The 57671-nt window shown below is 42.1% G+C and carries 56 protein-coding genes, 5 tRNA genes and 1 rRNA gene (1 of these 62 running past the window's edge); 40 read left to right on the top strand and 22 right to left on the bottom strand.

Translation table 11 applies throughout. The features are described 5' to 3' along the window. The 6 genes from rrf to DFP80_RS11080 form a co-directional block, all read left to right on the top strand. Positions 1-91: ribosomal RNA gene (rrf, locus tag DFP80_RS11055) — 5S ribosomal RNA — on the top strand; the annotation flags it as partial. Between the two features lie 1259 nt (positions 92-1350). Next, the gene (locus DFP80_RS11060; RefSeq protein ID WP_012071288.1) at positions 1351-1560 is read left to right on the top strand and encodes a cold-shock protein; all 210 of its coding nucleotides are present in this window, start codon (positions 1351-1353) and stop codon (positions 1558-1560) included. A gap of 143 nt (positions 1561-1703) precedes the next feature. After that, positions 1704-2249 carry a DUF2058 domain-containing protein gene (locus tag DFP80_RS11065; protein WP_113916867.1) on the top strand — a complete coding sequence of 182 codons (546 nt, stop codon included), beginning with the start codon at positions 1704-1706 and terminating at the stop codon, positions 2247-2249. A gap of 400 nt (positions 2250-2649) precedes the next feature. After that, positions 2650-3555 (top strand): porin, encoded by a 906-nt coding sequence (locus DFP80_RS11070; protein WP_241560228.1) that lies wholly within the window; start codon positions 2650-2652, stop codon positions 3553-3555. 250 nt (positions 3556-3805) lie between these two features. Then, on the top strand, positions 3806-4444 hold the full coding sequence (locus DFP80_RS11075; RefSeq protein WP_113916869.1) for a cupin domain-containing protein: 639 nt from the start codon (positions 3806-3808) through the stop codon (positions 4442-4444). A gap of 27 nt (positions 4445-4471) precedes the next feature. Next, entirely contained in the window at positions 4472-5179 is a 708-nt protein-coding gene (locus DFP80_RS11080; RefSeq protein WP_113916870.1) for a fumarylacetoacetate hydrolase family protein, read from the top strand. On the opposite strand, the gene DFP80_RS11085 is transcribed toward DFP80_RS11080, so the two are convergent. Beyond that, positions 5169-5639: a DTW domain-containing protein gene (locus DFP80_RS11085; RefSeq protein ID WP_258546982.1), complete on the bottom strand. Its 471-nt coding sequence runs from the start codon at positions 5637-5639 to the stop codon at positions 5169-5171. The genes DFP80_RS11080 and DFP80_RS11085 overlap by 11 nt on opposite strands. A 108-nt stretch (positions 5640-5747) precedes the next feature. Continuing rightward, positions 5748-6959, bottom strand: coding sequence for an ammonium transporter (locus DFP80_RS11090; protein ID WP_113916872.1), 1212 nt, complete (start codon positions 6957-6959; stop codon positions 5748-5750). A gap of 458 nt (positions 6960-7417) precedes the next feature. Here DFP80_RS11090 and DFP80_RS11095 point away from each other — a divergent pair, with 458 nt between their 5' ends. Continuing rightward, positions 7418-7630, top strand: a complete 213-nt coding sequence (locus DFP80_RS11095) for a cold-shock protein (protein ID WP_113916873.1) — start codon at positions 7418-7420, stop codon at positions 7628-7630. A gap of 116 nt (positions 7631-7746) precedes the next feature. Then, complete coding sequence (locus tag DFP80_RS11100; protein ID WP_113917097.1) at positions 7747-8406, top strand: glutathione S-transferase; 660 nt, start codon at positions 7747-7749, stop codon at positions 8404-8406. Positions 8407-8416: 10 nt separating this feature from the next. On the opposite strand, the gene DFP80_RS11105 is transcribed toward DFP80_RS11100, so the two are convergent. Next, positions 8417-9259, bottom strand: coding sequence for an outer membrane protein assembly factor BamD (locus tag DFP80_RS11105; protein ID WP_113916874.1), 843 nt, complete (start codon positions 9257-9259; stop codon positions 8417-8419). Positions 9260-9419: 160 nt separating this feature from the next. Between DFP80_RS11105 and rluD the strand changes: the two genes are divergently transcribed. From rluD to clpB, 3 genes are all read left to right on the top strand, one after another. Then, the gene (rluD, locus tag DFP80_RS11110; RefSeq protein ID WP_113916875.1) at positions 9420-10403 is read left to right on the top strand and encodes a 23S rRNA pseudouridine(1911/1915/1917) synthase RluD; all 984 of its coding nucleotides are present in this window, start codon (positions 9420-9422) and stop codon (positions 10401-10403) included. Between the two features lie 129 nt (positions 10404-10532). Further along, positions 10533-11279 (top strand): peptidoglycan editing factor PgeF, encoded by a 747-nt coding sequence (gene pgeF / locus DFP80_RS11115; RefSeq protein WP_113916876.1) that lies wholly within the window; start codon positions 10533-10535, stop codon positions 11277-11279. Positions 11280-11403: 124 nt separating this feature from the next. Beyond that, the gene (gene clpB / locus DFP80_RS11120; RefSeq protein WP_113916877.1) at positions 11404-13986 is read left to right on the top strand and encodes an ATP-dependent chaperone ClpB; all 2583 of its coding nucleotides are present in this window, start codon (positions 11404-11406) and stop codon (positions 13984-13986) included. Between the two features lie 90 nt (positions 13987-14076). On the opposite strand, the gene DFP80_RS11125 is transcribed toward clpB, so the two are convergent. The 13 genes from DFP80_RS11125 to DFP80_RS11185 all read right to left on the bottom strand — a co-directional run bounded on the left by DFP80_RS11125 (position 14077) and on the right by DFP80_RS11185 (position 21956). Beyond that, complete coding sequence (locus tag DFP80_RS11125; RefSeq protein ID WP_113916878.1) at positions 14077-14661, bottom strand: TIGR04219 family outer membrane beta-barrel protein; 585 nt, start codon at positions 14659-14661, stop codon at positions 14077-14079. Positions 14662-14776: 115 nt separating this feature from the next. Beyond that, positions 14777-14851, bottom strand: a tRNA-Gln gene (locus tag DFP80_RS11130). Positions 14852-14861: 10 nt separating this feature from the next. Beyond that, positions 14862-14938, bottom strand: a tRNA-Met gene (locus DFP80_RS11135). A 26-nt stretch (positions 14939-14964) separates the two neighbouring features. Beyond that, a tRNA-Gln gene (locus tag DFP80_RS11140) sits at positions 14965-15039 on the bottom strand. A 10-nt stretch (positions 15040-15049) separates the two neighbouring features. Further along, positions 15050-15126, bottom strand: a tRNA-Met gene (locus DFP80_RS11145). 10 nt (positions 15127-15136) lie between these two features. Further along, positions 15137-15211, bottom strand: a tRNA-Gln gene (locus tag DFP80_RS11150). Between the two features lie 114 nt (positions 15212-15325). Further along, the gene (ychF, locus tag DFP80_RS11155) at positions 15326-16417 is read right to left on the bottom strand and encodes a redox-regulated ATPase YchF (RefSeq protein ID WP_113916879.1); all 1092 of its coding nucleotides are present in this window, start codon (positions 16415-16417) and stop codon (positions 15326-15328) included. Between the two features lie 25 nt (positions 16418-16442). Continuing rightward, a complete protein-coding gene (pth, locus tag DFP80_RS11160; RefSeq protein ID WP_113916880.1) occupies positions 16443-17027 on the bottom strand; it encodes an aminoacyl-tRNA hydrolase in 585 nt (194 codons plus the stop codon). A gap of 21 nt (positions 17028-17048) precedes the next feature. Beyond that, positions 17049-17627: a 50S ribosomal protein L25/general stress protein Ctc gene (locus tag DFP80_RS11165; protein ID WP_113916881.1), complete on the bottom strand. Its 579-nt coding sequence runs from the start codon at positions 17625-17627 to the stop codon at positions 17049-17051. A 69-nt stretch (positions 17628-17696) separates the two neighbouring features. Then, the gene (locus DFP80_RS11170; RefSeq protein WP_113916882.1) at positions 17697-18644 is read right to left on the bottom strand and encodes a ribose-phosphate diphosphokinase; all 948 of its coding nucleotides are present in this window, start codon (positions 18642-18644) and stop codon (positions 17697-17699) included. An 89-nt stretch (positions 18645-18733) separates the two neighbouring features. After that, a complete protein-coding gene (ispE, locus tag DFP80_RS11175; protein WP_113916883.1) occupies positions 18734-19609 on the bottom strand; it encodes a 4-(cytidine 5'-diphospho)-2-C-methyl-D-erythritol kinase in 876 nt (291 codons plus the stop codon). Then, positions 19594-20172: a lipoprotein insertase outer membrane protein LolB gene (gene lolB / locus DFP80_RS11180; RefSeq protein ID WP_113916884.1), complete on the bottom strand. Its 579-nt coding sequence runs from the start codon at positions 20170-20172 to the stop codon at positions 19594-19596. Before lolB ends, ispE begins: the two co-directional genes overlap by 16 nt. Further along, positions 20169-21956 (bottom strand): tetratricopeptide repeat protein, encoded by a 1788-nt coding sequence (locus DFP80_RS11185; RefSeq protein WP_241560227.1) that lies wholly within the window; start codon positions 21954-21956, stop codon positions 20169-20171. The genes lolB and DFP80_RS11185 overlap by 4 nt, the downstream gene beginning before the upstream one ends. 222 nt (positions 21957-22178) lie before the next feature. Here DFP80_RS11185 and hemA point away from each other — a divergent pair, with 222 nt between their 5' ends. The 3 genes from hemA to prmC are packed head-to-tail and all read left to right on the top strand — an operon-like array spanning position 22179 to position 25406. Next, positions 22179-23447 (top strand): glutamyl-tRNA reductase, encoded by a 1269-nt coding sequence (gene hemA / locus DFP80_RS11190; protein WP_113916886.1) that lies wholly within the window; start codon positions 22179-22181, stop codon positions 23445-23447. Between the two features lie 3 nt (positions 23448-23450). After that, positions 23451-24539, top strand: coding sequence for a peptide chain release factor 1 (gene prfA / locus DFP80_RS11195; RefSeq protein WP_113916887.1), 1089 nt, complete (start codon positions 23451-23453; stop codon positions 24537-24539). An 18-nt stretch (positions 24540-24557) separates the two neighbouring features. Beyond that, positions 24558-25406, top strand: a complete 849-nt coding sequence (gene prmC, locus DFP80_RS11200) for a peptide chain release factor N(5)-glutamine methyltransferase (RefSeq protein ID WP_113916888.1) — start codon at positions 24558-24560, stop codon at positions 25404-25406. Between the two features lie 37 nt (positions 25407-25443). On the opposite strand, the gene yaaA is transcribed toward prmC, so the two are convergent. Beyond that, on the bottom strand, positions 25444-26226 hold the full coding sequence (gene yaaA / locus DFP80_RS11205) for a peroxide stress protein YaaA (RefSeq protein WP_113916889.1): 783 nt from the start codon (positions 26224-26226) through the stop codon (positions 25444-25446). A gap of 91 nt (positions 26227-26317) precedes the next feature. Between yaaA and DFP80_RS11210 the strand changes: the two genes are divergently transcribed. The 3 genes from DFP80_RS11210 to DFP80_RS11220 all read left to right on the top strand — a co-directional run bounded on the left by DFP80_RS11210 (position 26318) and on the right by DFP80_RS11220 (position 29118). After that, complete coding sequence (locus DFP80_RS11210) at positions 26318-26503, top strand: hypothetical protein (protein ID WP_113916890.1); 186 nt, start codon at positions 26318-26320, stop codon at positions 26501-26503. A gap of 54 nt (positions 26504-26557) precedes the next feature. Next, complete coding sequence (locus DFP80_RS11215) at positions 26558-27469, top strand: hypothetical protein (RefSeq protein WP_113916891.1); 912 nt, start codon at positions 26558-26560, stop codon at positions 27467-27469. 101 nt (positions 27470-27570) lie between these two features. Then, a complete protein-coding gene (locus tag DFP80_RS11220; RefSeq protein ID WP_113916892.1) occupies positions 27571-29118 on the top strand; it encodes a methyl-accepting chemotaxis protein in 1548 nt (515 codons plus the stop codon). A gap of 90 nt (positions 29119-29208) precedes the next feature. Here DFP80_RS11220 and DFP80_RS11225 read toward each other — a convergent pair whose 3' ends face one another. From DFP80_RS11225 to hemC, 4 genes are read right to left on the bottom strand one after another with little or no spacing between them, the layout of a single operon-like run. Next, positions 29209-30438: a heme biosynthesis HemY N-terminal domain-containing protein gene (locus tag DFP80_RS11225; protein WP_113916893.1), complete on the bottom strand. Its 1230-nt coding sequence runs from the start codon at positions 30436-30438 to the stop codon at positions 29209-29211. After that, positions 30435-31712 carry a uroporphyrinogen-III C-methyltransferase gene (locus tag DFP80_RS11230; RefSeq protein WP_113916894.1) on the bottom strand — a complete coding sequence of 426 codons (1278 nt, stop codon included), beginning with the start codon at positions 31710-31712 and terminating at the stop codon, positions 30435-30437. The genes DFP80_RS11225 and DFP80_RS11230 overlap by 4 nt, the downstream gene beginning before the upstream one ends. Further along, a complete protein-coding gene (locus DFP80_RS11235) occupies positions 31705-32466 on the bottom strand; it encodes a uroporphyrinogen-III synthase (protein ID WP_113916895.1) in 762 nt (253 codons plus the stop codon). Before DFP80_RS11235 ends, DFP80_RS11230 begins: the two co-directional genes overlap by 8 nt. Before the next feature lie 18 nt (positions 32467-32484). Further along, a complete protein-coding gene (hemC, locus tag DFP80_RS11240) occupies positions 32485-33408 on the bottom strand; it encodes a hydroxymethylbilane synthase (RefSeq protein ID WP_113916896.1) in 924 nt (307 codons plus the stop codon). A 155-nt stretch (positions 33409-33563) separates the two neighbouring features. Here hemC and argH point away from each other — a divergent pair, with 155 nt between their 5' ends. Further along, positions 33564-34964, top strand: a complete 1401-nt coding sequence (gene argH / locus DFP80_RS11245; protein WP_113916897.1) for an argininosuccinate lyase — start codon at positions 33564-33566, stop codon at positions 34962-34964. Between the two features lie 71 nt (positions 34965-35035). On the opposite strand, the gene DFP80_RS11250 is transcribed toward argH, so the two are convergent. Beyond that, complete coding sequence (locus tag DFP80_RS11250; RefSeq protein WP_113916898.1) at positions 35036-35878, bottom strand: hypothetical protein; 843 nt, start codon at positions 35876-35878, stop codon at positions 35036-35038. Positions 35879-36114: 236 nt separating this feature from the next. Here DFP80_RS11250 and lptM point away from each other — a divergent pair, with 236 nt between their 5' ends. The 22 genes from lptM to DFP80_RS11350 form a co-directional block, all read left to right on the top strand. After that, positions 36115-36231 carry an LPS translocon maturation chaperone LptM gene (gene lptM, locus DFP80_RS11255; RefSeq protein ID WP_113917098.1) on the top strand — a complete coding sequence of 39 codons (117 nt, stop codon included), beginning with the start codon at positions 36115-36117 and terminating at the stop codon, positions 36229-36231. A 14-nt stretch (positions 36232-36245) separates the two neighbouring features. After that, on the top strand, positions 36246-37499 hold the full coding sequence (gene lysA, locus DFP80_RS11260) for a diaminopimelate decarboxylase (RefSeq protein WP_113916899.1): 1254 nt from the start codon (positions 36246-36248) through the stop codon (positions 37497-37499). Positions 37500-37509: 10 nt separating this feature from the next. Further along, complete coding sequence (gene dapF, locus DFP80_RS11265; RefSeq protein WP_113916900.1) at positions 37510-38340, top strand: diaminopimelate epimerase; 831 nt, start codon at positions 37510-37512, stop codon at positions 38338-38340. 7 nt (positions 38341-38347) lie between these two features. Next, a complete protein-coding gene (locus tag DFP80_RS11270) occupies positions 38348-39013 on the top strand; it encodes a DUF484 family protein (protein ID WP_113916901.1) in 666 nt (221 codons plus the stop codon). Then, on the top strand, positions 39010-39723 hold the full coding sequence (locus DFP80_RS11275) for an HAD family hydrolase (RefSeq protein WP_113916902.1): 714 nt from the start codon (positions 39010-39012) through the stop codon (positions 39721-39723). The genes DFP80_RS11270 and DFP80_RS11275 overlap by 4 nt, the downstream gene beginning before the upstream one ends. A gap of 104 nt (positions 39724-39827) precedes the next feature. Then, a complete protein-coding gene (gene trxA / locus DFP80_RS11280) occupies positions 39828-40154 on the top strand; it encodes a thioredoxin TrxA (protein ID WP_012071251.1) in 327 nt (108 codons plus the stop codon). Positions 40155-40427: 273 nt separating this feature from the next. After that, positions 40428-40820 (top strand): flagellar basal body rod protein FlgB, encoded by a 393-nt coding sequence (gene flgB / locus DFP80_RS11285; protein WP_113917099.1) that lies wholly within the window; start codon positions 40428-40430, stop codon positions 40818-40820. Between the two features lie 5 nt (positions 40821-40825). Then, positions 40826-41275: a flagellar basal body rod protein FlgC gene (flgC, locus tag DFP80_RS11290; protein ID WP_113916903.1), complete on the top strand. Its 450-nt coding sequence runs from the start codon at positions 40826-40828 to the stop codon at positions 41273-41275. Between the two features lie 10 nt (positions 41276-41285). Then, a complete protein-coding gene (locus tag DFP80_RS11295) occupies positions 41286-41990 on the top strand; it encodes a flagellar hook assembly protein FlgD (protein WP_113916904.1) in 705 nt (234 codons plus the stop codon). 12 nt (positions 41991-42002) lie between these two features. Further along, entirely contained in the window at positions 42003-43700 is a 1698-nt protein-coding gene (locus DFP80_RS11300; RefSeq protein ID WP_113916905.1) for a flagellar hook-basal body complex protein, read from the top strand. A gap of 140 nt (positions 43701-43840) precedes the next feature. After that, positions 43841-44584, top strand: a complete 744-nt coding sequence (flgF, locus tag DFP80_RS11305) for a flagellar basal-body rod protein FlgF (protein WP_113916906.1) — start codon at positions 43841-43843, stop codon at positions 44582-44584. A 62-nt stretch (positions 44585-44646) separates the two neighbouring features. Continuing rightward, positions 44647-45432 (top strand): flagellar basal-body rod protein FlgG, encoded by a 786-nt coding sequence (flgG, locus tag DFP80_RS11310; RefSeq protein ID WP_113916907.1) that lies wholly within the window; start codon positions 44647-44649, stop codon positions 45430-45432. Positions 45433-45445: 13 nt separating this feature from the next. Continuing rightward, positions 45446-46303, top strand: coding sequence for a flagellar basal body L-ring protein FlgH (locus DFP80_RS11315; RefSeq protein WP_113916908.1), 858 nt, complete (start codon positions 45446-45448; stop codon positions 46301-46303). Between the two features lie 49 nt (positions 46304-46352). Continuing rightward, the gene (locus DFP80_RS11320; protein WP_113916909.1) at positions 46353-47441 is read left to right on the top strand and encodes a flagellar basal body P-ring protein FlgI; all 1089 of its coding nucleotides are present in this window, start codon (positions 46353-46355) and stop codon (positions 47439-47441) included. 8 nt (positions 47442-47449) lie between these two features. Further along, positions 47450-48436 (top strand): flagellar assembly peptidoglycan hydrolase FlgJ, encoded by a 987-nt coding sequence (gene flgJ, locus DFP80_RS11325; protein WP_113916910.1) that lies wholly within the window; start codon positions 47450-47452, stop codon positions 48434-48436. A gap of 99 nt (positions 48437-48535) precedes the next feature. Next, positions 48536-50512, top strand: a complete 1977-nt coding sequence (gene flgK, locus DFP80_RS11330; protein ID WP_113916911.1) for a flagellar hook-associated protein FlgK — start codon at positions 48536-48538, stop codon at positions 50510-50512. A 4-nt stretch (positions 50513-50516) separates the two neighbouring features. Beyond that, entirely contained in the window at positions 50517-51827 is a 1311-nt protein-coding gene (flgL, locus tag DFP80_RS11335; RefSeq protein WP_113916912.1) for a flagellar hook-associated protein FlgL, read from the top strand. A gap of 22 nt (positions 51828-51849) precedes the next feature. Continuing rightward, positions 51850-53406 carry an HD-GYP domain-containing protein gene (locus DFP80_RS11340; protein ID WP_113916913.1) on the top strand — a complete coding sequence of 519 codons (1557 nt, stop codon included), beginning with the start codon at positions 51850-51852 and terminating at the stop codon, positions 53404-53406. Between the two features lie 347 nt (positions 53407-53753). Further along, positions 53754-54638, top strand: coding sequence for a flagellin N-terminal helical domain-containing protein (locus DFP80_RS11345; RefSeq protein ID WP_113916914.1), 885 nt, complete (start codon positions 53754-53756; stop codon positions 54636-54638). Between the two features lie 1318 nt (positions 54639-55956). After that, positions 55957-56166 (top strand): hypothetical protein, encoded by a 210-nt coding sequence (locus tag DFP80_RS20575; RefSeq protein ID WP_147243849.1) that lies wholly within the window; start codon positions 55957-55959, stop codon positions 56164-56166. Between the two features lie 68 nt (positions 56167-56234). After that, positions 56235-56390, top strand: a complete 156-nt coding sequence (locus DFP80_RS20675; RefSeq protein ID WP_158601354.1) for a hypothetical protein — start codon at positions 56235-56237, stop codon at positions 56388-56390. A gap of 461 nt (positions 56391-56851) precedes the next feature. After that, positions 56852-57671, top strand: partial view of a flagellin N-terminal helical domain-containing protein gene (locus DFP80_RS11350; RefSeq protein ID WP_113916915.1) — the 5' portion only. The gene runs 65 nt beyond the window's last position; only the first 820 of its 885 coding nucleotides appear in the window; it begins with the start codon at positions 56852-56854; its stop codon lies off the right edge, out of view.

Raw genomic sequence — 57671 nt, forward strand, 5'->3', positions numbered from 1 at the left:
CCACCTGATCCCATCCCGAACTCAGAAGTGAAAAGCGCCATCGCCGATGGTAGTGTGGGAGATCCCATGTGAGAGTAGGTCGTCGTCAAGCTTTACATTAAGAGAAACCCCACATGACAATGTCATGTGGGGTTTTTTCGTTTAAGAGGGCTAACAACCCTTCCCACGTGTGGGGCTTTTATGAAGGAACGCATGTGAGAGTCCCGCAAGGGGATAAGCATAAGTCGTCGTCAAGCCTTATATTAAGAAGGCCCTGATAGGTCATCTTGTCAGGGCTTTTTTACGTCTGTTTTACGTCTGAAGGAAAGCAAAAAAGAACATAGGGAGTAAACTTCCATGAAACCTCATCAAGAACCATACTGTCCTAGGAAGTATCTCCCGACATAACCATCCGACTAATAGGTGTGATTAAGTAAATGAAAATTTTAAAAAAGCTAGATTATGTCCTATGTTTTTTAATTAAGTACATTTTATGATTTTCTCTTGCATAAACTGATTATCTTCGATAGATTCTTATTTAGACAGAGGGTGAATGGATTTACCTATGCCTCCAGGATGGAGGCTCTGTCTCTACTAGGACGAATTAAGCTGCATGGATGCAGCGGAAAACTTTTCACATCGCTAAACTCTTACTTCTTTTCATTATTTTTTATTCGACTGTTGAGCATTTTGTTCCTTTGTATTTCAATAGGCTGGTCACAAGTTACAATATTCTAGATGTTACTATGAGAGGCTAAATGTTCTTGAATGGACAGCCTTCATTTATGTAGGAACACTTTCTTTGGTGTTATGTGACACTTAAGAGCTTGAGTATGTTTATTTAGAGACTTCACGGCTTCCTCAAAGAAAAATTCGCATCGATAGCGTTGTTGTCCCAGATGTTATCTGATGTTTAAGTGTAGATTTTTTATAAAAGGGCTCTTTTCTAGAGGTTGTGGGAGAGGCTATTATTGATGCGTTTTAGGTAATTAATACAAATTTAATGGAATTTACCTAATACAAATACAGAATCTAAATGTTTTTATATATTTTATTTGGCATCTTTTATAGGGTTGATATCTTGAAAAAATCTTATAATACAAATAGATAGAAGGGGTAATATGTATATAGCTGATTTTAATTTGGCTGATGTTGAAAAATTTATGTAGAACATGATTGACCCGGCGACTCAAAGCGGACTACAATCAAGTTCGTTTAAAAGAGTTGGCAATATTTATGTCCAGAGTTGCGAATATTACGTCATGTATGTTCGGTCCTGTTAAGTCATAAGTAATACCGAGTTTTTTTAGCACTATAACGTAGATGATATACATCTTCGTATAAATTAACTTAACCTACAGGATAACAGACATGTCTGACGTAGTAACTGGTACAGTAAAATTTTTCAACGAAACTAAAGGTTTCGGTTTCATCACTCAGGATCAAGGTCCTGATGTTTTTGTTCATTTCTCTGCAATCAACACTTCTGGCTTCAAAACTTTGGCTGAAGGCCAAAAAGTTGAATTCCAAGTAGCTCAAGGCAAAAAAGGCCCTGAAGCTCAAAACGTTACACCTCTATAATGTAACGTTGCTGAGAATATTCTCAGCAGTGCGAATGCTAAAAAGCGACTTTAAAAGTCGCTTTTTTTGTTTTTGTAGGTTGTGATTTTTATAATACCTAAGTTTGACCAAATTTATTTTTGTTAGTAAATAAGGAGGTTCTAATGGCTACGAAGTCTTTACAAGAGCAGCTATTAGGTGCTGGGCTTGTTGATAAGAAGAAAGTTAAGAAATTAAAAGCTGAATCTTTACAGCTCAAGCAGAAAATTAAAAAAGGTAAGGTTACAGCGTCAGGTGATGATGATCGCCGGGAAGAGCTGAAACGTCAAAGGGAAGAGAAGGCTGAGAGAGATAGAGTATTAAACATGGAGCGGCAGAAGCTTGCTGAGCAAAAAGCTGTCCATGGTCAAATTCGTCAGATGATTGAGCAAAACCGTGTTCGAAAACAAGATGGAGACATCGCTTATCATTTTACTGACAATAAAAAAGTAAAGCAGTTGTATATAAGCCAATCGATGCACGATGATCTGAGTCGTGGGCGTTTGGCTATAGTAAGGCTTGATGAGCTATATGAGATTCTCCCTGAGCCTGTAGCGGTCAAGATTAGTGAACGTGATTCTTCCTATATACTTGTTTGTAATAATCGAGTAGAGAGTATTGAGGATGATCCGTATGCAGACTTTCAAATTCCTGATGATTTGATGTGGTAACTGCTGTTTTGATAAGAGGGTTCTCTAACCCTCTTATAGTTTGAATATTGGTCGCTTTTTATTTTTCCTACAGTCTAAACTGTCTGTTTTATCCTTGATAAAGCATTTGGTTGACGCTTTATTTTCATATAATAGGCTTTTTTTTACATTTATGTGCACATTGATCTCATTTTAAAAACACTAACTATTTGTTTTTTAATGATTTTTTTATTTTTTTATTCTTTACTTTCTCCTTTTTGTTTGTATATTTCAAAAAAAAAGCACACATAGTGAATACTTGATGCAACTAACTTGCGGGTGGTTGTCTATTCCTGTGAAATGTTTAGATTGTTTGACTGTTGCTTGCACATATCAAGCGCCTACAAGAAAAAGCGTACAAACATTTAAAAGGGAAACGAGAATGAAAAAATCGATTATTGCTATTGCTGTATCAAGTGCGGCACTTGCTTCTGTATCTTCTTATGCTGCTGAAGGTTCTACTGTAGATGTTTACGGTAATATTCAGTACGCGTACACAGATAATGATGCTGGATCAGATTTTGAAGATAATGGTTCAACATTTGGGTTTAAAGGCGAAACCAAGATTGATCAAGATCTAACAGCTTTCTTCAAATATGAGCTTGAAGCTGATGCTGATGAAAAAAATGGCGATGTTAGCGTTGGCATTGACCAGGCGTTTGTTGGTCTAAAAGGTAACTTCGGTAAAGTTCAAGTAGGTACGTTCGATAGTATCTATAACAATGCTATTCAAGATTCTGTAGATCAGTTTGAGAACTTGGAATTCTCTTCTAACGATACTACAACTGAAGGCGATACTATTGCTTACTTCTCACCTTCTTTTAATGGTCTAGAGATTCAAGCATCTGCTCAAGTTAAAGGATCTGACAACACTAATGATGGAACAGCTGTAACACTTGTAGGTAAATACAGTGTTGATGCTTTGACTGTTGCTCTAGGTTACGATTCTCTTGAGAATGATCAAGCTGATGATGAAAACACTATCGGTTTGAATGTTGGTTACCAAGTGATGCCTGCATTGAATCTGAGTGCAAAATTTGAAACTACTAAAGATGCTGAAGATCGAGTTGGTCTAGCTGCTCGTTACGGTTACGGCGCTGGTGATGTTTACGCTTCTGCACAAGTTATCTCTCCAGATGCTGGTGATGAATACAACGAGTTTGGTGCTGGCGTAACATACAGCTTAGCGTCAAATGTTTATGTATACGGCGAAGTAGCTAGCATTGAAGCTAGCTCTACTGCTGATGCAGACACTCAAACAGCTGTTGGTGTTTACTACGGTTTCTAAGATCTCCTTATAGTTGATTTTATTTACTCTAAGGCTCCTGCTATTTAATAAAGTAGGAGCCTTATGTTAAGCAAGATCATTCAAGGTTCCATATTTCTTCTCTTGTAGGCAGACTGTTGGAACATTTTGGCACTTGGTGGAAACATCAGGTGCTTTTTTTATTACAAGCTTTTCTACTTGATCTTACAAATACTTGATTGTTATTTGATCAAACCGTTACACTGAAGTTTTCCTTTGATTGGCGGTTGTTATGCTTAATATGGACTTTGCCCAAGCTGTGTTTATCAATACAAATAAACTTGATTGGGTAGCAAGTCCCATGTCTGGAGTTTTTCGAAAGCCTTTGGCTCGAGAAGATGCGGAACGAGGCCATGCAACGAGTTTGGTTAAATATGAATCTGGCTCGGTATTTCGTCCCCACCCACATCCTTTAGGAGAAGAAATATTTGTTTTAAGTGGTGTTTTTTCTGATGAGAAAGGCGACTTTAAAGCTGGGAGCTATTTTAGAAACCCTCCTGGAAGTAGTCATGCACCTCATAGTCATGATGGTTGCTTTCTATTTGTTAAGTTGCATCAGTTTCAATCCTCCGATTTAAATCAAGTTTATATCGATACTCCTACAATTTGGTCATCCACACTATCTGAAATTCTTCCGCTTTATGAATTTGGTATGGAGCGAGTCTGGTTTGTTCGTATTCAGAATGGTGAAGATATACTGCGTGAATTGGACTTACCTGCTTCTGTTGAGTTATTTGTTATATCGGGGCAGGCTGAGTACGGGAGTCTTAAAATATCTTCTGGTGCGTGGCTACGTGAGCCTAGGTTCGAGTTAGACCATTGGACAGTGCCATCAAGTTGCTTTATTTGGTTAAAGTCAGGCCACTTTTAAATATTCCTATTCTTTATTGAGGCTTAAATGAAAAATATTGTATCCGAGCAATCTAGGGTTTATTTACCCATTGCTGAAAGTGATCAAGTCTACCCGGTTGGTCGAGTTTTTTGTGTTGGCCGTAATTACGCAGAACATTCAAAAGAAATGGGCGATGACCCAGAAAGAGATCCTCCATTCTTTTTTGTAAAAGATGCTTCTAGTGTTGTACCTTCTGCATTTTCTGAAGTCACTCATATTACTTACCCTATGGCTACCTCACAATTCGAATATGAAGTGGAGCTTGTTGTAGCGTTAGGGAGAGGCGGTCGTAGTCTGTCCTTGCAACAGGCTGGGGAAGCGGTTCTTGGTTATGCTGTAGGTTTGGATATGACGCGTCGAGATCTTCAAGCGCAGGCGAAAAAAAAGGGACGCCCATGGGAGGTTGGTAAATCATTTGATGAGTCTGCGCCAATCAGTCCTATTTTGTTAAAAACAGATGTTCTTGTTGATAGTATTTCCAAAGGGGAAATTGGCTTAAAAGTAAATAACGAGCTTAAACAGATTAGTAAGATAGCTAATTTAACTTGGTCAATTGAAGAAGTCATTTGTAAGCTTTCCGAAGTGTTTGAGTTACGACCTGGTGACTTAATAATGACAGGTACGCCTGAAAATGTAGGGGCTGTTGTGGTTGGAGATGAAATGCAAGCGTGGGTTGAGCATTTAGGGGAAATTAAGGTAAGTGTTACTGGTTAAACTCAATGAATTTATTGGATAGTAGGGGGGCTGCTGAATGTTTATATTTCGCTAATAAGTGAATAGTAACTTCAGCAGTACAAAGACCAATATTTTTTTGATTACGACGTTTGCTGTATGCTGATTCTACGCCTTGAATTTCATAATGCTTAAATTTTTGTAGATAGGGCGATTTGTTGTATATTTTTCGGGCTTGTTGCCAAGTGCCATCAATAATAATGATGTTGTGAATTGACTGTGTCATATCATCACAGAATCTCTGCTGTTCATTTTCACATAGATAAATAAGTAATGTGTTGCTAGGTGGTAATTTCAATATATCTGCGTTTGGTGAAACTCTAGACCACACGATGATTTCGCACTCATCACTCAGAATGTCTTTTACTAGTTTTCCTGTTCCAGAAGCTTTTTTGAGTTCTTCGCTGTGTGTTATTAGCCAGATTTTCACTGATATCTTCACTATCGATAAATAGGCAATTATACCGATTTCTAAATGAACTAGAATACAAAAAAACTTGATGACAGCACTGTTAAAAGTGAACTGTCATCAGGTGTCTATAACAGTGTATTATTCTTTGCCGATAGAGCCTATTTTATGGATTGATAAATCAGCACCGTTAAACTCATCCTCTTCACTCAGGCGTAACCCGCTGACCGACTTAACTATGCCATAAACAATAAACCCACTTAGTGTTGCAATCACAATACCGCCTAAGCTTCCTAAGAGTTGAGAGTAGAAGCTAACACCACCTAATCCACCCAGTGATTCAGATCCGAAAATACCAGCGGCAATGCCTCCCCAAGCGCCACAAACACCATGAAGTGGCCAAACACCAAGAACATCATCTGTGTGTTTTAACTTTTGCTGGATAACAGTGAAGAGTGTGGTAAATATTGCACCAGCAAATGCACCTGTTGCTAAAGCGCCAATAGGGTGCATGATGTCGGAGCCTGCGCAGATAGCCACTAAGCCAGCTAATGGACCATTATGGATAAAACCAGGGTCGTTCTTCCCAAACAGCATAGCAGTGATTATACCGCCTACCATAGCCATTAATGAGTTTACAGCGACTAAACCACTTACGCCATCTAGCGTTTGTGCTGACATAACATTAAAGCCAAACCAGCCTATGCAAAGTATCCAAGCCCCTAAAGCCAAAAATGGAATGTTTGACGGGGCAAACGCGACTAACTTTCCATGTTTAAAACGGCCACGGCGCGTGCCAAGCAAAACGATGGCGGCAAGAGCAACCCAACCGCCGAAAGCGTGGACAACAACAGAGCCTGCAAAATCATGGAAAGGGGCTCCATAACGTTTTGTTAGCCAATCTTGAAGGCCGTAATTGCCATTCCACACAATGCCTTCAAAAAGTGGATAGGCAATGCCAACAATCACTGCGGCTGAGATGAGCATAGGGTAAAACTTAGCGCGCTCAGCGACACCTCCAGAAATGATGGCTGGGATTGCGGCAGCAAAGGTCATGAGGAAGAAAAACTTCACTAAGCTATAACCATGTTCCTGTGATAGTACGGCGGCACTATCAAAAAAATTGATCCCATAAGCAATCTGGTAGCCAATAAAAAAATAAACGAGCGCTGAAATCGCAAAGTCGGTCATTATTTTGACTAACGCATTCACTTGATTTTTATGTCTTACTGTTCCTACTTCTAGAAAGGCGAATCCTGCATGCATGGCAAACACCATGATGGCGCCAAGTAAAATGAAAAGTGTGTTTGAACTTGAAACTAACATTTCTACTGCACTGTTTGTGGGTGTCACTGGTGGCTCCTAACGTTTTTTTGCACCGAAAAGGTTTGCCATTATCCATAATCGCTCTTTTTTGGGGCTTTATTGGTTTTTTTGATTGTTTAATTTAAGATTCGTCTAAGGCTAAGCAATAACCGTTCCATTTATGCCTTTATTTGGTGCTGTTGAGTGAAATTGAGAAGGTCGTGCACTGTTTTGGTAATGGGGCTTGGTGTGACGTTATTGTATTTAGCTCACTTGCTAATATTGATTATATTTAATTTGATTATTCTTACCTTTTTTAACAATACTTATTTTTGAGCTACTTTCTATTTTTTTATTAAAAACTTATTATCAATTAGTTAACGTGTTTTTAAACGGTTATTATTAGCTTAATGCGTTTAACATTCAGGTATTTATTGAAGTTTGATTACTTTTAGTATGGTTAAAAGATTACTCAATTAAGAGCAACATAAAAAAATGAGGTTGTTATGTCGGATCAGTTAGTGTCAGGTATTGTTAAGTGGTTTAATGATGAGAAAGGGTTTGGTTTTATTGAGCGTGAAGGTGGGGCAGATGTTTTTGTTCATTTTCGTTCTATCAATGGAACGGGCCGTCGAACCCTACAAGAAGGTCAAAAAGTAACGTTCGAAGTGACTCAAGGGCAAAAAGGTCTTCAGGCTGAGAATGTTACCCCAGTCTAGTTAAGCTTTTGATAGATCAAAAAAACCATGCGCGTGAATTTCTTATTTTGGATGAGATGTTTATGAGGGGCATGGTTTTTTTATGTGTGTTTTGTTTTAAATAGGAGGTTGCTTTGTTGCCTGTTCTGTATTCGTTCAGACGCTGTCCTTATGCAATTAGATCTAGATATATTATTGCCTTGTTGGGGACCTCTGTGCATTTACGTGAAGTGATCTTGAAGTCTAAGCCCTCTGAACTATTATCCTTAGGTGGACGATCAAGTGTACCTCAGCTTGTTGATGTTGATGGGGTGAGATATCCAGAAAGTCTAGACATCATTTTCTGGGCACTGGCTTGCTCTGATGATAAAAAAGTCGTTAATGAGTTATGGCCGGCGGACAGTGTTCAAAGAAATCGAATCAAGGCTTGGATAGACTATAACGATCACTTTTTTAAACACTGGTTAGATCGTTATAAGTACGCGAATCGATATCCTGAATATAGTGAAGACTACTACCGTAAAAAAGGGGAACTCTTTTTATCCCGTTTGGATAAGCGTTTAAGCGCAAAAAAATTTCTACTCGGAGAGCAAGTTAGTTTAGCTGATATTGCTGTCTTTCCGTTCATTCGTCAGTTTGTCGCGGTAAATCAAAAATGGTTTGATTCGACTCAATATCATAACGTTAGACGCTGGCTAGCTAGTTTTGTTAACTCGGAAATGTTTAATTCTGTCGTCATGGTGAAATATCCAGCTTGGCAGGCAGGGCAAAAAAATACTCTTTACCCTGCCTACTAATTAGAATCACTTATTCAAGTAAGCCAAATGTAACCCAATATAAAAAGCCTGGGTCAGCATCGCTTGGTAGTTTAAGTTCGATGAATTTTCCTTGGTCATCTATATATGATGTATTTGGGAAATTTTGTTTTAACACGGTAAGATTAGTTAGTGCTAAATCAGGTTGGTTTAAATCCTTATAAGATTGAATGCTAATTGCTAACGCTTTTTCTACAGAGCGTGTGCTCGGATAGTGTTGAATGACTTCTTGGCTACGGCGTAGTGCAGAAAGTGGCGCTTTCCTTTTTAGGTAATAGTGGGCGACTTGCAGCTCATGACGCGCCACCATTTCGCGTAAATAGTACATGCGTGCTTTTGCGTCGGGAGCATAAGTACTTTTGGGGAAGCGGGAAGTGAAATCTGCTAACTCATTAAATGCTTTGGCCAGTTCTTTTGAATCCCTTTCGCTTGGGTCTAGATTCAAGTAGCGAGACACTAAGCTTTCAGCGCCTTTGTAGGTTGATAAAGCACGCATATAATAGGCGTAGTCAATCGAATCGTGGTCTGGGTGGTTTTTAATGAATCGTTCCGCTGATGCATGCGCGGCAATGAAATCGCTTGCTTCCATTTGTGCGTAAATTAGGTCTAATTCTGCACGAATGCTGAATTCGCCAAACGGATAGCGAGAGTCTAAATCTTTTAGGTGCTTAATTGCAGTAGTGGGAAGGTTTTCTTCCAGCGCTTGCTGAGCTTTGTCGTAATAGACACGTTCAGGTAGGTCTGGTTCTTGTACTTGTTTGCTTGAACAGGCAACAATGAATAAAGAAAAACTTACTATTCCAGAGAATCGGAGCAACGTGTGATGAAATCCCATGTATAATCAAAACCTTGATATGGTAGTAGGTAAGCCTCAATCGGCATTTTGTAGCGTTATATTGCGAAAGATGATGAAGTGCAAGGCGCTACACGTTTTTTTACATTCAAGCCCAATGATAAAATTATTGAGCTGAAAACAACAGACTAAAGTACATTGTATGGCAGAGCGCATAGTAAAAGAAGCCCAAGTTCCATTCGATTTGGGTGGCAACCGTTTCGATCAAATCGCAACAGAATTGTTTAGCGACTATTCTCGTTCGCGCATCCAAAGCTGGATCAAAGAAGGGGTGTTGAAAGTCGATGGGAAAATCACTAAGCCAAAAGAAAAATTATTTGGTGGTGAAGTGGTGACCTTAGATATCGTAATCGAAGCCCAAGAAGATCATGAAGCACAAGAAATGGATATTGATGTTGTTTATGAAGACGATGACATCATTATTATTAATAAACCTGCAGGCTTAGTGGTTCACCCTGCTGTGGGTAACCGCGATGGCACCTTGATGAATGCAATTCTTCATCATGCACCAGAGACGGCTCATATTCCACGTGCTGGTATTGTGCATCGTTTAGATAAAGAAACCACTGGCTTAATGGTGGTTGCCAAGACCTTGGCTGCGCAAACAGATCTTGTGACACAATTACAAGAGCGCAGCATGGGACGTGAGTATGAAGCAATTTCTATAGGCGTAATGACGGGCGGTGGCGTAGTTGATGAACCAATTGGTCGTCACCCTCATAACCGCCAAAAGCAAGCAGTAGAGCCTGTTAATGGCAAAGATGCGGTAACGCATTATCGCTTGGTTGAGCGCTTTAAAAATCATACCCACATACGATTGAAGTTAGAGACAGGACGCACCCATCAGATTCGTGTTCATATGGCCTTCATTCAATATCCGTTGGTGGGTGATCCTCAATACGGAGGACGTCTTAAAATGCCAAAGGCTTGCTCCCCTGAATTGCAAGATGAGTTGCGTCATTTTCGTCGTCAGGCATTGCATGCTAAGAAGCTAGAGCTTTCTCATCCGGTTACGGGAGAGTGGATGCAATGGGAAATTGATTTGCCAGATGATATGAAGAAATTATTGGATGCGCTTAAAAAGGATACGGTTGAGTCTGGCAGTAATGACTCAGAGTATTTCTAATTTAATAGTGTTATAGGGGCAGCTTCGGCTGCCTTTTTATTTTATAGAGACCTTTGCATGGCTATTTTTCCTTGCCTTGGTTTCACTTATAGCTTCGTTTAAGCGTCTCTTCAACTCTCGGAGATTAAGATGTCTTCTAATGCCCTTTCTTATATTTGCCCTACTTGGCCTGCGCCAATTTCTGTTCGTGCTTATGTTTCCACACGTATTGGTGGGGTTAGTAGTGCACCGTTTGATAGCTTGAACCTAGGTCTTCATGTACAGGATGACCCTGCCGCGGTTCAGCAGAATCGCCAAGTGTTTGCGTCTCATATTGGTATGCCTGACTCCACAATTTGGCTAACCCAGGTGCATGGTACTGATGTGGTTAGCTTGCCTTGTGAGTCTTTACCAAATAGTGCTGATGCGGCGGTTTCTAACTTTGCGAATCAAGTTTGTGCTGTACTGACGGCAGACTGTTTGCCAGTCTTTTTCTGCAATCAAGCTGGGACGCAGGTTGCCGTGGCTCATGCTGGTTGGCGTGGGCTTTGTGACGGTGTTTTAGAATCAACATTAGCGAAGTTTGATGAGCCAAGTCATGTCATGGTTTGGTTGGGGCCAGCTATTGGGCCAGATGCCTTTGAAGTTGGAGGGGAGGTGCGAGAAGCGTTTATGTCTGTTGCGATGGATGCTGAAGCAGCTTTTAGGCCAGCTCAGCAACAAGGCAAATGGTTAGGAGATCTTTATTTATTAGCAAAACAACGTTTGTTTACTGCTGGAGTGACGCAGGTTTATGGTGGTGACTATTGTACGCATACCGATGAAGCACGTTTTTATTCGTATCGACGCGATGGTAAAACAGGTCGAATGGCATCTGTTATTTGGATTGATGGGTAAATAATGTGCAGCTTTATTGATGGGTGTCAAAAAAATGACACCCATCACCTTGAAAACTCATTTTTAAGGGCTATTAAGCTTTTAATAGAAATATTCCATCTTATTTTACAGAGGATGTCAGATCATGCGTATAGATCGTTTAACCAGTAAATTGCAACTAGCTCTTTCCGATGCTCAATCCGTTGCGCTTGGGCAAGATCATTCCTATATCGAACCACTTCATTTGATGATGGCGTTGCTGGATCAACAAGGCGGTAGTACTCGTCCTATTCTTCAACAGGCCGGTATCCCCGTTGCCAAATTTCGTGACAGTTTAAATGAGTTGTTAACTCGTCTTCCCAAAGTGAATGATCATGATGGCAATGTGCAGATGTCTCCAGAATTGGGGCGATTACTCAATTTAGCGGACAAAGAGGCGCAGAAGCGAAAAGATCAGTATATCTCTTCTGAACTTGTTTTAATGGCCATGTTTGATGGCAAAGATGATCTTGCCAAAAGCCTCAAGGCGAGTGGTGTGACAAAAGCGGATATCGCTGTTGTTATTGACAGTATTCGTGGTGGTGATTCGGTGAATGACCCTGATGCAGAAGAAAGTCGTCAAGCATTGGATAAGTATACGGTTGATCTAACGGCGAGAGCGGCAGAGGGTAAGCTGGATCCAGTGATTGGTCGAGATGATGAAATACGTCGGACAATTCAGGTTTTGCAACGCCGTCGTAAGAATAATCCTGTTTTGATTGGTGAACCTGGAGTGGGTAAAACCGCTATTGTTGAAGGTTTGGCTCAGCGAATAATTAATGGTGAAGTGCCTGAAGGCTTAAAGAGCAAGCGTGTTTTATCTCTTGATATGGCGGCTTTAATTGCGGGCGCTAAATATCGTGGTGAGTTTGAGGAGCGTCTAAAAGCTCTTCTGAACGAGCTGGCAAAACAAGAAGGCCAAGTAATTTTATTTATCGATGAAATCCATACCATGGTTGGTGCAGGTAAGTCAGAAGGTTCAATGGACGCTGGCAATATGCTTAAACCTGCCCTTGCTCGCGGAGAGTTGCATTGTGTTGGTGCGACAACGTTAAATGAATATCGACAATTTATTGAGAAAGACGCAGCACTGGAAAGACGATTCCAAAAAGTGCTGGTAGAGGAACCCAGTGTTTTAGATTCCATCGCGATCTTGCGCGGCTTAAAAGAGCGCTACGAGGTTCATCATGGAATAGATATCACCGACGCCGCTATTATTGCTGCCGCCAAGCTTTCTCAGCGCTATATAACAGATCGCCAATTACCGGATAAGGCGATTGATTTGATCGATGAGGCGGGTAGTCGTATTCGTATGGAGATGGATTCTAAGCCGGAAGATATGGATCGTTTAGAGCGCCGTTTAATTCAATTGAAGATTGAACAAGAGGCGCTTAAAAAAGAAAAAGATAAAGCATCTAAGCTACGATTAGCAGAGCTAGGTGTTGAGATCGATGGTTTGCAGAAGCAATTTTCTGATTTAGAAGAAATATGGAATGCTGAGAAAGCCGCGGTTCAAGGGGCTCAAAAGCTCAAAGAAGAGCTTGAATCTGTCCGTCATGAGATGGAGGAGGCCCGTCGTAGTGGAAACTTGGCCAAAATGTCAGAGCTCCAATACGGCGTGATTCCAATGCTAGAGGCTGAGATCGAAAAAGCCAGTAAAGCCGAAGAAACGACAGAAACACGATTGCTTAAAAGGCGAGTGACGGAAGAGGAAATCGCGACCGTGGTGTCTCGATGGACGGGTATTCCAGTGGATAAAATGCTTGAAGGTGAACGCGATAAACTGTTGCGCATGGAAGATGCGCTGCATGAATCCGTGATGGGACAAGACGAGGCTGTTTTGGCTGTCTCTGATGCGGTTCGTCGCTCTCGCTCTGGTTTGGCTGATCCCAATAGACCCAATGGCTCTTTTCTTTTCTTAGGCCCTACAGGCGTTGGTAAGACTGAGTTGTGTAAATCTCTCGCTCGGTTCCTTTTTGATACTGAGCAGGCTATGGTTCGGATTGATATGTCTGAGTTCATGGAGAAGCATTCAGTTGCTCGCTTGATTGGTGCGCCTCCGGGGTATGTGGGCTATGAAGAAGGGGGCTATTTGACAGAGGCGGTAAGACGTCGACCTTATTCTGTACTTCTACTGGATGAGGTTGAAAAAGCGCATCCAGATGTCTTCAATATTCTTCTGCAGGTTTTGGATGATGGTCGATTAACTGATGGGCAAGGGCGAACTGTGGATTTTAAAAATACAGTCATTGTCATGACCTCGAACTTGGGCTCGGATCTGATACAAGAATATCAATCTGCTGATCAATATGAAGAGATTAAATCTAAAGTCATGGAAGTGGTGGGAACGCATTTTCGTCCTGAATTTATTAATCGTATTGATGAGACCGTGGTGTTCCATCCTCTAATGAGGTCTCAAATCAAAGGCATTGCAACCATCCAGCTAGCGCACTTGAATGATAGATTAAAAGAGATGGGGATGACGTTAGCATTGACTGAAGCTGCTGCTGATCAGCTGGCAGAGGTTGGCTATGACCCTGTTTATGGGGCTCGACCATTGAAACGTGCAATACAGAAATGGATCGAAAACCCATTAGCAAATGAATTGCTGTCTGGAAACTTTGTTGCTGGCGATGATATTGTTGCGGATGCTTTGAATGGGGTTATTTGCTTCGAAAAAGCAAGTTAGTGCTGGTTCTGGTTGATGACAACAGATATAAAAAATCCCGTTGAACTATAAAAAGCTCAACGGGATTTTTATTGGATATTTTAAAGCAACTTAGAAGTCTACAAAGACGCCAATGAACGCACCTTTAGGTTCGTACTTGCCCGCTGAATCAAAGTCCTCTGTAACGGTACGATAGCCAGCTTCAAGACCTGCAAATACTAGAGGTTGGTATTTGATTTTAAAGGTAGTGTCGTTGATATCTGCGTCGCTGCCGCCTCCTGTTTTTACTTCACCACCAACGGAAAGCGCTGTTCCAGGGAAACTAATATAAGCTGATACGTAGGCTAATGGGTAAGTGCCATCAATATTAGAGTTTCCAGCATCATCGATTTTACGGAAAGAGACACCTGCATCTAGGTCTAGCCATAGTAGGCCATCTAGAAATTCATAATAAAGTGTGTAGTCGTTATGTGATAGGTCAATGGTTGAAGAGCCAACTTTTTCTTCTAGAGTTTGGTGTTGTAGGCGGAAATTTGGAATTAAAGGTATTGGGTGTTCTACAGCAATACCGAAGTAGGAATTGAAATCTTCGGCGTCGTTAGTCATAAAAGACCCAGCTTCAGCGGTTAGGCCAAGGACATCCGCATGAGCTGCGCTAGCTAGTAAGGCAGTAGAAAGTAAGAGAGCTGATTTCATAATTAGTATCCAAATATCAAGTAAGATAAATTTTTTCTAATTATAGGTTGAAGGGAACTAAAATCCAATGAAATAAGGAGAGGATATGACGAATTACGAAGAATATTTACATAGATGGCTGGGGTAGAAGGATTCGAACCTACGCATGACGGGATCAAAACCCGTTGCCTTACCGCTTGGCTATACCCCAATTATCAAGTTGGTGGCTATGACTAGATTCGAACTAGTGACCCCATCATTATGAGTGATGTGCTCTAACCAACTGAGCTACATAGCCTTAACTGTATTACTAAAATATATCGATGGCTGGGGTAGAAGGATTCGAACCTACGCATGACGGGATCAAAACCCGTTGCCTTACCGCTTGGCTATACCCCAATTATCGAGTTGGTGGCTATGACTAGATTCGAACTAGTGACCCCATCATTATGAGTGATGTGCTCTAACCAACTGAGCTACATAGCCTTTCGTCTGTTGGCTGGGGTAGAAGGATTCGAACCTACGCATGACGGGATCAAAACCCGTTGCCTTACCGCTTGGCTATACCCCAACAGACTAACTCAGAAACAGTTTATACAAATCGATCTACTGCCTCTGTGGCGCGATATTATTCATATAACCTGTTAATGGGTCAAGTGTTTTTCGAAAAATGTTTTATTATCTGTTAAACATTAAAGCGGAAATGCATTACATCGCCGTCTTTTACTATGTAGTCTTTTCCTTCAAGACGCCATTTACCGGCTTCTTTGGCACCACTTTCACCCTTGTATTGGATGAAATCGTTGTAGCTGATGACTTCTGCACGAATAAAGCCCTTCTCAAAGTCTGTGTGGATCACACCAGCGGCTTGTGGGCCTGTTGCGCCCTGTTTTACTGTCCAGGCACGTACTTCTTTTACGCCCGCTGTAAAGTATGTCTGAAGGCCTAGTAATTCATAGCCTGCGCGGATAACTCGGTCTAGACCGGGTTCTTCCATGCCCATTTCGCCTAGAAACTCTTGCATCTCTTCTGCGTCTAGCTCAGAAATTTCTGCTTCAAGCTGATTGCAAATAGGTACGACCATAGCGCCTTCTGATTCTGCTATTTCACGTACTTGATCAAGGTACGGGTTATTTTCAAAACCGTCTTCGGCAACGTTGGCTATGTACATAGTTGGTTTTGTTGTCAAAAGGTGTAGCGAGCGGACTTCTTTTTTCTGGTCGTCGGACAGTTCCATAGAGCGAACTGGTAGGCCATTTTCTAAATGTACCTTAATACTTTCTAAGAAAGCTTTATGAGAAATTGCTTCTTTGTTACCGCTTTTGGCATTTTTTGCAGTGCGGAACAGCTGTTTATCGATGGATTCGATATCGGCAAAGATCAATTCAAGGTTAATGACTTCGATATCTAGCTTTGGGTTGACATGATTGGAGACGTGGATGACGTTTTCGTCTTCAAAGCAGCGAACAACATGAGCAATGGCATCTGTTTCACGAATGTTCGCTAGAAATTTGTTTCCAAGCCCTTCGCCTTTTGAAGCGCCTTCTACCAAGCCTGCAATATCAACAAACTCCATTGTGGTCGCTAGGACTCGTTCGGGCTTAACTATCTCTGCTAGGGCATCTAAGCGAGGATCAGGCATGGCTACAACGCCTGCGTTTGGTTCTATGGTGCAGAATGGGAAGTTTTCTGCGCCAATGCCGGCTTTGGTTAGTGCATTAAATAGAGTTGATTTACCAACGTTAGGTAGCCCAACGATGCCGCAATTAAAACCCATAGTGAGATTCCTAATAATTAAGTGATTATGCTTTGAAGCTGTGTAGCTGATTCATTACGGCATTCAGGTTGCCGCGAACGATGTCATCAACATAGCGTAATGATTCGTCGATTGTTTGTTCTATTTTCATATAATCGTCTGGAGCGGCTTTTTTCAGAACATAATTAGCCACTTGGCTTGCGTGCCCTGGATGACCTATGCCGATTCTTAGGCGACCAAATTCTCGACTGTTCGCCAGCTTGGAAATAATGTCTTTTAATCCGTTGTGACCACCATGCCCACCGCCTTGCTTTAATTTGACGGTACCTGGAGGGATGTCTAGTTCATCGTGAATAACAAGGATTTCTTCAGGAGGGATTTTATAGAATTGGCATACAGCCTGAACCGCTTTGCCGCTTAAATTCATATAGGTGGTGGGAATAAGCAGATAGCATTCTTCACCAGCTATAGAAACTTTACCAAATTGGCCGAAAAACTTTTTTTCAGCACGAAGAGAGCATTGGCTCTGACGAGCCAATGCTTCAATCCACTGAGCGCCTGCATTGTGGCGAGTGTTCTCGTATTCGCTACCTGGGTTTCCCAAGCCTACTAATAATCTGAAACCTGCCACAATACTGCCTTCAATGGGATCTTAACGTTTAGCTTTACCGATACGAGCGATAGGTTGGTCATGATCTTCGCCTTTTAGCAAAGAAACCAACTCTACACCTTCAGGAAGGATAACGTCAGACAAGTGGAAGATTTGATTAAGTTGACCTTCGATCACATCTACTGTTAATACTTCTGGAAGGTTAGCTGGTAAGCAGCGAACTTCAGCCAATTTAGATTCAACCGTTAAGCGACCACCTTGCTTATTAACACCTTCACTTTTCGCCGCGTTAATGAAGCTTAAAGGAATGCGAGTAGTGATTGCTTTATCTGCTTGAGCGCGCTGAAGGTCCATGTGCATTACCGCACCTGTTGCTGGGTGGCGTTGCAATGCTTTAACTAGAACTTGTTCAGTTTTGCCTTCAACAGTAACTTCAATTAGAGCTGTTAAGAAGCCAGGAGTGCCAACAGCTTTAAGTAGCTCGTTGTCTTTGAAAGAGATAGAAACTGGAGCAGCTTCTCCGCCATAAATAACAGCTGGCACTAGGCCTTCATTACGAAGGCGGCGGCTCGCACCTTTACCTTCTTGAGTACGTGCTACGGCATTAATAGATAATGACATGGTATTTTCCTAATAAGTAATAAAGTTTGTGCCCAGAAATGCGACCCGTTCCGAGCGTTAGTGTTTGGTTTAAGCCCCAAACATGGCACTGATAGACTCTTCATTGCATACGCGACGAACAGCCTCCGCCATAATGTCAGACATCGACAATTGGCGTATTTGAGGGCAATTAAGCGCCTCTTGTGTCAATGGGATGGTATCAGTCACGACCAACTCATCAAGCACGGAATTTTTTATGTTTTCAATGGCTTTACCAGATAATACTGGGTGAGTGCAGTAAGCAAGCACTTTTGCCGCGCCATGTTCTTTTAGCGCTTTTGCTGCCGCGCATAGGGTGCCACCTGTATCACACATGTCGTCCACAAGCACACATGTTTTGCCTGCAACGTCACCAATCAAATGCATGATTTGTGCTTCGTTAGCGCGAGGGCGGCGCTTATCTATGATGGCTAAATCAGCATCATCGAGCAGCTTAGCAAAAGCTCGTGCTCGAACAACGCCACCAACATCAGGAGAAACGACCGTGATGTTTTTATGGCCTTGACGTTGTAAATCATCAAGCAACAAAGGCGTCGCGTAGACGTTATCAACAGGGATATCGAAAAAACCCTGGATTTGGTCAGCATGAAGGTCAACCGTTAATACGCGGTTGATACCTACTGCAGAAATCATATCGGCAACCACTTTTGCTGTAATTGGTACTCGAGCAGAACGTACGCGACGATCCTGACGGGCGTAGCCAAAGTAAGGGATCACAGCAGTGACGCGCGTCGCAGAGGCACGGCGTAAAGCATCAGCCATGACAATCAGTTCCATTAAATTATCATTACTAGGTGCGCAGGTAGATTGGATAATGAAAACGTCTTTACCACGAACATTCTCATTGATCTCGACCGTAATTTCTCCGTCGCTAAATTTACCTACGGTTGCATTTCCGATAGGTAGCCCCAGGCGGCGAACCACCCTGCGAGCGAGTTCAGGGTTTGCATTACCGGTAAAAACCATCAACTTGGACACTGTGTATACCCTTTGTATTTTATGGCGATGACTATTTATTAGCCAAGAAAAGACTGGCTGAGGTAGTGTTATTATCTAGGTAGTACACACTAGCCTCTATTTTGCTCAATCCACTGGTTTAACGCTGCGTGTGTTGGAGAAGTGTTACTACCACGACAAACCCAACTCTGCCATTTCTTTGGTGTAGACGATCTTACTCGTTCCGCGTCGCGCAAATTATCGAATGCTAAAAATAGACAGGCGCCTGTTCCTGTGAGCTTTGCATCACCATGATCTTTCAACCATAAGTATGCTTCATTAACCTCAGGATAGTGCTTTTTTACCACGTCTAAGCAATCATTATGCCCACCCAGCTTCAAGGCGTGCGATATTCTGATGGGAGGGGTGTCTCTTGTCAAATATTTATCGGTAAAAATTTGACCAGTTGAGACATGGCAATTGGGTTTGAGGAGCAAAAAATATGGGGTGTTTAACTCAACTTTTTGCAACTTTTCTCCGACGCCTTCTGCAAAGGCTGCAAAGCCCATGATGAAAACTGGAATGTCTGCTCCTAGTTGCACCCCTAATTCTGCTAGTCTTTCCAGCGAAAGGTGGCACTCCCATAGTACGTTTAGAGCCAGTAAAGCAGTGGCTGCATTTGAGCTACCGCCACCAATGCCACCGCCCATAGGTAATTGTTTTGTCAGAATAATATCAATACCGAAAGCGGGGTCTTTTTTGAAGGGGGTAAGCAGTTTGGCGGCTTTATATATAAGGTTATCTTTAGTGGGAAGCTGTTCTATGGGCGGTGAAATAGATATGTGATTATTATGAGTTAGTGAAAAGTCCAAGGTGTCGCACAAGTCGATAAACTGAAACAGTGTTTGTAATTCATGGTAGCCGTCTTCTCGTTGGCCCGTGATGTGTAAAAATAAATTTAATTTTGCAGGAGAAGGTAATTGCATCTTGGTTACTGAACTGCCCATTGGTTAATAATTAAATTGACTCTAAACGGAGGGTTAGATACCTGCATTTTTTGTGGTAACGACAAACCGTCTACTTTGGTGAAATTACTGTAGTTAACAACCCAGCCATCTTGTTCTATTTTCTCAGGTAAGTTGTTGTCAGGGTTTCTAGTTACTTGAGCCGCAGAAGTGGGTGCCACTAGCCCTCTAATCCAATAGGTTACTTGGCTAACAGGAAACTCCCAGCCTAATTCATGTTGTAGTAGTGTTGCAGGGTCATTGCCTGTGATGACTTTGTCTTCATAGGATAGGATGACTTTGCCATCTGTGGTTTGGGTTAGATTGGTTGCGCCTTGACCAAAAGGACCGACAATACTTAGATCAAACGTTTTTGGGCCTTTTTGCCAGTTGAAATTCCCTGACACTGCATCATTTTTAGTTCGTATTCCTACTCTGCCAGACGTTTCCCATTTCGAAATGGCGTTAACGCTTTCTGGTGGCGGCGTTGTTGGCTCTATTGGTCTTGAGCTACAGGCGCTAATCAGTGCGGTAAAAGTAAGAATGCAGAGAGAGCGATAAGTCATGATGATTTGTCCTGTTTTTGTTCTTCCAGTAACGACGGAGACAATCGTTTTATGGTGTCGAGTAATAGTGGTGTATTTGGCGAGGAATCAAGGGCTGTTTCCCAGATGAGTATCGCCTCTTTATAATGGCGCTGTTTCCATAATGATTCGCCGTAGTGGGCTGCAATTTCAGCGTCGGGTAAAATTGACCAAGCTTTTTTAAGGTAGTAAGAGGATTGTTCGAGCTTTCCTTTAAGGAAGAATCCCCACCCTAAACTGTCAATAATTGCTGGGTCATTGTCTGTTTTTTCGTAAGCCGATTCGATATATTCCATGGCTTCATCAATACGTTTGGTACGAGTGAGTAGTGTATAGCCAAGCGCATTTAGGTACTGAGGGTTCTGGGGATCTTTTTGTAACAGTTTTTTTAGCTCTGATTCTGTTGTTTTCCAGTTCCCTAAGGTATCTGCAAGCAGGGCTTTGTGATAACGCAAAACATCAGATTCAGGAAGTGCCAGCAGTGCATCACTGACTAGTTGAAACGACATGTCGATATGGCCTTTTTCTTCGTGAAGATGGCTAATAGCAGTCACTTGCTCTGGCATGTTTTCTCTAGGTGTTCGATTGATGACCATGCGGTTGATGTCATCCTCTCTGCCTTCATCATATAGCCATAATGCAATTTGGTTGGTCGCATTTGTTCGTAAAGGGCCCTCTACTTTTTTCATTAGCTCTATGGCTTGTGTTCTTTCACCAAGTTGGGCCATGGCAATAGCCGTTAAATATTGAATCTGATCCGATAAGCCGAGTTGTTCTTCAGGCAAGCTGTTGGCCGTTGCTAAGGCTAACTTAGGCTGATCGTTTTCCAGTAACGTTCGCATTAAATTAATGCCAACTTGCAGCTTTTCTGGCGAGCTAAGGTCTGCTTTCTGGTATGTTTCGCTAGCAAGCTTTGCTTGTTCATTTACCACTAACAAATCAATTAAAGGTGTGATCACCCTAGTATTGTCTGGGAGGTTCTTTAATGCTAGCTGCAGTGTTTTGATTGCGTCATCTGTAAAACCAAGATTTTTTTGGCTAAAAGCGAGAATAAGATAAAGAGTTTCATTTTTATCTGTATTGCCTTCGGCTAACAATTTTTCTGACGAGTTAATCGCCATCTGGTATTTACCAGAAAGTAATAGTAGGTGTGCATAGCTTAATTGTATGTATTGATTGTTTTTTGATGCCGTTGGAAGTGCGGAAATAGCATCATCAATAGTGTTAAGTTGGTCGCTATCACGAACATTATCCTCAAGATAAAGAGGCAAGAAGCGTAAAGAAACCTTATGCCTGATTGCATTGGTGAGTAGTGTGGTAACTTCTTCAGTGCGATTGTCTTTGACGAGAATTTGTAGTTTTAACGAATAAGCTGCTTCTGCCGTTGGGTCGGCAGATAGCCATAAGTTTGCGCTTCTTTCTATATATAAATGGTTTTGAGAAGCCACAGCAATGTGCATTAGCCTTTCAATTAGAATGATATCGCCTGACTTACTGGCTAATTCATAAAAAGGTTCAAAGGCTTTGTTTGGTCCTTCTCTTTGCAAGGTAAATTCGGCATTGAGCAATTCTTCAAGTTTATTTTGATTCGCTGCGCTCTTTTCTTGAAGCGACTCTGTGATCGGTGGCAAGGTATTTTGCTGGGGCGAATTTTGGCCACATGCATTCAAGATGGATAAGCTTAGCAATGCTAAAAGCAACAAAAAGCCTTTTTTAATGGGCTCTTGAGGGGCTTTTTTGTGTGCAGGGCCTATAACAGCAGGCATATTTTTTCTCGATGCTAAATTCATACAACCCTTATGGTATCGTTAGCGACTCGTTATGTCAGTCATAACTATAAACTAATCCTATTACTTTTATTGGTCATATGGGGTGCGAAAAAAAGCGAATTTCTCGTATAATGTGTCTTCTTTATGTAAAGAGTCATGTTGGAGCAATGCTTGCTTCTGTCATTACCTTAAGATCTCGATCTTTGAGAAGAGTCCTGAATGCCGCTAATTACTGTAGGTGTAAATCACAAAACTGCGCCGGTCTCGATACGTGAGCGCGTGGCCTTTGCGCCTGAAAAGATGATCGATGCCTTGTCTTCTCTGATATCTAAGAACAAAGCTAAGGAAGCAGTAATAGTATCGACTTGTAATCGCACCGAGCTTTATTGTTCGATCGAAGACCTTAGCAAGGCGGGCGACGTCATTGCTTGGTTAGGAGAATACCACGGTATAGCCTTACCAGAGTTACAGCAATATTGTTATACACACTCTGCTGATGATAGTGTGCGCCATGTTATGCGTGTGGCGGCGGGGCTAGATTCATTGATTTTAGGTGAGCCTCAGATTCTTGGGCAGGTAAAATCGGCTTATGCCGTTTCACAAGAAGGCTCGTGCATTGGTCCAGAGCTGGAATCTTTATTTCAGCGTACCTTCTCTGTTGCTAAACGTGTGCGTACAGACACGGCGATTGGTGAGAACCCTGTTTCTATTGCCTTTGCTGCAGTGAGTCTTGCGCAGCGTATTTTTGCCGATATTAGAAGCAGTACCGCGTTGTTGATTGGTGCTGGACAAACAATTGAGCTAGTGGCGAGGCATCTAAAAGAAAATGGAATTAAACGTATTATAGTGGCCAACCGAACCTTAGCTCGAGCTCAGGTTTTAGCGGATGAGCTTAATGCTGAAGCCATTATGTTGGGTGAGATTGGTGATTACTTATCACAAGCTGACATTGTTATTTCTTCAACAGCAAGCCAATTACCGATTATTGGTAAAGGGATGGTCGAGCGCGCGACGGCACAGCGCCGTCATTCGCCAATCTTGTTAATTGATATTGCTGTGCCTCGAGATATCGAGCCGGAAGTTGAGGAAGTGAACGACGCGTATCTTTATACCGTCGATGACCTTCATTCAGTGATTGAAGAAAATGTTAGAGCAAGGCAAGATGCGGCGAAAGCAGCCGAGCAAATGATAGAAGAAGGGGTTGATTCTTACCGACGCGTTGTTGAGTCGAGAAAGGTATCAGACCTGATAGTGACCTTTAGGCAATCTGCCGAGGCTATCAAAAATACAGAATTAGAAAAAGCTCTTAAAGGTCTTGAAATGGGGCAGTCACCTGAGCAGGTCGTTAACAAACTTGCTCATGGTTTGATGAACAAGCTCATCCATGCGCCAACGCGCTATTTGCGTGATGCAGGCGCCGACGCCGATCAAGACGCACTAATCATTGCCTCAAATGTATTGGGCATTTACGAAGAAAAAGACAATTAAAAAATGAAAGAATCTATAAAGTTAAAATTAGAAAGTTTATCTGATCGTTATGATGAGTTAGCCGCATTATTAGGTGTTGCTGAAGTGATTATGGATCAAGATCTGTTTCGTGCTTATTCCAAAGAATACGCAGAGCTTGAGCCTGTGGTTAAGTGTTTTAATGAGTTTCAACAAATAGATGAAAACATTGCAGAAGCTGAATTAATGATGACCGATGCTGACCCAGACATTAAAGAGATGGGGGTAGAGGAATACAAGGCAGGTCAAACTCAAAAGGAAGAACTTCAGCTGGTATTGCAAAAACTACTTTTGCCTAAAGACCCGAATGATTCGCGTAACGTATTTCTAGAAGTGCGTGCAGGTACTGGCGGTGATGAAGCGTCCATTTTCTCTGGCGATTTATTCCGTATGTATTCTCGTTATGCTGAAACGCAGCGTTGGAAAGTTGAGATTGTCAGTGCCAGTGAAGGTGATCATGGCGGCTACAAAGAAGTGATCGCCCGTATTGTTGGCGATGGTGCTTATTCTAAACTGAAGTTCGAATCTGGTGCGCATCGAGTTCAGCGTGTGCCAGCAACGGAATCACAAGGTCGTATTCATACATCAGCTTGTACTGTAGCTGTGATGCCTGAAATGGATGAAGTTGATGACATTACTATCAATAAAGCTGACTTACGAATTGATACTTTCCGTGCTTCTGGTGCTGGTGGTCAACACGTAAACAAAACAGACTCCGCGATTCGTCTGACGCACATTCCTACCGGTGTCGTTGTAGAATGCCAGGAAGAGCGCTCACAGCATAAGAACCGTGCTAAGGCTATGTCATTACTTGCGTCTCGCTTGCAAGCAGCTGAGCAAGAAAAAGCGGCGAGTGAACAATCTGAAACACGTAAATCTTTGGTTGGTAGTGGTGATCGTTCTGAGCGTATCCGCACTTATAATTATCCACAAGGGCGTGTTACGGATCATCGAATTAACTTGACCCTATACAAGCTTGACGAAATTGTAACTGGTGATTTGGATGTTTTGATTAATCCGTTAGTCAGTGAATTCCAGGCGGAGCAGTTGGCTGCGCTAAGTGGTGACAACTAATAAAGGTAATCATCGCATATGCGAATGGATGAATTATTGAAAGGCGCTTTCCAGCGCCTTTCTTCTGTTTCGGACACGGCCCAGCTTGATGCTCAGCTGTTGCTTGCTCACGTCCTTGGTGTTTCAACTTCTTATTTTTATACTTGGCCTGAGAAAGAGGTTAGTGCGATAGACGTTGAACGATTTTATACTTTGCTAGTGCGTCGGGAGCTTGGTGAACCTGTCGCCTATTTGTTGGGGCAGCAGTCATTTTGGAGTTTAGATTTAGAGGTGGCACCTTGTACCTTGATTCCTCGTGCTGACACAGAGCGTTTGGTGGAAGTAGCTTTAACCGTGCTTCCTAAAAACAAGGTGGCCCGCATTCTAGATCTAGGTACAGGAACGGGAGCGATTGCTTTATCTCTCGCCGTTGAGTTGCCTCAATCAACGGTTGTTGGTGTGGACTTAATTGAAGAAGCCGTGGCCTTAGCCAAACGTAACGCTATACGAAACCGGCTCGATAATGCGACGTTTCTGCAAAGTAGTTGGTTTGATGCCTTAGACGCTTGTGAGCCATTTAATTTGATTGTGTCCAATCCACCTTATATTGATCCTGATGATGAGCATTTGTCACAGGGAGATGTGCGTTTCGAACCTAAAAGTGCTTTGGTGGCTGACAATCATGGTATGGCAGACATTGAGCACATTATTAATATCGCCTCTAATTTTATGGCGCCAGATGCGTATTTAATGTTCGAGCATGGCTACGACCAAGCTTCTTATGTTCAAGCATGTTTGATAGAGGCGGGCTTTGTTGCTGTCGAGAGCTTTCAAGATCTTGGTGGCAATGATCGAGTGACCATTGGGCAATATAGTGTAAAGAAGTAAGCGCCATATAGTTAGCGCTTACTTCTATTTTAGTACTTTATTTACTAGGTTGTGCGCTTTCTGGACGAATAAAAACAGGGCTGTCTTTTGTTGATTGCTGAGGGTCATAACGATACCCAGCAAGGTCAAATGCTTTAAGTTCATCTAGTGTGTTACATCGGTTTTCGATAAGGTAACGGGCCATTAATCCGCGTGCTTTTTTTGCATAAAAACTGATAACTTTAAACTTGCCATTTTTTTCGTCGAGGAAGTTTGGAGTGATTAATGGCGAGCATAACTTTTTCTTGTTCACTGCTTTGAAATACTCATTAGACGCTAAGTTAACCAGTAACTCGCCTTCATCAAGCGTATCGTTAATTTTGTTAACTATAATGTCTCCCCAGAATTGATATAGGTTAGTGCCTCGATCGTTTTTTAGGCTGGTGCCCATTTCTAATCGGTAGGCTTGCATAAGATCCAATGGCTTTAGTAACCCGTATAGGCCACTTAGAATACGCAGAGACTCTTGAGCATATTTCATATCGCTTTCTTTTAATGAGTAAGCATCTAGTCCTGTATACACATCTCCCATGAAAGTATAGATAGCAGGGCGGCTGTTGTTTGTTGTGTGTTCTTTTTGCCACTCCTGATAGCGAGATACATTAAGAGTGGCGAGTTTATCGCTGAGCTTCATCAGCGAAGCGATATCAGCTGGTGAGTATGGCTTTATCGTGTTGATGAGTTCTTGAGATTCATCTAGCAGTTCTGGTTCACTGAACATATCGATGCTAGGTGTTGAGGTTAGGTCCAAGGTTTTCGCTGGTGATATTAAAAACTTCATAAGGATTCCATCTGCTTGATCATTGCGTTTGTTAAAGATTATCCATAGAGTGTCGATAGATATCCAGACAATGCTTTAATAGAGATAATTTATGAAGAATAATCTGATACCATTTCCTTCATCTCGTCAGCGTCATGACGAGCAAGAAGCATCTCCTGCATTCATAGATGAGTTGAAAGCTCTTAGAACCGCTTTTGACAAGGCTCGTGCTGATTGGGTAGTTGAGCTTGCAGAGTTGCCTGAAAATAATAAAATTTGTTGTGGCTCTAAAAAATAATAAGATAATTTTCTATTGTTTTTGTAGTGGGCTGCCTATTAAGGTGTTTAACCCATGTTGCTTTTTCTTGTTCGACATTCCCTTCCTTTTATGTTCGTGTTTGCTGTTGTCGGTTTTTTAATCCCTTCAGCTTCGTTAGCGTTTTTTCCTTTTTTACCCATAGTGCTATTTACTCTAATGTCATTAACTTTGTTGGGAATGAAGCAGAATGAGTTAATAAAACGATTAAGTAGCAAAGAAATATGGCTATATTCACTGCTGCATTCTGCTGTGTTCATGGGCATAGTCAGTGTGATTGGCTGGTGGTTGTCGTTCGAATCTGATCTCTTGTTAGCCGTGGTTGCTGTGGCTGCAACAGGCTCTTTATTTGCAACCCCTGCGATTGTTAGGGCACTGGGTTTTGATAGCCTTCAAGCTATGGCCATGACGATTGCGACGACATTAGTTCTGCCTCTTTCTATCTTTATCACTTTGATATCATTTCAGGCACAAAGTGTTGCATTAGATTGGGGAAGTTATTTCGTCCGTTTAGTGGTTTTCATATTTGGACCAATGTTGTTTTCGTTTTTGGTTCATCGCTTCTTACCAGAAGAAACATTAAGCCGATTTTTAATGAAAATTTCACCATATACCATTTTATTGGTGTTTGCTTTTCCATTTGGGTTGGTGGGAAGTTTTCGAGTGTTATTTGATCAAGAGCCTATGGAGGCGCTGAATTACTTTTTGCTAGCGACTGGGTTATGTGCTCTATTTTTTGTTTTGTCCTATCTTTTTTACCGTAAGCAAGGCAAGGCGATTGCACTTACTGCCGCTATCACTTCTGGTAATCGAAATGTTCTACTCACTTACAGCATTGCCGGCGGGTTACTGGGACCAGCATTTTTGCCTCTAGTGGGGGCTTTACAAATACCTACATATTTATTACCTGTTATTACTCGCTGGTTGAACAGAGTCTTACTAAAGTAATCCTTAGTGTTTTTATGTCATCTCATCTGGTGTTTTTAATGTATTAATATTTTTTATGATGGGATACTAGTTGGCGTGATACTTTAAGGATGGTTAGTTTAATGCGTAAAAATATGCCAGTGACAAAACAAGAAAAAACCTTTGCTCAAAATGAGAAGTTAATTACAACAACGGATTTAAAAGGAAAAATACTTCATTGTAATGATGCATTTGTAAAAATTAGTGGCTTTGGCAAAGACGAGCTAATGGGGAGTCCTCATAATATTGTGCGCCATCCTGATATGCCGAAAGAGGCGTTCCAAATTATGTGGGACACTTTGAAGCAAGGCAAAGCTTGGATGGGGTTGGTTAAAAATCGCTGTAAGAATGGCGATTTTTATTGGGTGGACGCTTATGTGACACCTGTCACTGAAGGTGGAAACGTTGTAGGTTATGAGTCAGTTCGGACCCTTCCTAGTCGAGAGGATGTGGCACGAGCAGAAAAAGTTTATCAACGAATCAATAGTGGAAAAAATGTCATTCCACGTTCCGTTATGTCATGGAAACTTATATTACCGCTGGTTGGTATTGCCCTTACCCTTGCGGCAGGCAGTGTTAATGTGCTCTATGGCGCTGGTGTTTTGGTGGCCACAAGTCTATTGGCGAATGGTTTATTTTTGCTGGCGCATTCTAAGTTACAAATGACACTCAGGCAGCGATTATCAAGTGCGTTTCTTCACCCTTTGGCCGGTGTGACTTATTCTGATACTTCTTTAGATATTGCGACGCTTGATGTTGGCGTCAAGAGTTTGCTCTCAAGAATGGACGCAGTATTAACCCGTTTTGAAGACGAGTCGCTTAAAGTCTCCGAACAATCTAAAACTGGACTTGCACTTACACTTGAAACAACAAAAGGTATGGTTAGTCAGCAGCATGAAACCCAGGATGTTGCAGCAGCAATGCAGCAAATGACGACGACGATCAACGATGTTGCTCAACATGTTCAGATGACGGCCGATAGCGCCAAATCCTCTTCGCAGGCTGCCAGCAGCGGTCAAAAAATTGTCGAAGAGACACGTCAGTCTATTCGTCAGTTGAGCGAAACAGTGAATGATATCGGCTCTACAGTGCAAGAGTTGGCAGATCGCTCTGAACAAATAGCACAAGTGGCGCAGATGATTGATCAGATTGCAGAACAAACAAACCTTCTGGCATTGAATGCTGCAATTGAGGCTGCGCGGGCTGGTGAGCATGGTCGCGGCTTTGCTGTGGTAGCCGATGAAGTTCGTCAACTAGCCCAAAGAACTCAAGATTCAACCAAGGATATTCACCATATTATAGAAACACTTCGTAATGGTGCTCAAAACTCTGTTTCTATTGCTAATCAAGGTAAGCATGACGCAACACAGGGTTTAGAAAAAATCATTGAGATGGAGGGCGCCTTTGGGAGTATTGTTGAGGGCGTTTCAAGAATATCAGATATGGCTATTCAAATGTCAGCAGCAGTTGAAGAGCAGGCTCATGTCTCTGAAGATATTAATCGACAAGTTGTGCGTATTTCTGATTTATCGGTTGACAGTTCTGAGAAGTCTAACCAATCAAGTGACAGTATTCGAGCGTTACAAGATGTAGCGAATAATATGCATGAGCTAGTAGTGCGTTTTAAGTAGCTCCTTGTTTTGCCTTAGATAAGACATAAAAAATGCTGTTATGAAAAATAACAGCATTTTTTATGTTTACGTATTTTACAAATAACCTTACTAAGGTAGCGGCAGTGGTTTTAATTGATTGCTGGCATGGCTTAGGTTGATCATCATTAGCTCTTGGCTTGCTTTGGTGTCGCCCATGGCTTTAAGTAGGCGGCTTAGCTCAGCTAGCGCCTCGTTGTGTGAGTCGAGTGAAAGGGATTGTTCATAATAGTCTCGCGCTTTACCCCATAGCATCATTTTCTGGCTTAAACGGCCACAGACAAGGTACAAGTTCGCGCTGGCTGGTTCTTTCTTCAGCCAATTCTCGCAGTTTACGAGCAATTTTTTAGTGTTGTCTTGCTGGATGTTGCCATACTCATAAACTAACTCTTCCGACCATCGATGATTTAAACTGTGGCGGATAAAGCTTTCTGCTTTTGTACTGTCACCGAAGTGAATAAGGGTGTGAGCATAGAGCTGCCTCATTCGGTCGTCTTGGGATAGGGTGTCCAATTTGTTCCATAGGCTTTCTACTTCGGCTACCAGCTCTTTGCTATTCTGCCCAAGTTTATTGCGAAACTTGATTTTATCTAGCAGAGCTAAAAAGGCATTACGCTCTAATTCGAGCATGTTGTCGTCGTCAAAAATACCATCTTTTTTGAGTGTTGGTGTGAGAGCGAGTAAGGCATCCCAATCTTTTAGTTGCTTATAAACAGTTACTAACATTTTCAGAACTTGCTTATGCTTTGGTTTTAATTTTTGGAGGCGTAAAAGAGAGGCGAGGGCACCTTCATAGTGTTCTTGCTTTATTTGAATTTGGCTTTGTGCAAAGCCAATAGCAAACTCCGCCTCCGGTGCTGATTGGTGGGCTGAACGCAATAAGGCTTTTGAGCGCTCCGGTTCATCTTGTTCGCTCGCAGCATAAGCGGCACTGATGTAGTTTATTAATGGATAAGGAACTTTTTCAGCACTATTAGTTAGTAGTTTTTCAGCCTTATTCCAATTACCGCCAATTAGTTCTAGCATGCCTCGAATAGTGTTTCTAGAGGCTCTTTTTTGTGCCAGATTACCAGTGACTTTAGCCAAGGAGTTGCTTGGCCTTAAGGCGATAAACAGAATCCGTTTCACCCAGCTAAGCACAAACAGTGCGATAATCATGGCGACAACCAGCACCCATAGGCTGGTTTCAATGGTAACGCCATTATAGGCGACTAAAACGTAGCCGCTGTCTTGACGCATGAGTAGCCCCAATACACCACCCACAGCCATCATGATGACAAGTAAGAAAAGGAGTTTTCTCATGTCCTATCTCCTAAGTCTATTTGAGGTGCTGTCATACTTTCACCTTTATTTTCACTCTCTATTTGAGACTGCTCAGCATTATCTGAAGTATTTGGGTTGTTTGAGTTGCGCTTATTCCACTCTTTCATTAATGATTTCATCGACATTAACGACGCTCTTGGCAATGGTAAGTCTGGAGATGGATTCAGCTGTTGTAAGGCGGTTAGGCTAGCCAGAAATGTCGTCACTCTGTTTGATTTGGTTTCAAAGTGCTCTGTCGTAGCGTTTGCAACACGTGATAATGCTTGTTGATAAATCACCGGTTCGCCTTTAATTAAGGCAACTTGAGCAATTTCCAGCTGCAGCTGTATACCAGTAATGAGCTCCTGGTATTCGGCTGGTGGCAACAATGCTTTGATAGGCTTGTGATTGTAATTTATGACGACCAGTGAGCGTAGGGATTGCCAAAAGCTTTCAAGCACCGAGGTGAGTTTTTCTGTTGCAGAGTGCTCAGTCTGCTGTGTTTTCTCTTTTGTACTCGCTTGCCACTCTTGCGATGGCTCTCGTTGGGGCAATGTTTGAACATTGTCATACAAGGCGTTTAGATTAAGGTAAGCGCCTTCTAAATCAAATTGACTAATAGATCTTAACGCTTGGATGTCTTTTGCTAAAGCTTTGCGTGTGGCGAACACGATAGGGTCTTCGAGTTCATTAAGTATATCGTCAGCGTTAACAAGCAGTGTTGCCGCGCCATTGTTATCTGCTTCAAGCAGCAGGCGTTGATTGGCGAGGCGAATCAAGTATTCAGCTTCAGCTAATTTCCAGTCTTCTTTTGTGGTGTTGTTAAGGCGGTTGAGTTTTGACTCAAGTGACAATAACTTTTCATCTTGTTGGGCTTGTTGAGTAGCGAGTTCAGTTTTCTGTAATAGAATGGTTTGTTCTGACGCTTTTACTTGGTCAATTAGTTGCGTTAGCTGAGATTTGTTGAGCTGGTTGGTGTTGAGTTTACTATCTAAAGCAATTTGTTGCGCTGCCAACTGTTGAAAATCGCTAGGTAGAGTGCTTTTTGTACTTTGGAAATACAGCCAGCCACTTGTTGCGATGGCGATAACGGAAAGGCCAAGAGATAAAACGGCAAAAGTCTTTATGGGTGATGTAGCAGGTTGTTTTTGTCCTGTCTCTTTTGGGGGTTGTGCTTTTGATTCACCCGATTGAAGCTCTGGTCTCGGGGTAGTGTCTGCTGCTTTTTCAATTGCCTCGTTTGATTCTTGCGCTTGCTTGTTGTTATCAGTCATTCTGTTTTCCTATGTGAAATTCCGTCGCTTTGATCATGCTATTATCGTCAGCGCCATTTGCGCACGAGGCATTTATCCAACCCATTTTTTTTGCTTGCTGAGCGACTCTAATGCTTGGAGTCAGGACTGGCAGAACCTTCCACTCTGGCTTATGCAGCGACACATATTCTGATAGGTTAAGTAAGCTTTCGCCACTGGTAATCCATATTAAATTGATATCGGGCAGCATGAAGAAAGTTTGAGCTGAATACTGCGGTTTTTTTCTCTCATAGAGTGAAAGGTAGCTAACTTTTGCTCCTCGCTCTTCTAATTTATTGCCTAATTCTGGGCGACCACCTTCACCGCGAATAATCAGTATTTTCTGATCTCTCATTCTGGCAGGTTTTAACCAATCAAGTAAGGTTTCTGTGGTGTGTCCAGGATTTGATAAAGCTGGAACGCCTTCATTAAGTAATGTCTGTGTTGTTCCTTGACCTATGCCTATCCAATGAACATTGGCAGGCAGCATAGGCCAACACTCATCCAGCCAATCACAAGCCAGTCGGGCAGCATTTTTACTGACAAATATAACGTAATCAAATGTATCGATATCAAATATTTGCGCTCGAATGACCGCTTTCTTGTTTGTGTCTTTTAGCGGAAAAATTTCCATCATTGGAAGTGGAACCGCCGACCAGCCGTGAGTATTTAAGCGCTCACAGGTTAGCGTGTTTTCAGGTTCTGGTCGGGTAATTAGGATACGACAGTCTTGCACCAATATTATGCCTTTTGGTTATTTATATAAGGCATCAAGGATGACGTCAGCACCACGAGCAAGTAAGTCATCTGCCAATTGCACACCAAGTGATTTAGCATCGTCTTTGTGTCCACGAATTTCACCCTCAATCATAGTTTTACCATCAGGACTACCTACTAAGCCTCTTAGCCATATGGTGTCGTCGTTTAAAATGGCGAAACAGGCAATTGGTGCTTGGCAACCACCATTAAGACGTTCGTTTACCGCTCGCTCAGCGGTAACGCGAATGGCGGTTTCTTCATGTTGCAATGGTGCTAATAAATCAATGGTTTGTACGTCATCTGAACGACACTCAATTCCCATAGCGCCTTGTCCGCCTGCTGGTAAGCTGGTTTCAGCAGGAATTTTTTGGCGAATGCGGTCAAACATTTCTAGGCGAACTAGCCCGGCTGTTGCCAGAATAATGGCATCGTATTCTCCATTATCCATTTTTCTGAGTCGCGTATTTACGTTGCCTCTTAGATCTTTGATGATTAAATCAGGACGGTTCATTTTTAACTGGCATGCTCGGCGTAAACTTGATGTGCCAACAACTGAGCCGTTTGGTAATTGATCCAATGATTCTACTTTATTTGAGACGAAGGCATCGCTAGGGTCTTCTCGCTCACAAATGACTGCAAGCCCAAGCCCTTCAGGAAATGCCATAGGTACATCTTTCATAGAGTGAACAGCAATGTCTGCTCGACCATCCATAAGTGCACTTTCTAATTCTTTGACAAAAAGCCCTTTACCGCCAATTTTAGATAATGGTGAATCGAGAATCTGATCGCCTTTTGTTGTCATGCCAAGCAATTCAACTTTCATGTCTGGGTAGAGGCTTTCTAGTTGTGCTTTGACGTTGTTTGCTTGCCAAAGGGCTAACTGGCTTTCTCTGGTTGCGATCACAATCTTGTCTTTCACTGCATCTCCTATTGACTTGTAGGTGGACTAATATCTTTTATTTCATGAACTAATGATACTCGCTAAGAAGGACTCCGTCATCTTTCAGTGCTTTATAAGTCGAGACGCTTAATGTACTCTTGGCAGCTGTTTGAATTTGTGTGGGAACCAACCGAATGACTGATACTAATAAAACCACGAACCAGCAATGGGGTGGTCGTTTTTCTGAGCCTGTTGATGCGTTTGTTGCGCGTTTTACTGCGTCTGTTGAGTTTGATCAACGTATGGCAAAACAGGATATTCAAGGGTCAATTGCGCATGGCAAAATGCTTGCTAGTGTTGGCGTTTTGACGGAAGAAGAACGAGATCAGATTATTCAGGGGCTGACTGAAATTGAAGGTGAAATAGCCCGTGGTGAGTTTGAGTGGTCGATTGAATTAGAAGATGTTCATATGAACATTGAAGCTCGTTTGACACAAAAAATCGGCATTACCGGCAAAAAATTGCACACAGGCCGTTCTCGTAATGACCAAGTGGCTACTGATATTCGTCTTTATATGCGTGATGAAGTGGACTTTTTGTTAGAAGAAGTGACTCGTTTACAGCAGGGGATTTTGAGTTTGGCTGAAAAAGAAGCCAGTACTATTATGCCCGGCTTTACTCACTTGCAAACGGCTCAGCCAGTCACTTTTGGTCATCATTTAATGGCATGGTACGAAATGATGCAGCGTGATTACGAGCGTCTGGTAGATTGTCGTAAACGTATTAATATCTTACCACTTGGTGCAGCGGCGCTAGCGGGGACAACTTACCCAATTGATCGTCATATGACGGCAGAATTATTAGGGTTTGAGCGTCCTACGTACAACTCTTTGGATTCGGTAAGTGATCGAGATTTTGCCATTGAGTTTACAGCAACGGCTTCTATCATCATGATGCACATGTCCCGTTGGGCAGAAGAAATGGTGATGTGGGTGTCGGCACAGTTTAACTTTATTTATTTGCCAGACCGGTTCTGTACTGGCTCATCGATTATGCCGCAGAAGAAAAATCCAGATGTGCCAGAACTAGTCCGTGGTAAAACAGGTCGTGTATATGGGCATTTAATGGGCTTGTTAACCTTAATGAAGTCACAGTGTTTGGCATACAACAAAGACAATCAAGAAGACAAAGAGCCATTGTTTGATACTGTGGATACTCTTAAAGGTTCATTGCGAGCCTTTGCAGATATGATTCCAGCGATTGAATCTCGTAAAGAACATATGTATGAAGCGGCTCGTCGTGGTTTCTCTACCGCGACTGATTTGGCAGATTACTTGGTTCGCCATGGTGTTGCGTTCCGAGATGCACATGAGATTGTTGGTAAAGCGGTGGGGTACGGTGTCAATGAAGGTAAGGACTTATCCGAAATGACGCTGGAAGAGCTGCAATCTTTCGGTAGCATGATCGAAGCAGATGTTTTTGATGTTTTGACGCTTGAGGGCTCCGTGGCTGCTCGTAATCATATTGGTGGAACGGCCCCTGCTCAAGTATTGCTAGCAGTAGAGCGTGCTAAAGCGGATCTTGCAACACGATAATTATTGTGACGACGGCGAGACGACATGATTTAAAACGGCTACTTTAGAGTAGCCGTTTTTTATTCTCCAGTTTATTTTGTTGGTTGGGTTAAGTTAAAGGGAGAGTCTGGGCCTAATACTTCATTTGTGATTATGCTGGGTGAAATATTCAGCTCAAAATGAAACAGCTTAGATTTTACTCCGCAGCCATCAAACACAATAGCCCAGCCTTCATTGCTGCCTTCTTTTGGTAGTTTCCAGCAAACTCCTTTGATATTGACATAGCGTGTTCCATCTGCGTCTTTCGTTATCGGGTAGTCCACTTCTTTTGTTAGACCTTTCAAATAGTCTTTTTGTGCTTTTTTAGACTCTGCAATTTTGTCTCTGAGTTCGGGGGAGAAAATATGTGTTAATGCTTCATCCTTTATATCTGGAGATAAAGACACTTTTGATAAATCAAGTAACTCAGGTTTGTCAGAGCTTAATTGAGTCGGACTCAAGCTTGTATTTAATGCGTCATTTCGTAAGAAATTTTCCGATAGTGTCTGTTTATTATCTTGGTTATTTAGGAGTGCTTGAGGATCAAAATCATTGTTTCTTTCACTGAGCTCTTTACCTGTAATGTGTTCGTTTTCAAGCGACGTCGTTGACTCGGTTGTTATCATTGCCGTTGCTTGCTCTGTATTCTTTGTTGGTGTCTGAGCTGTTTCAAGCGTTGCATTATCTTGCTGAGAATCAATCGGCTTGTTTTTTTCCTTCTTTGTAAATGTCTTTGTTTCTATTTCTATTTCCTCATTATTTTCGGCTGTTTGTGGTGAAGATAATAAGAGTAATTTAAAAGTTGAGGGGCGTGTGTCTATATCAAACCAATCTTGGTTGTCTGAAATTCCGATTATCAATATGTGTATTGCGATGGCGCAGAAAAGTGCTGCCATCCATGGGGCAATCCTATTTTTCATAAACCTTCTTATACTTGGTGCTTTGTTTAGGTGGGCAATGCTGAATCTAATTTAAGATTCTGTAAGTATAGCTTGAGGTAAATATAGCAAATTCAAGCCTGACCGCCTTCCCATTCTAGGTAAAGAATATCAATGTAATTGACTCACTGGGGTTGGGAAACGAACAGGCTGCAAGGTATACTGTCTCAATCAAAAATAGAAGAGATAAGATGATGTTTAAATTGCTTTCTGTATGTGTTCTAGCTGTTTTTCTTACGGCTTGCGGAAATAAAGGTGCACTTTATTTGCCGAATGACACAACTGAGCTGCATCAAGAATCATCTTTATAGCTGAGGATTCCCCTTTGGATTTTTTTAATTACTCAAATCAGGCTCTGCATGCAGAGAATGTTGCCTTATCAGATATTGCTAATCAATATGGCACTCCGTGTTACGTATACTCTCGTGCGACTCTTGAACGCCATTACAAAGCGTATGCTGATGCGTTTGCATCACACCCAACTTTAATCTGTTATGCCGTAAAAGCGTGCTCAAATATTGCAATTTTGAATGTATTGGCTCGCCTAGGTTCAGGTTTTGATATCGTTTCCATCGGTGAGCTTGAGCGCGTTTTGAAAGCTGGTGGTGAGCCGTCTAAAATTATGTTCTCAGGTTTAGGCAAGCAAGTTGTAGAAATGCGTCGAGCATTGGAGGTTGGTATTCATTGCTTCAATGTGGAATCTGAAGCGGAATTGTACCGATTAGATCAAGTGGCTGGCGAAATGGGCAAAGTGGCGCCAGTTTCTTTGCGTGTTAACCCTGATGTTGATGCGAAAACACACCCTTACATTTCAACAGGTTTGAAAGAAAATAAGTTTGGTATTGATATTAAAGACGCGGTTCGCATTTATAAAATTGCTCATGCATTACCTAACCTGAATGTCATGGGCGTTGATTGTCACATCGGCTCACAGCTGACAGAGCTGAAGCCATTTCTAGATACATTTGATCGCTTGATTGGCCTAGTTGATGAATTGGCTGAGGTTGGTATTTCCATTAAACATCTAGATCTAGGTGGTGGTTTAGGGGTTCGGTACCGCGATGAAGTGCCACCATCACCTGCTGATTACGCTAAGTTATTACTGGAAAAGGTAAAGGGCAAGGATTTTGAACTGGCATTTGAGCCAGGTCGTTCCATAGCTGCGAACGCGGGGGTTTTATTAACGCAAGTTGAGTTTTTGAAATGCACGCCGCATAAAAATTTCGCCATCATCGATGGGGCGATGAATGACCTAATTCGTCCATCCTTATACAGTGCTTGGATGAATATTGTCCCAGTTTCTTTGTTGCCAACCTCCGAAGGTAAGCGTAACTACGATCTTGTTGGACCTATTTGTGAGACTGGTGACTTTTTAGGTAAAGATCGTGAGCTTGATATTCAGGCCGGTGACCTTTTAGCTGTTCGCTCTGCTGGTGCTTATGGCTTCACTATGGCGTCAAATTACAATAGCCGTAATCGTGCAGCGGAAGTGATGGTTGATGGCGATAAAACATATTTGATTCGTGCTCGTGAAACGATTGAGCATCAGTTAGCTGGCGAGCAAATTTTGCCAGTCTGAGGAGTGCGTCGTGTTATTGAAATTTACCAAAATGCATGGTCTGGGAAACGATTTTGTCGTAGTGGATGCGGTGTCTCGTAAGGTGTTTTTTAATAAACAGCAAATCGAACGATTGAGTGATCGTAACTGGGGAATTGGATTTGATCAGCTTTTAGTTGTCGAGCCACCAACGAATCCAGATATGGATTTTCGCTACCGCATTTACAATTCAGATGGTAGTGAAGTGGAGCATTGTGGAAATGGTGCTCGCTGCTTTGCTAAATTTGTCTTAGATCGAGAGTTAACGAATAAACGCATCATTAATGTTGAAACAAAACGTGGTGCAATCCAATTACGTGTAATAGACGGTGGTTTAGTCACAGTAGATATGGGAGCGCCAAGTTTTGAGCCAAAAGATTTGCCGTTTACGGCAGAGCCTTGTGATGGTCTTTACAAGATTATGGCTGGTGAGACAGAGTATTCAATAACGCCAGTATCTGTTGGTAACCCTCATGCCGTAATTAAAGTAGATCAACTGATAGATGATGAAGTTGCTACGGTTGGACCCTTAATTGAGGGGCACGAACGTTTTCCTAGAAATGTAAATGTTGGTTTTATGCAGGTTATTAGTCCTGATGAAATCAATTTACGTGTTTATGAGCGTGGCGTGGGTGAAACTCAAGCCTGTGGGACTGGAGCTTGTGCGGCAGTCGTTGCTGGTATTAAACAGGGGTGGTTATCTCCTAAGGTTACTGCTCATTTACGTGGCGGCGACCTACATATTGAATGGCAGGGTGAAGGCTTTCCTATTCTTATGACGGGTCCTGCTGCGAAGGTGTTCGAAGGTCAAATTTACCTGTAGAGGGATTATGAGCGAAGAAGAAGTAATTCAATATTTGTCAACAGCACCGGATTTTTTTATTCGGAATACTGATTTGTTGGAGAGTCTGACGCTTCCTCATCCCGTTAATGGGAGGGCGGTTTCACTGCTTGAGTATCAGGTGCAATCGTTACGGAAAACGACTGCAGATTATCGTGCAGAGTTTGATCGTTTAATAGACGTGGCTCGCGAGAATGAGTCTACCATGCAAAAAAGTCGTCGTTTAGTCTTAGCTGGCCTCACTTGTAGCTCATTAGACGACCTTGCCGTTATTATTGATGACATGGTAAGAGATGATTTTGATGTCTCTCATCATGCGTTGGTTTTTTATGGTGAGTTTCCTGAGAGTGCGGTTAGATCTCATATGTTGGCGGAAGATGATGTGTTTTTGTCTCATACAGCAGGTTTTACTGACTGTTTTTGTGGCATGTTGCCAGCCAATGAAATGAGCTTTCTTTTTCCAGATGATGCTTCCACAATCCGTTCTGTTGCTGTATTGCCGTTGCTTACTAGAGAGGGCGGGGAAGTGAAAAAACGTGGTGTTCTTGTATTGGGGGCTGAAAACCAATCTGCTTTTGATAAAGAAAAAGGGGCTCTGTTCCTTCAATATATTGCTGATTTATTGAGTGCTATTTTATTGAGGCTATTAACGTGAATGTGCTGATTACCTTTGACCTTGATAATACTCTTTGGGACGTCGCTCCCGTCATTATGAGAGCTGAATATGCGATGGAGTCTTGGTTTGAGGAACGTTTCCCAGGCTTTTCTCTACAATGCCCATTTCTCGTCCGAGATGAGTTCAAAAGCAAAATTTTGTCGGAAAAGCCAGAAATGGCTTTTAACTTGACTGCGGTTCGGCTGGCTGTGTACAAACTGGCATTAAAGCAATTTGGACTGCCTTCAGAAGAAGCCGAATCTGTTGCAGGTGCTGCGTTGGCGCATTTTTGTGAGTGGCGCCAAAAAGTGGATCTTTATCCTCATGTTGTGGATGTTTTAGAGGCCTTGCAGCAAGACTATACTTTGGCTGTTATTACTAACGGTAATGCTGATGTCTTCCACCCTTATGTTGGTCTAGGTCAATACTTTGATTTTGCAGTCCGTGCAGATCAAGTTGGTATCGCAAAACCTGCTGTTGATGTGTTTTCAATGGCGGCTAAAAATGCGGGCGTAGAGATATCTGAACTCATTCATGTGGGGGATCATCCTGTCGATGATGTTTTTGGAGCATCTAATGCTGGTGCAAAAAGTGTCTGGTTTAATCGCCATGGCGCGCAGCGTTGGGGAGATGATTGGGGAGCTCGCTCACACGCAGAAATACACTCATTGCTTGAATTGCCAACGGTTATACGATCTTTAATGCTATAGCATTTTTCTATTGCTTTAATTAGATAGAACTCATTTTTACCCCAATCATTTAGTGATACACTAGCCATATTCATTAGTTAAATATAGAGTTTTGAGGAATTATTATGAGTGAGAACACAATTCAAATCACTGATGCTCAATTTGCAGAAGAAGTGCTTAATTCAGAAATCCCTGTAATTGTAGATTTTTGGGCTCCATGGTGTGGACCTTGTAAAATGATTGCGCCTGTTTTGGAAGACGTTGCAGCAGAATACGCGGGCAAAGTAAAAGTTGTAAAACTTAACGTTGATGAAAACCAAGAAACAGCGCCTAAATACAATGTACGAGGTATCCCTACTTTGCTTATCGTTAAAGGTGGTGAAGTGGTAGCAACTAAAGTAGGTGCTGTGTCTAAATCTCAATTGGTAGATTTTGTAAACAGCGCAATCTAACGCCTGGGATTTATACCCTAGTTAGACTATTTTGATGTTATAAAAGCAGCCGACAGGCTGCTTTTTTTGTTTTTAACTTCCATCCTTATTTCTCCCTGTAGTTATCTTCTAATAAATTCATTAATAGTGGCTTCTCTTTCAGATATGCGTTGCCGCTTTTTGCCGTTTAGACTTTTTTGAAGTGTAAGCCATTGAAAAATAATATAAATATTTATTGGCATTATAATTGCTTTGTATTGTTCGTATAGATGATTAATGTTTTTTGAGGATCGAATGGCTATTTCTTTTGCAAGTGCATTTGCTGGACATGATAAGACGCTGGAGTTTCGCAGTGCGAGAGCGGCGGTCTTGGCAAATAATATTGCTAATGCTGACACCCCAAATTACAAGGCGAGAGATATTTCGTTCGATTCTCTTTTAGATAATGAAAGCAAAAAACTGCAGCTTGCTGGGTCAAATTCACGCCATATCTCTGGTGAAGGATTTTCTGGCGAGTCTGAGGGATTGTTATACCGAAATGCTAACCAGCCATCTTTGGATGGCAATACGGTTGATATGCAAAGAGAGCAAGCTGAATATGCTCAGAACTCATTGCAGTTTGATACAAGTTTTATGTTCTTGGATCGAAAAATTAACGGCATGAAAAAAGCGCTTACTGGGAATTAATTACGATGTCATTAAGTAATATTTTTACTATCTCTGGGTCTGCAATGAGTGCCCAAACTATTCGTTTGAATACGATTGCGAGCAATATGGCTAACGTAGACAGTGCGGCAAGCTCAGCAGATCAGACTTATCGTGCTCGTAAGCCCGTATTTTCACAGATGATGAATGACAGTATGCGTGAGTATGGTTGGAACAACGCAAACAAAGATGACACTGGTGCTGGTGTTGGGGTAAAAGTGGATGGCATTGTGGAATCTGATGCGCCTTTACAGCCGAGATATGAACCAGATCACCCAATGGCAAATGAAGAGGGTTACGTGTTTTATCCAAACGTAAATCCAATGGAAGAGATGGCCGATATGATGTCAGCGTCTCGTTCTTTTCAGACAAACGTAGAGATTATGAACTCAGCCAAAAGTATGATGCAGAAAATGCTCACGCTTGGGCAGTCATAGGAGCTGACAGATGGCAAATATATCTGACTCGAAAGGTCTTAATGGGCTTATTTCCCAATATGGGACAGAAGCGGCTAAGACAAAAGCTGGCATTGAAAAGCCAGAAGTTCCAAAAGATGAGGCTGCGCTTGCAGATCAGAATGTCTTTTTGAAGCTTTATATTGAGCAGCTTAAAGGGCAAGATCCGACGGCGCCACAAGATACTAATGATATGGTGGCGCAAATGTCTCAGTTTAGCTCTCTAGAGCGGCTGACTAGTATCTCTGATCAATTGGAAAACATGGCTACTTCGCTTACGTCTAATCAAGCACTTAGTGCTTCTACGCTAGTGGGTAAGTCTATATTGATGGATGGCAATAAAGCGAAAGTAACCGATGGATTGGAACCTGTACAAATAAGAACCGTCATTCCGGAAGATTCGCAAGTCGCTTCATTGAGAATATTTGATGCGGATAATCGTCTTGTCCGTACTGCCACTTTAAATTCGGGTGAGTACAAATGGGATAAGTTAGATGACGACGGAAATGTTTTGCCGCCAGGTGAATATCGCTTTGCCGCCTCGTCAGCTAATGATAAAGGCGAAATATCGGCGTTGAATACTCAGCTTCCTACGCGTATTCAAGGTGTCACCATTAATGGTGAAAATGGCACGGTTTTAAACGTGGAGAATCACGGAAAAATCAAACTTACGAATGAATTAGAAATATTAGGGTGATTGGAGAGTATTATGGGATTCAATACCGCACTGTCTGGCATTAAAGCGTCTGCCGATTATTTAAGTGTTACCGGTAATAATATTGCCAACGCCGATACAACGGGCTTTAAAAAGTCACGTATTGAATTTGATGATCTCTACAATACTAGCGTACTGGGGGCCGGAAGTGGCAACAGTATTGGCTCTGGTGTGAGTGTTAGTAAGGTTTCGCAAGAGTTTTCGGCGGGTAACTTGTCTTATACTGATAATAATCTAGATCTAGCGGTAGATGGCAGTGGTTTTTTTGTCCTTGATTCTGGCATTGCTCAATCCTATACCCGTGCAGGCAATTTTAAACTGGATGAAAATGGCTTTCTGGTAACTAATACTGGGAGTAATGTGCTGGGTTTTAACGCAGTAGATGGTGTTGTTGGTGGTAATTTAGAGGACTTAAAAGTCCCAACGGATCGTATTCCTCCCGAGCCAACTACGACGATGGGTTTAAAGGTGAATTTAGACTCAAAGAGTGAAGACATTCCAGCCTTTATTAAAGCAGACTTTGATCCGTTGAATCCGGATACTTATAACTATACGCAAACGCAAGGTGTTGTTGACGGTAACGGTAAAAATCACATCGTTACTTATTATTATGCGAAAAGTGAGTTGCCAAATACTTACAAAGTCCATGCCACTGTAGATGGTAACTTGACAGATGATACTGGTGCGGCATTTTTGGGTGAAACCTACGCAACTTATAATTCATCTGAAAGTGATACGGATTACAACGGTGATGGTACTAACGAACAGCCGTTTGAGCTTCTTTATATCGGTGCGACTGAACCTGGTGAGGCCGATATTGCGGCAGCGACTAAAGCTCCTTTAGCTGTGGCTGGAACATTAGGTGGTGTCGCGATTGCATCGGCGCTTGCTCCAACTGAAGTGCGTGAGCCTAGTGCTGTAGCTCGAGAAGCTTTTGATCCATTAGACCCTGATACTTATAATTACGGTAATACACGAACCGTTTTTGACTCTTTGGGTGAGGCTCATACAGTGGGTTATTACTTCATCAAACAAGGTGAAAACAATACCTATGAGCTGCGTGTAACAATGGATGGCGAAGAGAGCTATACAGATCCTTTGACAGGTGAAGATACGCGATATTTAGAAAAAAATACGACAGTCTCTTTTGATGCCGCTGGTAATTTGATGGGGGCTTATCGTGGGCTTCCTCCTTTTGGGGTAGCGCAGCCAATCACATTAGAAATTATGGGGATTGACCCAACTAATCGTGGGCAAATCACACCGTTGGATCTAACTGGATCGACGCAGTTTGCATTAAATAATACTGATAATTTTGAGCAGAACGGTTTTTCTGCTGGTGAGCTGCAAGGTGTATCGTTTGATAGTGATGGCTTCTTGATGGCCAATTACACCAATCAACAAACGGCAACACTTGGCCAGATTGCCTTGGCAACCTTTGACAGTACTGACGGTCTTATGCCGTCAGGGCACACTTCTTGGTTGGCTAGTAAGGGTTCTGGACCTGCTGATATAGGTCGTCCAAACACAGGGACATTTGGCAAAGTTCAAGGGGGAGCGTTAGAGGAGTCTAACGTTGACCTTACGTCTGAATTGGTTGCGCTTATTGAGGCGCAGCGTAATTACCAAGCAAACAGTAAGACATTAGAAACAGAAAACACGGTTACTCAGACGATAATTAACCTACGCTAATTTTCTGGAGAGAGAAGATTTGATGCCGGAACAGCTTTGCTGTTTCGGCTTTTTTTTTGCCTTTTTTATTGTTTTTATAAGTTGGTACGTTTTTTGATAGTAGTTACCCTAGTTATGTAAATTCTTCTGGGAGAATTGTAGTGGATAAGGCCTTATATTTAGCAATGAGTGGTGGTGTGCAAACCATGAATGCTCAAACAATACACGCTAACAATCTGGCAAACGTTAGTACAACTGGTTTTCGATCTGACTTCGAACAGGCTCGTTCTATGCAAGTGTATGGTGATTACCATCCGAGTCGTGTTTATGCGATGACAGAGAATCCAGCGACACGCTATACGCAAGGTGACATGATACAAACAGGTAGAAACCTAGATGTTGCGGTTGCAGGAGAAGGTTTTATTGCTGTTTATGATGAAAGTGGTCAAGAGGCTTACACTCGAGCGGGTGATTTTCAAATTAATGCTGCAGGGCAGCTAGTGACAGGAAGAGGTTTGCCTGTTGCCGGTGTCGCGGGGCCTATTTTTTTGCCGCCTTCCGATAGTATTAATATTACGGCTGACGGATCTATTTCTATTGTTCCTCAAGGTGGTGCCAATAATGAAGTGGCGGTGCTTAATCAGATTAAACTAGTGAACCCCGATAAACAAAACTTACGCAAAGAAGAAGACGGCTTAATCCATACCCGTGATGGGCAGGTAATGGAGGCCGATCCCAATGTTCAATTGGTAAGTGGTTTTATCGAAGGAAGTAATGTAAACGCGGTTGAAGAGATGACGCACATTATGAATTTGGCCCGTCGTTTCGAAATGAATGTGAAAATGATGGATTCTATCCGAGACAACGCAGATTCTTCTGCCCGTATTTTACAGCGAACATCTTGATCTCGGTCTGATATTGCATAACAAATAGCGTAAAGAATAACGGAATTAAATGAGAGGCTTTTATGAATTCGGCATTATGGGTTAGTAAAACCGGTTTAAGTGCGATGGATAAACAATTAAACGTCGTAGCCAACAACTTGGCAAACGTTTCGACGACTGCATTTAAAAAAGACAGAGCAGTGTTTGAAGATCTTATGTATAAAACCGTGCGAGCACCAGGTGGCTTGAGTGCTCAAAATGCTGAGTTACCATCAGGTTTGCAGCTAGGTACTGGTGTTAAAGTTGGAGCAACACAAAAAGATTTCTCCAATGGCGACTACAATATGACGGATAGACAGCTTGATGTTGCTATTCAAGGTAAAGGTTTTTTACAGGTTTTACAGCCTGATGGAACGATTGCCTACACACGTGATGGAAGTCTTCAGCTTAATAGTCAGGGACAGCTTGCTACATCTGGCGGTTTAGTGGTTGAGCCAGGGATTCAAATTGATCCAGATGCGATTGAAATTATGATTGCAGAAGATGGTATTGTGTCAGTCCGTAAGAATGGTGATGCTGATGCTCAGCAAGTTGGTGCGATTAATATTGCTGGGTTTATTAATCCGACTGGCTTAAGTTCTGCTGGACAAAATATATTCACAGAGACAAATGCGAGTGGTCCTCCATTGGTAGGTGTGCCAGGTACCGACTCATTAGGTACTATCGCTCAAGGAATGCTTGAGGCGTCTAACGTGAACTCTATTGAGGAGTTGGTTAATATGATCACGACGCAACGAGCTTATGAAATGAATTCAAAAGTTATCGCGTCTGCGGATGGCATGATGAGCTTTGCAATACAGCAGTTATAGTGACGTGTGGAATATGATGAAGATTAAATTTGCATTTTTAGTGGCTTTTAGCGCTTGTTTGTCTGGTTGTCTTTCTTGGGACGTTAACCAGCAAGCTGTTGCTAATGCGGCCGCCGCGGGGGCAGCCGCAGCGGCAACGGATGCGGTTATTGACGCGGTCACTGATGATGACGATGATGCTGAAGAGTCTGAAGAGTCTCCATCAGATGTTCCACGAAAAGGGTTTGTACCAGACCCTAATGACCCATTAAATGGGCCAAATATAAGCCAATCTATTCAGTCAGATGACCCTTATTATGCGCCAGTGCATCCGAATGGTATGACGCCTTCGCAGGCTCCAACAGGTGGTATTTATCAGACGAGTATGGGGGACGTATTTTTTGGTGATCAGAAAGCCAGCAAAGTTGGTGATATCTTGACCATTAACTTGAATGAGACCACAACCTCGACTAAGGCGAATGCGGCAACGGTTTCCAAGTCTTCTTCAGCAACCATCGAAAATCCGACGATATTAGGGCAAGAGTTGAAGGTCGATACAACACTTCCTCAACAAGGGACAGATTTTTCTGGGAACGCCTCAGCGAACCAAAATAATAGTTTAAGTGGTACGATATCAGTAACTGTATATAAAGCGTATCCAAATGGTTTGTTGGCGGTACGAGGGGAGAAATGGCTACGCTTAAATCAAGGTGACGAATACATTCGTTTCTCTGGGGTAGTTCGTAAACAAGATATTTCACCAAATAACACGGTAGAATCTGAACGCGTTGCTGACGCGAGAATTACGTATTCTGGTACTGGTGATGTCGCAGCTGGAAGTGAGCAGGGCTGGGTAAGTCGCTTGCTTAACTCCAGTGATATGCCTTATTAATTTTATGATATAACAGCTGAGAGGTTTGCTCCTCTTAATAGGTGATGTGATGAAGCACATAGCGCTAATTGTCTTATACTTTTTGTCTTTTTCTGTTCAGGCTGAGCGCTTGAAGGACATTGCTAGTGTTCAGGGCGTCCGAGAAAACCAATTGTTTGGCTATGGCTTAGTGATTGGCCTTAATGGTACGGGTGACAGTACGGCTTTTACTAACCAGAGTTTTGCCAGTATGTTGTCTCGCTTTGGTGTTACCTTACCAGAAGGGGTTAACGCCACGTCTAAAAATGTCGCAGCGGTTTCTTTGACGGCTACTTTACCTGCGTTTTCTAAGCCTGGTCAAAAAATTGATGTCACCGTCTCGTCTATAGGTAATGCGAGTGCTTTACGTGGCGGGACTCTGCTTTTATCTACACTGAAAGGGGCCGATGGTGCTGTTTATGCGATAGCTCAAGGTAATTTAGTGGTTGGTGGATTGGGAGCAAATGGAGCCGATGGATCACGAACTTCAGGCAATGTCCCTACGGTTGGTCGTATCCCAAATGGTGCTAGTGTTGAGCGCATGGTTCCTAGTAGTTTTAATACTGGCGATACTTTGACATTCAACCTTAATCGTCCGGATTTCACGACAGCGAAGCAAGTCACTGATAAGATTAATAACCTTTTAGGCTCGGGGGTCGCGACGACGCTGGATGCGACGTCTATTCGGGTGTCTGCGCCACGAGATTCTAGTCAGCGTGTTACCTACTTATCGATTCTTGAAAACCTTGAAGTTGAAGTGGCTGAAGAGCGTGCACGCATCGTGGTTAACTCTCGTACCGGGACTATTATTATTGGTCAGCACGTCAAGGTGTCCCCCGCGGCGATCACTCATGGTAGTTTGACGGTGACTATTAAGGAGGTGCCACCGGTTGTCGGAAAAGACGGCACAGTTACTGGGGGGGAGACGATTGTATCGCCTCGTGAAGGTATTGAAATCGCACCAAACAGCGGTCATATGTTTGTGTTTGATCCAGGCGCCTCGCTGAATGATATTGTTCGCGCCGTAAATCAAGTCGGTGCAGCACCAGGGGATGTTATGGCGATTTTAGAAGGCTTGAAACAAGCTGGTGCGATTAATGCTGACTTAGTTGTCATATAGGTTTGGTTATGAATTCAGTATCGCCAAAGCAAGATTTTTTCGCGGATTTTTCTACGCTAACGGATTTAAAGACTAAGGCTCAAAAAGATCCTGATGCCGCATTAAAGGACGTTGCTCAGCAGTTTGAATCTATCTTTATCAATATGCTGTTGAAGAATATGCGCAGCACAAATGAAGCAATTGGCAGTGATTTGTTTTCCAGTGCACAGACTAAGCAATATCAAGAGATGATGGATTCTCAAATGTCGCAGAGTATGGCGCAGTCCGGTGGCATAGGTTTGTCCGACGCGCTTATTCGTCAATACCAAACTCAGCAGCAAGGTCGTATTAGTTCTCCTGAGGCGAAGGAGCGGGGTGATACGGATTTTCTGAATCAAGTTGTTAAACAAGACTTAGTTCGCATTCAAGCTTTGGCCCATCGAGCTTCTACTGAATTTATTCAAGCCGTTCAGCAGGAAACTCAGCAAAAACAACAGAATATTAACGAAGCCGGGGTGGTCGATACGCCTTCGGCTCTTTCTGTCGTGTTTGGGTCGCCCGATGAGTTTGTTAACAATCTATGGCCACATGCTCAACAGGCCGCGGAGAAGCTTGGTGTTAACCCCAAGGCAATATTGGCTCAGGCGGCTTTGGAAACTGGCTGGGGAAAATATCCGATTGCTAAAGAAGACGGCGCAGCTAGCTTTAATCTATTTGGTATCAAAGCGGATAATCGTTGGCAGGGCGATCGCGCTGTTGTTAATACATTAGAGTTTCGTGATGGCGTGGCAAAGCGCGAGAAAGCGGCGTTTCGTGCTTATGATTCTTTTTCACAAAGCTTTGATGATTATGCAAATTTTATTTCTTCCAGTGAGCGGTATAAAGATGCCTTGCAGGCTGGGGATGACGCGTCAATGTTTGCCGCTTCTTTGCAAAAAGGCGGGTATGCTACGGATCCTAAGTACTCTGAGAAAATTGAAAGCATCCTTTCTAGCAAGTGGTTTCAAGGCTTGTAATAATAAAATCACCTAATTCACACTGTTGGTAAAGTTTTTGCATTAATAGCCGATAGAGCTTAAAGGTTATTTCTGAAAAACGTGCTAGGGGTGTAGGCTATGGCCTCAAATTTATATTCAATTGGATTGTCTGGACTGCAGTCTAGTAATGCCCGTATTAATACTGCGGGGCAGAATACATCCAATGTGGATACTGAAGGCTACAGCCGTCAAAGAACTGACACCACTAGTTCACCTGTTGGAGGTGTTGTACTTCGTGATACATCGCGGCTTGTCGATAACTTTGTTAGCGCTCAAGTACGCTCCGACACTTCAGATTTTTCCTATTATGACACTTACCATTCGTTACTGACGATGTCAGATAGTCTACTTGCGGAAGACAGTGTTGCCTTGACGGGTTACCTTGATAAAGCGTTCAGTGCGTTGCAGGCGGCAAATAACGATCCAACCTCGCCCTCTTTAAGGCAATTGGCTCACTCCAGTTTGAATAACCTTGTTGATCAGTATAAAACGCTTTCCGGTATGGTATCGGATCAAGAAGACTTAGTTGATCAGCAGTTGTCATCATCGCTGACTGATATTAACGCTATCACCACGAAAATCTCGAACCTGAATGGTAAAATATTAAGAGAAGAAGGCTTGTCTATATCGCCTGCAAACGAGCTGCGAGATCAGCAAGAACTTTTAGTAAAGGATCTTTCCAAATATCTAGATGTTAACGCTCAGTTTAATGATAAAGGTTTGATGACAATTCAATTAGTGAATGGTCAGCCTTTAGTGATGGATCAAAAGACAACTGAGTTGAAGGCGCTTTCTAATCCTATGAATCCGAAAAAAATTGACTTAGTCGTCAGTTTTGGTGATTACAATGTTGGCTTAAAAACCGATAGTTTAGGCGGTAGTGTTGGAGGGTTGGTTGATTTTCGTTCAGAGTTTAGTGAGTATGCTGATCGTACTTTGGGCCAGCATGCTATTGCAATATCGGATGCTATGAACACTCAGAATGCGAAAGGTCTGGATGCAAATGGTGATTTTGGTAGGGACTTGTTTTCGCTGGGTGATATAGATATTTTTTCCAGTGCAGATAATATCCATAAACTTGCTGATATCTCCGTGAAAGTGTCAGCAGGTGAAGCTTCAAAAATCACGAAAGATACTTATGAACTTACTAGAACAGATGATGACCGGTTCGCTATCACAAAATACGATTTACATGGTAAATCAGTGGGGGCATCGACTGTTTTTGATCTTTCAAGCATGACACCTAATGCTAATGGTTATTACAAAATTGACGAATTGGGTTTAGATTTCAAAGTAGGCGATTTAAATTCTATTGATCAGGATGATGTCTTTCGTTTTACTCCAACGGCTGGTGCTGCTGCGAGTTTGAGTTTACATGCGAAAAATGGTGATGCTCTTGCATTGAGTGCGCCAGTTGGAGTGTCGACACATTCAGATAACCTATCCGATGCGAGAATCTCCCTGTCTTCAGTGACGAATACTCAACCAAACTCATCAGCATTTTCGTTAGATGGTTCTCTTTACCCAAGTGCGCCACATCAAATCTATTTTACCTCGCCAAGCTCCTATGTTGTCCGAGACGCATTTGGGGGGACTATCGCCTCTGTGGATAATGTACTTCAATATAGTAATTTGTTAGAGCAGGCTGGTTTGTCAGGAGAGGCAGGCTTTGATGTATCAGTTTCATCTAAGCCGCAGCAAGGCGATGAATTTTCTATTAGTACTGATAATTTGGGGCCGTCCGATAACTTTAATGGTATAGCACTTATTGATTTACAAAATCATTCATTGGTAGAGGGGAAGGCGAGTTTAACCAAAGCGTTCGCGGGTTTCGTTTCCTATGTTGGGACGAAGACAGCAGAAGCCGCGGGCCATGCAGAATCTAGTGAAGTTATTATGAATGACAGTGTTAAACGTCGTGATAGATTGTCAGCCGTTAGTCTTGATGAAGAGGCTGTGAACCTTTTGAAATACCAGCAATCTTATTCAGCTTCCGCTCAAGTGGTTACTGCTGCTCGTACCACGTTTGAGACATTGCTAGGGATTATGAGGTAAGTTTATGCGAGTGACGAATAATTTAATTTATGGTCAGTCGAGCAGAGCGATTGGTCAAGCTAATGAAAAAATTCTACATGCCCAAGAAAAAATATCGGCACAAACTGATATTGTTAAACCAAGTGATGACCCTGTTGGCGCTAGTCAAATACTGATGTATGAAGGCAATAATAATCGCCTTAAGCTTTTTGATGAGTCTATCAATATGGCAACCAGTAACCTAGAGTATCAAGAGGTCGCTTTAGAGAGCCTAAATGACTCTTTGGATGATGTTCGTACGCTGTTTATTCAAGCGCAGAATGATATCAATACTCAAGAAGATATTGATGCCATTGTTCAAGAAGTGGCTTTGATCACTGAGTCCATGGGCGAATTAATGAATTCGAAAAGTGCTGATGGGAACTATATTTTTGCCGGAACAGACACTCAAGGGCCGCCGTTTATATTAGATAGCCAAGGTCGCTATCAATGGGCAGGTAATGAGGGGCAAAAATACGCGCAAATATCAGAAGACATGAAAATTCCTGTTTCGGATTCGGGAAAGAAGCTCTTTCAGGATATTTGGACAAATCGAACTTTTACGACAGAAGTGTTAACGGGTGATGTGAAAATTTCAACTAAAGTTGCCAGTCAAGGAGATTTCAGCCAATTTATGGCAGATAACTATGACCCAGAAACCCCAGCATTAAATATCTTCCATTTAACGACGACGCCAATTATTGAAGATGGAGCCACACCGCCACCTGTTGACTCTACTAATCTTGGCTCAGATACAAAAGCAGATCAAGATAGACGCCGTGCTTTTGATGGTACGCCAGGTGCTTACAGTATTACCAATAGCCAGGGAGAGGTTGTTTCTTCTGGCTTATATACGGCAGGTAAGCCGATTGCTTTTGGTGGCATGTCCTTTCTTGTTAGAGGGGAGCCAGGAACAACCGCAGATGTAAGGTTAGATAAACCAAGACGAGACAATGTACTGAATGAAATTAATGATACTCTGGCGATCTTGAGTGATCGTAACTCGACGCACGAAGAACGAGAGCGATCTTTTTTTGATGCAACGACAAGTATTAATAATACTCAATTGAAAGTTGGCGAAGGTCGCTCTTCCGTTGGTGCTCGTTTAAATATTCTTCGTGATAGAGAAAACTTTAGTTCAGCGAATCAACTGTCGAATGCAGTGGCTCAAGATCGTGTTGGGGGATTGGATATCGCGGCAGCGGCAACGGAACTGTCTATGAAAGAGTCTGCACTCAGTGCTTCACAAAAAGTGTTTACTCGAATGAGTAATCTTTCTCTATTTAATAAAATGTAAGCTCTGGGATATAAGGTAAAAGATGTCAGTATTTAAAATAGAGTCTTGTTTTGGGGCTGATATCAATGTTGGGTATTTTGATATAGACGAAATACTAAGTATTTTAGAGATTAAAGATACCATCACTGCAAGCAAGCGCATAAAAAGCCTTATAAAATTGCATGGTCGAAAAGACCGAATTATCGGAGTTGCTATGCGTCAACTCGCCTTTGATGTGCTGCACCCGATGTTGGACTCTGAATTTCTACCTTATGATCCTTATTTTTCTGATGATAAGTTGCTAAATGGTCGTCGTGAGCGTCTATATGATGCGCAAGAGCGGTTGCTAATACTGTGTATGTCCATTGCCAGTGGTCGCTCAGTTAAAAGCCTTAAAAAACTGAACCCAGATCTAAATACTAAAGAGCTACGTAGTAAATATGGCCGAGGTCAAAGTCTCTTTCGCTATTTCAGACAAGAGTTAAACGAACATACGAGAGAGTATATCTTAAGCTACAAAGCTCGTATGGAAACAGGTGATAGCAAGAACGCCAATTTAAGTGCCTCAGCAAATAGCTCAGCAGAAGAAGGGGCTGAGCAGACGTCCGCGGTTAAACCAGCGCTCGTTAAGAAAGCCCCCGTAGAAAGTAAATTAATACCCACCTCGTTTGATGATGAAACTGTTACAGCGCTTAAAATATTCCAAGATGGATACTCTTTACTGTCTACTCAAGTAGAGCGTTTTAAACGTGGTGAAAAGCTAGAGATGTTGGAGCTGATGAAGTTTTGTCGCCGTCTTATTGAATCCCATAGTCGTAATAACTTTTCTTTGATGGCAATTCGCCATATAAAAGATGCTTCAATTTATTTAGAGCAGCATGCTATGGGGATGGCTGTGCTTGGTATTCATTTTGCCAAAGCAATGAAGCTGTCTAGTGCTTATGTGGAAGTGATTACGCTGGGCGCTTTATTGTTCGACTTGGGGCGGTTTCGCCTACCAATGGCGATGGTGACAAAAGCGACCAAAATGACGGATAGCGAATTTGATTTATTTCGTAAGCATATCCAGTTCGGAGAACAGATATTGCAAAAATGCGATGGCGTTCCTAAGGCTGTTTATCAAATGTTATCTGACCATCACGAAAAGATTGATGGCTCAGGTTACCCAGCTGGTAAGCAGGACTTGGAAATCTCAGTTTACGGAAAAATTGCGGCTATAATTGATGCCTATGATGCAATGACGTCAGAACAACCTCATAAACACTCTATGGGGCCAATTAAGGCGTGTCAGCAGATGCAAAAAGAATCTGGTTTAGCATTTGATAAACAGCTTCTTTCCGTATTCTTAAAAAGCATTGGTAGTATCCCTGTCGGGTCTTGTGTGCTGTTATCGAATGGTCGTATTGGTTTTGTTTTGACGTTAAATAAATCCTTTCAGCCCTCTTTGGTTCGTCAGGTCTACAGTATGACAAATAAGGCGTTTGTAGAAACGTCAGATATTGAATTAAATAAATCTGCGAATTTGAGAACAGAGGTAAGAATAGAGAAAGAAGTAGATCCTCAAACGTTTGGTTTGCAGTTTATTAATCATATATCTTAAGTTCACCGTTCACCGTTCACCGTTCACCGTTCACCGTTCACCGTTCACCGTTCACCGTTCACCTCATAGAAAAGATCTTTAGAGATCTATTTTTCTCTTTGAATTCCTTCTGAGTTTTAGGTTTTTTCGTCTTTTTTACTTTTATTCTTAAAGTTATTTGCATTGAGTTCGATAACTGTGAGTACCGCTTTTTTTGGGTTAAGAAAATGCAAAAAAATCAAAAAAAGTATAAAAAAATATTAAAGGTCAGCGCGAATGTGTCGATAACTTTAATAAGAGACAAAAACCAAATAACTAATTAAATCAAAAGGTTGTCTCGTTTTAAAAATGTTTTTAGGAGAGAAGAAATGGCTTTGTACGTAAATACTAATGTGTCCTCGCTGAATGCTCAGCGACTACTTTCAAACTCTAGTCGTGACCTTGATACGGCATACCAACGCTTGTCATCTGGTCGTCGAATTAACAGTGCAGCAGATGATGCAGCAGGTCTTCAAATTTCCGATCGTTTGACGTCTCAGATTAATGGTTTGAACCAATCTGTACGAAACGCAAACGATGGTATTTCTTTAGCTCAAACAGCTGAAGGAGCCTTGGACGAAACCACAAGCATGCTACAGCGTATGCGTACTTTGTCCATTCAGGCTGCAAACGGTTCAAACTCAGATAAAGATCGTGTCGCTCTTCAACAAGAAATGGCGCAATTATCTGAAGAGATTAACCGTGTCGCATCAACCACAACATTTGGTGGTGCCAATTTACTAGATGGTACTTACCAAGGTCTTTTCCAGGTTGGTGCCGATGCAAATCAAACGATCAGTTTTACGCTGGAGTTTGGTGGCGCAAATAATTCGATTGATTATCAGGCCAATAATGGTTTTACCATGTCTGGATTGTCTAATCAGGCTCAAGCACAAGTAGATGTTAATACTGCATCAGTATCAACTATAGTCAATGCTCAATCTATGATTGGGATTATTGATGACATGATCTCTGCGGTGGATTTTAAGCGGGCTGAGCTTGGTGCGGTACAAAACCGATTTAGTTCAACTATTACTAACTTGAGTAATATCTCTGAAAACGTATCGGCTGCACGTGCACGTGTGCGAGATGCTGACTTTGCTCAAGAGACGGCAAATTTAACTAGTACGCAAATTCTGCAACAGGCGAGTAGTACTATCTTGGCTCAAGCGAATCAGCGTCCTCAGACTGCTCTTTCTCTATTGGGTAATTAATTTATATAAAACAGCATGATGTGAAGCGGCACTAGACTGCAGCTTTTACAAAAGGTTCGAGTTTTTCTCGGAAAATGGGCTACTTCTCTCTCCTAGAGGTGCCTCTTATGCCGGGTGATTTTTTCACCCGGCTTTTTTTTGCCTAAATTACATGATTTATAACTGTTTTTAGCGGTTTGGGGAGAGGGAGTTGACTGCTTTGAGGCTTATGTCAAAGGCGATTGTTGGGCAATTCAGTGATTGTTATGCCGTTTTGTTCTTGGTTGGCTTCGAGATGAGCTTTATTTATCAGTCACTTTGTTAGGTTGAGATCGCTTCTTAAGGGGCTTTGATTACAGCTTCATAAGTGTATCTCTTGGTTTTTTTAGACAGCACAGCTGCGCCTTTTTCCGGCTGAGTTAGTTAATGGGTTAAGTGCTTTGGTATTGAGGAAGAACAATTGAAAGCAGGGTCTTTTTGAGCATTTTACTTGGATTTCAGCGATGAGCTGGGCGGTTATTTATCGGCTGAAAAGTCAGAGTGCTGACGGTATTCCTGCGGGTAAAAAAGTAGAGCCAGCGAATGATTGATTGGGTGGCAAGAAAAGATTGGATTGGATTTTTTGAACGGCACAGCTGCGTCTTTTTCCGGCTGAATCAGTTAATACGTTAAGTGCTTTGATATTGAGGATTAGCGATTGAAAGTAGGGTCTTTTTGAGCATTTTACTTGGATTTCAGCGATGAGCTGGGCGGCTATTTATCGGCTAAAAAGTCAGTGTGTTGACGGTATTCCTGCGGGTAAAAAAGTAGAGCCAGCGAATGATTGATTGGGTGGCAAGAAAAGATTGGATTGGATTTTTTGAACGGCACAGCTGCGTCTTTTTCCGGCTGGGTTAGTTAATGGGTTAAGTACTTTGGTATTGAGGAAGAGCAATTGAAAGCAGGGTCTTTTTGAGCATTTTACTTGGATTTCAGCGATGAGCTGGGCGGCTATTTATCGGCTAAAAAGTCAGTGTGTTGACGTCCCTGTGGGTGGGAAGAAAAGATTGGATTGGATTCTTTGAACGGCACAGCTGCGTCTTTTTCCGGCTGAATCAGTTAATACGTTAAGTGCTTTGATATTGAGGATTAGCGATTGAAAGTAGGGTCTTTTTGAGCATTTTACTTGGATTTCAGCGATGAGCTGGGCGGCTATTTGTCGGCTGAAAAGTCAGTGTGTTGACGGTATCCCTGTAGGTGGCAAGAAAAGATTGGATTGGATTCTTTGAACGGCACAGCTGCGTCTTTTTCCGGCTGAGTCAATTAATACGTTAAATACCTTGATATTGAGGAATAGCGATTGAAAGTAGGGTCTTTTGAATATTTCACTTGGATTTCAGCGATGAGCTGGGCAGCTATTTATCGGCCGAGAAATCAGTGTGCTGCCGGTATCCCTGCGGGTGAAAAAGTAGAGCCAGTAACGGGTTTGGTTGGCAAGGAAAGTATTGAAGTTGATTTTTTTGAACGGCACAGCTGCGTCTTTTTCCGGCTGAGTCAGTTAATGCGTTAAGAGCTTTGAAATTGAGGAAAAGCGATTGAAGGCAGGGGCTTTTTGAACATTTTACTTGGATTTCAGTCATGAGTTGGGTGGCTATTTATCGACCGAAAAGTCAGAGTGCTGACGGTATCACTGTGGGTGAAAAAGAGCGAATAGATGAAGTAATAAACAGCAAAAGGTGGATGGTGTTTTTTGTTGTGCAGCATAACTTTGCATTCTTTAAAACCATTGGTTAGAGGATTGAGCAAGATTGTTCAAAGTGATGGTTGATTTCTTTAGAGAAAAACTAAGGTGATGTAAGTGTTTTTTGTTTTTTTTGCGGCAGTTAATGGGCTGTTTTTTTAAGATCGCGCCTCATTTGTGGTAGTGGTTTGCCGTCTTTGGAGTTCTAGATGGCAAAGACTTTTTTGAGCTTTGTCAGTTTTTAGCAATGTCAGAGTTTGATAGGCGCTTTTATTGTGTTTTTTTTGTGTTTTTGTATGAAAAATACGCAAAAAGACAAGAAAGTCACAAAAAAATTTAATTGTTTTAAATTTAGTTAAAACAATTAGTTAGGCATTTAATTGCCGCTTTTGAGGATGTATTTTTCCACCTTTAGGAAAAAGAATTCCGAAATTGACTAAAGGTTTTCAAATTCTTGTCGAAAACCTTATACGATCTGCTTTTTTGCAGGATTTAATAAAACTAGGAGGCTATGATGGCTCTTTATGTAAATACAAATACTTCATCTTTAAGTGCACAGCGCCAGCTAATGGGTTCTGCTAAATCTTTGGATACATCTTTCGAACGTTTGTCTTCTGGTTTGCGTATTAACAGCGCTTCCGATGATGCGGCAGGTCTACTTATCTCTAACCGTTTAACTTCTCAGGTAAATGGCTTGAATCAGTCTGTTCGTAACGCGAATGACGGTATTTCTTTGTCTCAAACGGCAGAGGGCGCATTGGATGAAACAACAAACATGTTGCAACGTATGCGTACGCTATCTATCCAGGCTTCAAATGGTTCTAACTCAGATAAAGACCGTGCAGCACTACAACAAGAAGTTAGTCAGCTATCTACAGAGATTAACCGTATCGCATCGGATACAACCTTTGGTGGCGAGAATTTATTGGATGGTACTTATACTGGTATTTTCCAAGTAGGTGCAGACTCTAACCAAACTATCAGCTTTAACCTAACGGATGGTGGTGTTAACAACACTATCGATTACGCAGGTAATGGTGGTTTTACTATGTCAGGTCTGTCTGGTAGTGCAGCGACTGCTCAGGTTGACGTATCCACTGCTTCTGTTTCTACTGTGACAAACGCTCAAAGTATGATTGATGTACTAGATACTATGATTTCTGCAGTTGATTCAAAACGTGCTGAATTGGGTGCAATTCAAAACCGTTTTGGCTCTACCATTAGTAACTTGAGTAACATTACTGAAAACGTATCATCTGCTCGTTCTCGTGTACGTGATGCTGATTTCGCGGAAGAAACTGCTAAGCTAACAAGTCAGCAAATTCTTCAGCAAG

Source organism: Marinomonas rhizomae (genome assembly GCF_003315485.1).
Taxonomy (GTDB): Bacteria; Pseudomonadota; Gammaproteobacteria; order Pseudomonadales; family Marinomonadaceae; genus Marinomonas; species Marinomonas rhizomae.

Excerpts from the sequence above, each read along its gene's own strand:
- flgC (WP_113916903.1), top strand. The coding sequence starts at position 40,826 with ATGTCATTAAGTAATATTTTTACTATCTCTGGGTCTGCAATGAGTGCC.
- DFP80_RS11070 (WP_241560228.1), top strand. The coding sequence starts at position 2,650 with ATGAAAAAATCGATTATTGCTATTGCTGTATCAAGTGCGGCACTTGCT.
- ychF (WP_113916879.1), bottom strand. The coding sequence starts at position 16,417 with ATGGGTTTTAATTGCGGCATCGTTGGGCTACCTAACGTTGGTAAATCA.
- DFP80_RS11165 (WP_113916881.1), bottom strand. The coding sequence starts at position 17,627 with ATGTCATTATCTATTAATGCCGTAGCACGTACTCAAGAAGGTAAAGGT.
- DFP80_RS11300 (WP_113916905.1), top strand. The coding sequence starts at position 42,003 with ATGGGATTCAATACCGCACTGTCTGGCATTAAAGCGTCTGCCGATTAT.
- DFP80_RS11270 (WP_113916901.1), top strand. The coding sequence starts at position 38,348 with ATGAGCGAAGAAGAAGTAATTCAATATTTGTCAACAGCACCGGATTTT.
- lptM (WP_113917098.1), top strand. The coding sequence starts at position 36,115 with ATGTTTAAATTGCTTTCTGTATGTGTTCTAGCTGTTTTTCTTACGGCT.
- DFP80_RS11295 (WP_113916904.1), top strand. The coding sequence starts at position 41,286 with ATGGCAAATATATCTGACTCGAAAGGTCTTAATGGGCTTATTTCCCAA.
- DFP80_RS11225 (WP_113916893.1), bottom strand. The coding sequence starts at position 30,438 with ATGAGAAAACTCCTTTTCTTACTTGTCATCATGATGGCTGTGGGTGGT.
- flgB (WP_113917099.1), top strand. The coding sequence starts at position 40,428 with ATGGCTATTTCTTTTGCAAGTGCATTTGCTGGACATGATAAGACGCTG.
- DFP80_RS11230 (WP_113916894.1), bottom strand. The coding sequence starts at position 31,712 with ATGACTGATAACAACAAGCAAGCGCAAGAATCAAACGAGGCAATTGAA.
- flgG (WP_113916907.1), top strand. The coding sequence starts at position 44,647 with ATGAATTCGGCATTATGGGTTAGTAAAACCGGTTTAAGTGCGATGGAT.
- clpB (WP_113916877.1), top strand. The coding sequence starts at position 11,404 with ATGCGTATAGATCGTTTAACCAGTAAATTGCAACTAGCTCTTTCCGAT.
- DFP80_RS11095 (WP_113916873.1), top strand. The coding sequence starts at position 7,418 with ATGTCGGATCAGTTAGTGTCAGGTATTGTTAAGTGGTTTAATGATGAG.
- DFP80_RS11185 (WP_241560227.1), bottom strand. The coding sequence starts at position 21,956 with ATGCCTGCTGTTATAGGCCCTGCACACAAAAAAGCCCCTCAAGAGCCC.
- prmC (WP_113916888.1), top strand. The coding sequence starts at position 24,558 with ATGCGAATGGATGAATTATTGAAAGGCGCTTTCCAGCGCCTTTCTTCT.
- flgJ (WP_113916910.1), top strand. The coding sequence starts at position 47,450 with ATGAATTCAGTATCGCCAAAGCAAGATTTTTTCGCGGATTTTTCTACG.
- DFP80_RS11215 (WP_113916891.1), top strand. The coding sequence starts at position 26,558 with ATGTTGCTTTTTCTTGTTCGACATTCCCTTCCTTTTATGTTCGTGTTT.
- DFP80_RS11315 (WP_113916908.1), top strand. The coding sequence starts at position 45,446 with ATGATGAAGATTAAATTTGCATTTTTAGTGGCTTTTAGCGCTTGTTTG.
- DFP80_RS11075 (WP_113916869.1), top strand. The coding sequence starts at position 3,806 with ATGCTTAATATGGACTTTGCCCAAGCTGTGTTTATCAATACAAATAAA.
- DFP80_RS11345 (WP_113916914.1), top strand. The coding sequence starts at position 53,754 with ATGGCTTTGTACGTAAATACTAATGTGTCCTCGCTGAATGCTCAGCGA.
- pgeF (WP_113916876.1), top strand. The coding sequence starts at position 10,533 with ATGTCTTCTAATGCCCTTTCTTATATTTGCCCTACTTGGCCTGCGCCA.
- trxA (WP_012071251.1), top strand. The coding sequence starts at position 39,828 with ATGAGTGAGAACACAATTCAAATCACTGATGCTCAATTTGCAGAAGAA.
- DFP80_RS11340 (WP_113916913.1), top strand. The coding sequence starts at position 51,850 with ATGTCAGTATTTAAAATAGAGTCTTGTTTTGGGGCTGATATCAATGTT.
- prfA (WP_113916887.1), top strand. The coding sequence starts at position 23,451 with ATGAAAGAATCTATAAAGTTAAAATTAGAAAGTTTATCTGATCGTTAT.
- rluD (WP_113916875.1), top strand. The coding sequence starts at position 9,420 with ATGGCAGAGCGCATAGTAAAAGAAGCCCAAGTTCCATTCGATTTGGGT.
- flgK (WP_113916911.1), top strand. The coding sequence starts at position 48,536 with ATGGCCTCAAATTTATATTCAATTGGATTGTCTGGACTGCAGTCTAGT.
- DFP80_RS11060 (WP_012071288.1), top strand. The coding sequence starts at position 1,351 with ATGTCTGACGTAGTAACTGGTACAGTAAAATTTTTCAACGAAACTAAA.
- DFP80_RS11320 (WP_113916909.1), top strand. The coding sequence starts at position 46,353 with ATGAAGCACATAGCGCTAATTGTCTTATACTTTTTGTCTTTTTCTGTT.
- DFP80_RS20675 (WP_158601354.1), top strand. The coding sequence starts at position 56,235 with ATGAGTTGGGTGGCTATTTATCGACCGAAAAGTCAGAGTGCTGACGGT.
- DFP80_RS11125 (WP_113916878.1), bottom strand. The coding sequence starts at position 14,661 with ATGAAATCAGCTCTCTTACTTTCTACTGCCTTACTAGCTAGCGCAGCT.
- argH (WP_113916897.1), top strand. The coding sequence starts at position 33,564 with ATGACTGATACTAATAAAACCACGAACCAGCAATGGGGTGGTCGTTTT.
- lolB (WP_113916884.1), bottom strand. The coding sequence starts at position 20,172 with ATGACTTATCGCTCTCTCTGCATTCTTACTTTTACCGCACTGATTAGC.
- flgL (WP_113916912.1), top strand. The coding sequence starts at position 50,517 with ATGCGAGTGACGAATAATTTAATTTATGGTCAGTCGAGCAGAGCGATT.
- DFP80_RS11220 (WP_113916892.1), top strand. The coding sequence starts at position 27,571 with ATGCGTAAAAATATGCCAGTGACAAAACAAGAAAAAACCTTTGCTCAA.
- DFP80_RS11065 (WP_113916867.1), top strand. The coding sequence starts at position 1,704 with ATGGCTACGAAGTCTTTACAAGAGCAGCTATTAGGTGCTGGGCTTGTT.
- ispE (WP_113916883.1), bottom strand. The coding sequence starts at position 19,609 with ATGGGCAGTTCAGTAACCAAGATGCAATTACCTTCTCCTGCAAAATTA.
- hemA (WP_113916886.1), top strand. The coding sequence starts at position 22,179 with ATGCCGCTAATTACTGTAGGTGTAAATCACAAAACTGCGCCGGTCTCG.
- DFP80_RS11250 (WP_113916898.1), bottom strand. The coding sequence starts at position 35,878 with ATGGCAGCACTTTTCTGCGCCATCGCAATACACATATTGATAATCGGA.
- DFP80_RS11105 (WP_113916874.1), bottom strand. The coding sequence starts at position 9,259 with ATGGGATTTCATCACACGTTGCTCCGATTCTCTGGAATAGTAAGTTTT.
- DFP80_RS11080 (WP_113916870.1), top strand. The coding sequence starts at position 4,472 with ATGAAAAATATTGTATCCGAGCAATCTAGGGTTTATTTACCCATTGCT.
- DFP80_RS11210 (WP_113916890.1), top strand. The coding sequence starts at position 26,318 with ATGAAGAATAATCTGATACCATTTCCTTCATCTCGTCAGCGTCATGAC.
- yaaA (WP_113916889.1), bottom strand. The coding sequence starts at position 26,226 with ATGAAGTTTTTAATATCACCAGCGAAAACCTTGGACCTAACCTCAACA.